Source organism: Streptomyces araujoniae (assembly GCF_050871195.1).
Classification (GTDB): domain Bacteria; phylum Actinomycetota; class Actinomycetes; order Streptomycetales; family Streptomycetaceae; genus Streptomyces; species Streptomyces bacillaris.
In genome coordinates this window covers 2746661-2804331 of the sequence record NZ_CP194070.1, presented here as the reverse complement: position 1 = coordinate 2804331, position 57671 = coordinate 2746661, and the positions used below count along the sequence as shown (strand labels likewise).

The window sequence follows — 57671 nt, the reverse complement described above, 5'->3', positions numbered from 1 at the left end:
CGTCCTCCTCGTCCTGCTCCCGCTGATCGCCCGCGCCGCCGTCGCCGCCCACGGGTTCCGTGACGGCACCGACCCGGACGCGCCGCGCGGCAGCTGGCGGGCGACCTGGGCGTACGCCCTGCTCCTCACCGTCACCACCGCGTTCACCCCGGTCGTCTGGCCGCTCGCCGTGGTGCTCGGCCTCGGTGTGCTGGCGCTGCGCCGCCGGGACATCACGGCGTACGGGCTCCGCTTCCTCGCCGCCGTCGGCACCCCGCTCCTGGCGCTGGCGCCCTGGTCGCTGACGCTGCTCACCGACCCGTCCGCGTTCCTGCGGGAAGCGGGCCTGGACCTCGGTACGGGGTCGGCCTCGGCGTTCGACCTGCTCGGGATCAGCCCCGGCGGCCCCAAGGCGGCGGGCAGCGTCCTGCTCCTCGGCATCGTGCTGGCGGCGCTCGCGGCCCTGCTGCGCGAGGACCGGCAGTTCGCCGTCCGGGCCGCCTGGGCCACCGCGCTGGTGGGCCTGCTCCTCGCGGCGCTCGCCAACGGCTCGACCTGGTCCGGACCCGCCACCCTCGTCTACGGCGCCGCCCTGATCGCGGCCGCCCTCGTCGGCGCGGACGGGGCCCGGGTCCGGGTCGCGGAGCAGAGCTTCGGCTGGCGCCAGCCCGTCGCGGCCCTGATCGCCCTGGCCGCCGCCCTCGCCCCCGCCCTCGCCGCCTTCGGCTGGATGTTCGGCGGCGCGGACGGCCCCCTGGAGCGCCGCGACCCGGTCCAGGTGCCCGCGTTCGTGGCCGAGGAGAGCTCCACCCGCGACCAGGCACGCACCCTGGTCCTCGGCGGCACCTCGCCCGGCTCCGTCTCGTACAGCCTCGTCCGGGGCTCCGGCGCCCGGCTCGGCGACGGCGAACTGACCGAGGCGGCGGGCTCCAACAGCCACCTCGACAAGGTCGTCGCCAACCTGGTCGCGGGCTCCGGCGCCGACCAGGGCGGCCAGCTCGGCAACTTCGCCATCCGTTACGTCCTCGTACGCGACGGAGCCCCGCGCCAGATGAGCCGCGTCCTCGACACCACCCCCGGCCTCAGCCGCCTCAGCCAGCTCGACGGCAGCGCCCTGTGGCGGGTGGACCGCCAGGTCGCCCGGGTGATGGTCGTCCCGGCGGGCGGCGAGGGCGAGCGCGTCCCCGTCGGCTCCGGGCCCGTCGACGCCGACGCCGAGATCCCGGCGGGCGACGAGGGCCGCATCCTGCGCATCGCGGACGAGGCCGCACCCGGCTGGCAGGCAACGGTCGACGGCACGCCGCTGACCCGCGTGACCGTGGACGGCTGGGCCCAGGGCTTCGAACTCCCCGCGAGCGGGGGCCGCCTGGCCCTCACGTACGACGCCCCCTTCACGCACACCGTCTGGATCTGGACCCAGTGCGCGCTCGCCGTGGTCCTGGTGGTCATGGCCCTGCCCGGCCGCCGCCGGGACATCGACGACGACCTGCCCGAGGAGGCGCTCGCCGTCGCGGCGGACGCCGACGGCGACGGCCGCCGCGCCCGCAGGCTCCGGGCCGCGGCCGAGGCGGAGGCCCTGGCGACGGCGGCGGCGGACGGCCACGGAGACACCGACGGCCCTGACGCGGTCCCGCCAGCCCCGTCCTCCGCACCCCCGGCCCCGCCGGGAACGGACTCCGGCACAGGGGTGTACACCCCCGGCATCCCCGACCAGCAGAGCGCCGACCCGTACGCCAAGGACGGCGGCTACGACCCGCAGGAGTCCACCGGCGGCTACGCGGCGCTCCCGCAGCAGGGGTACGGGGAGTGGGACGGGCAGCAGTACCAGGGCGCCGACCCGCAGGCCCCGGCCGCGTACCAGCAGGGCGACTACGCCACGTACCAGCAGGACCCGTACGCGCAGCAGAACACCGGCTACTCCGCCGGCTACCCGGACCACCAGGGCGGCTACGGCGCCCAGGACCCGTACGGACAGCAGCAGGCCCGGCAGCAGTACGGCGACGGGCACGGTGACGGCGGACAGTACGGCGACACGGCCGGCCCGTACGGCGGCTCCGGCGCGGGCTCCGGCGCGTACGACCCGTACGGCCAGTACACCGGCGAGCAGCCCCCGTACACCGACCCCGCCCAGCCCCCCGCCGCCCCCGGCGAACGCGGCGAGCACCCCGACCCCCCGGGCCAGGCCCCCTGGCAGACCCGTAACGCATCGCGAGGCGAGTCCGAGTGAAGTCCACCCACCTGTCCCTCATCGCGGGCGCCGCAGCCCTGGCCGCCATCACCGGCTTCGCCTCGCTCACCGCCCCCCAGGGCCCGGCCACGACGGAGGCCAAGGCCGCCGCCTCGCTGCCGGTCGAGCGCTCCAGCCTGGTCTGCCCGGCGCCCAGCACGTCCGATCTCGCGGAGACCCGGTACACCTCGTTCACCCCGCCCGGGAAGGACACCGGCCAGGGGGCCGAGGGCGAGAAGGGCACGGCCGAGCTGAAGCCGGCCCTGCCCGTCCTGGACGAGGACGAGCCCGAGACCGACCCCAAGAAGGCCGAGAAGGCGGAAGAGGCCGCGAAGAAGGCGAAGGAGAAGGCCGACAAGCCGGTCCTCGCCGTGAAGGAGCCCGGAAAGCCGGTCACCGCCGAAGCGGACGGTTCCGCCGCCCCGGCCCTCGTGGGCACGGCCACCGGCACGCTCGCCCCCGGCTGGGCCGCCCAGCAGACCACCACGGTCACCGCGGGCGGCGCCCGGGGCCTCCTCGGGGTCAGCTGCACCGCGCCGGACACCGACTTCTGGTTCCCGGGCGTGAGCACCGCCCGCTCCCGCCAGGACTACGTGCACCTCACCAACCCCGACGACGGCGCGGCCGTGGCCGACATCGAGCTGTTCGGCCCCAAGGGCCCGGTGACGTCCGAGGTCGGCGACGGCATCACCGTGCCCGGCCGCTCCAGCGTCGCGCTGCTGCTCTCCACCCTCACCGACGAGGCCGTCAACGACCTGACGGCCCACATCACCACCCGCTCCGGCCGGATCGGCGCGGTCGTCCTGACCGCCGACGACGGCTCGGGCACCGACTGGCTCACGGCGGCCGCGGACCCCGCGGGCACCCTGGTCATGCCGGGCATCCCTGCCGACGCCACCTCCGTACAGCTGGTGGCGTACGCGCCCGGCGAGAGCGACGCGGACGTCAAGGTCCAGCTGATGGGGAAGAACACGACCTTCGCCCCGGCGGGGAACGACACCCTCCACATCAAGTCGGGCATGACCGCGACGGTCGACCTGAAGGACATCACCCGCGGCGAACCGGGCTCCCTGCGCCTCACCCCGGTCGAGAAGAGCCGGGCCACCCCGATCGTCGCCGCGCTCCGCGTGGTGCGGGGGACCGGCGAGAAGCAGGAGTACGCCTACATCCCGGCGACCGGCCCGGTGGGCGCGAGGTCGACCGTCACCGACAACCGGGCCAAGGGCTCCACGCTCTCCCTGGCCGCCCCCGGCGCCGACGCCGAGGTGAAGGTGACCACGTCGGCGGGGAGCGAGGGCGGCGAGGCGGCCGTGGAGACGTACACGGTCAAGGCGGGCACGACGATGGCCGTCACCCCGAAGCCCCCGGCCGGCCTGAAGGGCACGTACGCGCTGACCGTCGAGACGGTCTCGGGCGGCCCGGTCCACGCGTCCCGGGCGCTGGTCCTCCCGGAGGACGGCGTCCAGATGTTCACGGTCCAGACGCTGCCGGACGACGGCGGCACGGTGCTGGTGCCGTCGGCGCGGCAGGACCTGTCGGTGCTGGACGACTGAGGGGGAGTGCGCCCGCGTGCGGGTGTACGTGGACGCGTGGACGTCCGGCGCCGTGCGGATGCCGGCATCGGCACGGCGCGTGCGTAACGTGCGGGGCCACAGCCCCACGCACGCGCCGGCGGCGGCTATGGAGCCTTCACGTGCGCGCCCCGGCGGTGGCTACGGAGCCTCACGGGCGCCTCTGCGGCGGTACGGAGCTCCACACGCGCCCCGACGGCGGCTATGGAGCCTCCACGTGCGCGCCCCGGCGGTGGCTACGGAGCCCTAGGCGCGCCTCTGCGGTGGCTGCAGAGCTCCACGCGCGCCCCAGCGGCGGCTATGGAGCCTCACGCGCGCCTCAGCGGTGGCCAGGACGGCACTCCGCCCCGTACGAGGGGCCGCTCGAGCCCGTCCCGGAGGTCCGCGCGCTTACGGGCACGCGGGGCAAGCCGGTCGGGCGTACGGGGCGCGGCGGGGCGGGGCGCGCGCTACGGGCACAGGGCCGGCCGCCCCCGCGGTGGCACGGCCGCCTGCCTCCCGCCGCTACGGGGGCTACTCCTGCCCGTACCGCGGATCCACGGACTCCGGGGCCAGCCCCAGCAGCTCGGCGACCTGCTCGACGACGACCTCGTGGACCAGGAGGGCCCGCTCGTCACGGCTCTTGGTGCGGATCTCGACGGGTCGCCGGTAGACGACGATCTGCGCGGGCCGGCCCTTGCCGGCGGGCAGGGCGCTGCCCAGCGGAACGGTGTCCTCCAGGTCGCCCGGCACATCCAGGACGACGAAGTCGACCTCCGTCAGCTGGGGCCAGCGCCGCTCCAGCCGCTCCACCGAGTCCTGGACCAGATCGCGGAAGACCTCGCCCCGGCTGGCCGACAGCGGCACCTGGGGCGGCGCGACCGGCCCTCGCATTCCGCGGCCGTGCCGGTCGCGGTGGCGGGGCCTCGGCTCGAACGGGTGGGGGGAGGGTACGGAGCTGTCCATCACCGACGCAGCGTAACGCTCGGCGGCCCGCGCCGAGGGCGCCGACGGACGGCCCGTGACCGTTTCCTCCGGCCCCCTCCGCCGGCCCGCCGCACCCGGCGGAATCCGCCACGGCCCTGATGTGGGCCTCCTGTCCGGAGTTGAACATTCAGGCCAAGGTTGAGCCGTTTTCAGGCCCCTCATCCGATCATCGACGGTGTGCGGGACATCGGCTTCCACCCCGGCGCACGCCCCTGGCGGACGCCGCCGTCGAACGGCGTAATCGGCGCGACGCAGGTCAGACGGGTCGCCGGGGGCGGGGGTGTGTCGAGGACCACAGGGCGACACGGTGGGGTGAGCCGGGGGAGAGTCGTCGCGGCCCGCTCAAGAGTGCGGTACCGTCCAACATCGTGAGCCCTGTACGTCGCTGTTCGCGCACCGCGTGCGGCCGCCCTGCCGTCGCGACACTGACGTACGTCTATGCCGACTCGACTGCGGTCCTCGGCCCGCTCGCCACCTACGCCGAGCCCCACTGCTACGACCTCTGTGCCGAGCACAGTGAGCGGCTGACCGCGCCACGCGGCTGGGAGGTGGTGCGCCTCTCCGACGGCTCCGCCCCCGCGCACCCGAGCGGCGACGACCTGGAAGCGCTGGCGAACGCGGTACGGGAGGCGGCCAGGCCGCACGACCGCGGGCCGGACGGCGGCGGCAGGGGCCCGCGCTCCGCGGACCCGGTGGAGGTGGCCCGCCGGGGTCATCTGAGGGTGCTGCGTTCCCCCGACTCCTGAGGCCGGCCGCCGCGTGCGACCCCGGAGACCCGACTTGCGGGACCGAGTTCTGAGGGTTCCTACGGCCGGGTAGTTTGGGCGGTCCGTAAAGACCCCAGGAGGACCGGCCGTGGTTGCTGATCTGTCGCAGCTCGTGAAGGCGTACGACGTGCGCGGAGTAGTGCCCGACCAGTGGGACGAGTCGCTGGCCGAACTGTTCGGAGCGGCGTTCGTCCAGGTCACGGAGGCCGACGCGATCGTGGTCGGCCACGACATGCGGCCCACCTCCCCGGTGCTGTCGGGCGCGTTCGCCAGGGGCGCGGCGGCGCGGGGCGCGGACGTCACGCTGATCGGCCTCTGCTCGACGGACCAGCTGTACTACGCGTCGGGGGCGCTGGACCTGCCGGGCGCGATGTTCACGGCCTCGCACAACCCGGCGCAGTACAACGGGATCAAGATGTGCCGGGCGGGCGCGGCGCCGGTCGGTCAGGACACCGGCCTCCGCGAGATCCGCACGCTGGTCGAACAGTGGTCGGAAGGCGCCCCGCAGCCCCCGGCCCCCGCCACCCCCGGCACGATCACGGAGCGCGACACCCTCACCGACTACGCGGCCCACCTCCTGGGCCTGGTCGATCTCAAGGCGATCCGCCCCCTGAAGGTCGTGGTCGACGCGGGCAACGGCATGGGCGGCCACACGGTCCCCACGGTCTTCGCCGGCCTGCCGCTCGACCTCGTCCCGCTCTACTTCGAGCTCGACGGCACGTTCCCCAACCACGAGGCCAACCCCCTCGACCCGAAGAACATCGTCGACCTCCAGGCCCGCGTGGTCGCGGAGGGCGCCGACCTGGGCCTCGCCTTCGACGGCGACGCGGACCGCTGCTTCGTGGTCGACGAACGCGGCGAGGGCGTCTCCCCGTCCGCGATCACGGCCCTGGTGGCCGCCCGCGAACTGGCCCGCAACGGCGGCGAGGGCATCGTCATCCACAACCTGATCACCTCCTGGTCGGTCCCCGAGGTGGTCCGCGAGAACGGCGGCACGGCGGTCCGCACCAGGGTCGGCCACTCCTTCATCAAGACGGAGATGGCGAAGCACGGGGCGATCTTCGGCGGCGAGCACTCGGCCCACTACTACTTCCGCGACTTCTGGAACGCCGACACCGGCATGCTGGCGGCCCTCCACGTCCTGGCGGCCCTGGGCGGCCGGACCACCCCCCTCTCGGAACTGGTGGCCCAGTACGACCGCTACGCCGGCTCCGGCGAGATCAACTCCACGGTCACCGACCAGTCCGCCAGCGTGGCCGAGGTCAAGGCCGCCTACGCCACCCGCGACGACGCCACCTTCGACGAACTGGACGGCCTCACGGTCACGACCCCCGACTGGTGGTTCAACCTCCGCGCCTCGAACACGGAACCCCTGCTGCGCCTCAACGTCGAGGCGAGGGACCGGCGGACGATGGAGACGGTACGGGACGAGGTACTGGCCTTGATCAGGCACTGAGCCTGAGCGTTTCAGCCCCTCCGGCGTTTGAGGAGCGGGGCCCGGGGCGGGGCCCCGACATTCCAGCCCGTCCGGCGCTTGAGGACAGAGCGGGGCCCGGGGCAGCGCCCCGGTTTCGGGAAGGGGCGGGTAGGGGAGAGGCCCGCCGCAGGCGCCCCACCCCCGCCCACCCCCAGCCGCACCCGCACCCTCACCGCCCCCCTCGGGGGCCACGGCTCTGCCCGCCCACCCCCCCGGCAGCCCACTGCCCCATCCCCAGCCACACCTCCCCGGCCGGGCCGCGCCCCCGTCCCCCCGGCGGTAGGCTGACGACGCCTGATCCACGTGAATCAGAACGTGGATCAGAAACCGCACCGCTCGAAGGGACCCACCCCATGCCGCTCGAAGCCGGCCTCCTGGAGATCCTGGCCTGCCCCGCCTGCCACTCCCCGCTCGACGACCGCACCGCGGCCGACAGCCCGGAGCTGGTCTGCACCGGCACGGACTGCGGCCTGGCCTACCCGGTCCGGGACGGCATCCCGGTGCTCCTCGTCGACGAGGCCCGCCGCCCCGCCTGACCGCGAGCGAAGCGCGTGCGGGCGAGCCCCACGGGGCGGACGGGACCGGCCGGGACGAGGCGCACCCCGAGAAGGCGCCCCCGGCCCCGGCCCAGCCCCCCGGCCGCGCACCCGCACCCCACCCGGTGATTCGGAGGCCCACCGCCATGCTCGACGAGTCCTTGCTCGACGCCCCGGAAGCCCTGGCCAGGGCCGACCGCCGCGATCTGCTCCGCGGTGCCGCCGAGGCAGGTGCCCGGGTCCGCACCGCCGCCCGGCACGCCGCCGAGGCCGGCATCGGCAACCTGGCCCCGGAGGGCCGTCCCCGGGCCGTCCTGGTAGCTGGCCCCGGCACCGCCGCATCCGGCGTCGCCGACCTGATCGGCGCACTGGCGGGCGCGGCCGCCCCCGTCGTACGGATCCACCCCACCGGCGTGGCCCCCGCCCCCGGCGCCCTGCGCTGGGCCCTGCCCGGCTGGGCCGGCTCCGTGGACCTGCTCCTGATCGCGACCGCCGACGGTTCGGAACCGGGCCTCGCCCTCCTCGCCGAGCAGGCGTACCGCCGCGGCTGCACGGTCGTCGCCGTCGCCCCCACCCGCTCCCCGCTGCGCGAGGCGGTCGACGGGGTGCACGGCCTGGTCGTACCGATGGCGGCCGCCCCGCACGGCGAGTACGACGCGGAGACCTCGGCCGCGGGCCCCGGCACCCTCTGGGCGCTCCTCACCCCGCTGCTGGCCCTGCTCGACCGGGTCGGCCTGGTGACCGCGCCCCCCGAGGAGCTGGAGAAGGTGGCCGACCGCCTGGACCGCACGGCGGAACGCTGCGGCCCGGCCATCGCCACGTACAGCAACCCGGCCAAGACGCTCGCCGCCGAGCTGGCTGACAGCCTGCCGCTGCTGTGGACGGAGGGCGACGCGGCGGGCCCGGTCGGCCGCCGGTTCGCCGCCGTACTGTCCGAGCTGGCGGGCCGCCCCGCCCTGACGGCGGAACTCCCGGAGGCGCTGCCCTCGCACGGCACCCTGCTCGCGGGGGACTTCGCGGCCGGCGCGGACCCGGACGACTTCTTCCGCGACCGGGTGGAGGAGGGCGAGACCCTCCGGGCCAGGGTCGTCCTGCTGCGGGACCGCCCCACGGGAGGCCTCAGCGCCTACCCGGCCGCCCGGGAACTGGCGCTCGGCCACGACACGCCGGTCAGCGAACTGGAACCGGAACAGGGCGGCGAACTGGAGACGCTGGCGGAACTGCTGGCCATCACGGATTTCGCTGCTGTTTACGTGGCTCTGGCATCAAGGCCCACGTAAGCGAGAAGCACCACCCGCCGCACCACTCCACCAGCGAGGACGACTCCATGGACCGCCTGTCCAACACCGTGCGCCCCTACGCCTGGGGCTCCACCACGGCCATCCCCGCCCTGCTCGGCACCGCCCCCACCGGCGAACCGCAGGCCGAGATGTGGATGGGCGCCCACCCAGGAGCCCCTTCCCGCATAACCCGCCCCACCACCGGCACCAGGGCCACCACCGCCACCGGGCCCACGGAACTCCCCCTCATCGAGGTCATCGCCGCGGACCCCGAAGGCGAGCTCGGCGCGGCCACCGTCGCCCGGTACGGCCCCCGCCTCCCCTTCCTCCTCAAGCTGCTCGCCGCCGGCGCCCCCCTCTCCCTCCAGGTCCACCCCGACCTGGACCAGGCCCGCGAGGGGTACGCGGACGAGGAGGCCCGGGGCGTCCCCGCGGACGCCCCCCACCGCACGTACAAGGACGCGAACCACAAGCCCGAGCTGATCTGCGCCCTCACCCCCTTCGACGGCCTCTGCGGCTTCCGCCGGCCCTCCGAGGCGGCGGACGCGATGGAGGCCCTGGGCGTCGACTCCCTGAAGCCGTACGTGGACCTCCTCCGCGCCCACCCCGAGAAGGCCGCCCTCCGCGAGGTGCTCACGGCGATCCTCGGCGCCGACCCGGCGGAGATGGCCGACACCGTGGCCGAGGCGGCGGCCGCCGCAGAACGCCTCGGCGGCGCCCACGCCCCGTACGCCCGCATCGCCCACCACTACCCCGGCGACCCCGGCGTCCTCGCGGCGATGCTGCTGAACTACGTACAACTCCAGCCCGGCGAGGCCCTGTTCCTCGGCGCCGGCGTCCCGCACGCCTACCTCGACGGCCTCGGCGTCGAGATCATGGCCAACTCGGACAACGTGCTGCGCTGCGGTCTCACCCCCAAGCACATCGACGTCCCCGAACTCCTGCGGATCGTCCGCTTCGAGGCCACCGACCCCGGTGTCCTGCGCCCCGAGGCCTCCCCGTCCGGCGAGGAGCGGTACGAGACCCCCGCCGACGAGTTCGCCCTGTCCCGCTACACCCTCGCGCCCGGGGCCGCCCCCGCCGAACTGACCGTCCCCACCCCGCAGATCCTGCTCTGCACGGCGGGGACCGTCCGGGTCGGCGCACTCGACCTGACCCCCGGACAGTCCGTCTACGTACCGGCCGCCGAGGCGGTGGAAGCCACGGGACCGGGCACACTCTTCCGTGCCACGGTGGCGGCCTGACACAGCGTCCCTTCCCGTGGCTGCGACAATGTGCCGCCGCGACGCGGCACCAGCACCAGCTGACGTCCACCCAGGAAGGGACACAACGCACTCATGAGCGCGTCCGGCGGAACCAAGGCGATCGTGGCGGCGCTCGCCGCCAACCTCTCGATCGCCGTGGCCAAATTCGTAGCGTTCCTCTTCAGTGGGTCCTCGTCGATGCTCGCGGAGAGCGTCCACTCGCTCGCGGACTCGGGCAACCAGGGCCTGCTGCTGCTCGGCGGCAAGAGGGCCAAGCGCGAGGCCACCCCGCAGCACCCCTTCGGCTACGGCCGCGAGCGCTACATCTACGCCTTCCTCGTCTCCATCGTCCTCTTCTCGGTCGGTGGCATGTTCGCCGTCTACGAGGGCTACGAGAAGATCAAGCACCCGCACGAGATCACCGCCTGGTACTGGCCGGTCGGGGTCCTGGTCTTCGCGATCATCGCCGAGGTCTTCTCCTTCCGTACGGCGATCAAGGAGTCCAACCAGACGCGCGGCGACCGCTCCTGGACCGAGTTCGTCCGCCGCTCCAAGGCCCCCGAACTCCCGGTCGTCCTCCTGGAGGACCTCGGCGCCCTCGTCGGCCTGATCCTCGCGCTCGGCGGCGTCGGCCTCGCGCTCGCCACCGGCAACGGCGTCTGGGACGGCATCGGCACCCTCTGCATCGGCATCCTGCTGATCGTCATCGCGATCATCCTGGCCGCCGAGACGAAGTCCCTCCTGCTCGGTGAGTCCGCGGGCCTCGAAGAGGTCGAGAAGATCAAGGCGGCCGTGGTGGACGGCGACACCGTCACGGGCATCATCCACATGCGCACCCTCCACCTGGGCCCGGAGGAACTGCTGGTCGCCGCCAAGATCGCGGTCCAGCACGACGACACCGCGGTCGAGGTCGCCCGCGCGATCGACGCGGCCGAGAGCCGGATCCGCGCGGCGGTCCCGATCGCCCGGGTCATCTATCTGGAGCCCGACATCTTCGACGCGGAGGCCGCGGCGGCCACCGCCACCGCCACCGACCCGGGCAAGCCGTCCGCCCCCTGACCTCGCCCCCCGGGGCACGGCCCTCCCCACACCACGGATCCCCACACCACGGATCCCCATAGCTCCGAACGGCTCAGTGACCCTCCCCACGCCCGGTTCCAGGAACGGGCCGATGGGTCACTGGGCCGTTCGGTGTAGATTCGAGAGAGAACAGACGTCGCTGCTGATGGCGGTCGACCGGTCAGCCGACGCGAGCCGGGCGAGGGACAGAAGGCCTCCGACGGACTGCACTGCGAACCGCCCGGGCATTCGTGTATCCGCCGCCTGCCCGCCGCCGCAGAGCCAGCCCCGACAGCCCGCCTCGACCCATCACGAGGAGCAGCCCGTTATGACGACGGCCGCCAACAGCCAGGACTTCAAGGTCGCCGACCTCTCCCTCGCCGCCTTCGGGCGCAAGGAGATCACGCTCGCCGAGCACGAGATGCCCGGCCTGATGTCCATCCGCAAGGAGTACGCCGCCGCCCAGCCGCTGGCCGGCGCCCGGATCACCGGCTCGCTGCACATGACCGTGCAGACGGCCGTGCTCATCGAGACCCTCGTCGCCCTCGGTGCCGAGGTCCGCTGGGCCTCCTGCAACATCTTCTCCACCCAGGACCACGCCGCCGCGGCCATCGCGGTCGGCCCGAACGGCACGCCGGAGGCCCCCGCGGGCGTCCCGGTCTTCGCCTGGAAGGGCGAGACGCTGGAGGAGTACTGGTGGTGCACCGAGCAGGCGCTGACCTGGCCGAACACCCCCACCGGCGGTCCGAACATGATCCTGGACGACGGTGGTGACGCCACCCTCCTCGTCCACAAGGGCGTCGAGTTCGAGAAGGCCGGAGCGGCCCCGGACCCGTCGACGGCGGACAGCGAGGAGTACGCCCACATCCTCACCCTGCTGAACCGCACCCTCGGCGAGTCCCCGCAGAAGTGGACCCAGCTGGCGTCCGAGATCCGCGGCGTGACGGAGGAGACCACCACCGGCGTTCACCGTCTCTACGAGATGCACCGCGACGGCACCCTCCTGTTCCCCGCGATCAACGTGAACGACGCGGTCACCAAGTCGAAGTTCGACAACAAGTACGGCTGCCGCCACTCCCTCATCGACGGCATCAACCGCGCCACCGACGTCCTGATCGGCGGCAAGACCGCCGTCGTCTGCGGCTACGGCGACGTGGGCAAGGGCTCCGCGGAGTCCCTCCGCGGCCAGGGCGCCCGCGTGATCATCACGGAGATCGACCCCATCTGCGCGCTGCAGGCCGCGATGGACGGCTACCAGGTCGCCACCCTCGAGGACGTGGTGGAGACGGCCGACATCTTCATCACCACGACGGGCAACAAGGACATCATCCTGGCCTCGGACATGGCGCGGATGAAGCACCAGGCGATCGTCGGGAACATCGGTCACTTCGACAACGAGATCGACATGGCCGGCCTGGCCGCCATCGACGGAATCGTCAAGGACGAGGTCAAGCCGCAGGTCCACACCTGGACGTTCCCCGACGGCAAGGTCCTCATCGTGCTCTCCGAGGGCCGCCTGCTGAACCTGGGCAACGCCACCGGCCACCCGTCGTTCGTGATGTCCAACAGCTTCGCCGACCAGACCCTCGCGCAGATCGAGCTGTTCACGAAGCCGGAGGAGTACCCGACCGACGTCTACGTGCTCCCCAAGCACCTGGACGAGAAGGTCGCCCGCCTCCACCTCGACGCGCTCGGCGTCAAGCTCACCACGCTCCGCCCCGAGCAGGCTGCGTACATCGGTGTCGAGGTCGAGGGCCCGTTCAAGCCCGACCACTACCGCTACTGATCGACCCCGCTCACCGGCCCGGCAGTTCACCGGCCGGGTCGGTGAGACCCAGCGGCCGCATCACCGCACCACTGACTGATCGCAGCAGCCCATGTGCCGATCGACGGCCGACGGCTGACGAGACAGGCCCCCGCACCCCCGTGTCGGGGGCCTGTCTCGTCACCGCCCGCTGTCACCGCCCCCGTACAGCTCGAGGAACCCGAAGGACCCCATGCCCCGCGGCAGGTATTCGCTCCACGATCTCCATGACCACACCCCCCTCGGTGAAGAACACTTCCACTGCGCCCCCGGCCCCTCCGGCTGGCGCTATGTCTCCCAGACGACGTCCCCCTCGGGCGACCACCTCGGCTCCGTCGACCTGGCCCTGGACGAACGGGGCCGGCCGATCCGTCTCGAACTCCACTCCGCGAGCTGGCAGGTGCGGGGAGCGGCCCTGGAAGGCGTCACCTGGGTCCGCACGGACCCCACCGGCGCTCATGCCACCGAGGGCAACGTCCGCGCCCACGCCTTCTCCGGAACCTCCCCCGCGTTCCTCATCGCCCTGACCCGACTCCTGCGCCTCACCCCCGATTCCCCCGAGACCCGCGTCCGCGTGGTCACCTTCACGGACCCGGTCCTCGCGCCCCGTACCGACGACCAGTCCTGGGCTCTGGTGAACAGTGAAGCGCACGCCACTGACAACGGCCCTCTGGTCGTGGACGAATACCAGGTCAGCGCCCTGGACACGGGGGAGCGGCACACCGTTCACATCGCCGGGGACGTGGTCGTCGCGGCACCGGGCATCGAGCTGGAGCACCTGGAGACCCCGCCGTCCCCCCGGCCCACCGACTAACCGGGCGGAGCGAACCCGCCCGAGGAGCCCCCGACGGCCCCGGGCCCCTCGGCCGCACGCCCGTCGGCATCACCAGGCACGGCACCCGCAGCCGCAGAGGAGCCGGAAGCCGCAGAAGTCCCGGCAGCCCGAGAGGTTCCCGGGTCCCCGGAGGGCGCGTTCGCAAGGGGCGGCCCGGATGCCGCGGGGCTTCCGGAGGCCGCAGCGGGCACAGCCCCGACAGCCGGCGACACCCCCGCGAACGCCCGCCGGGCATCCCGAGCCTGCCGCTCATGCACCACGGCGGCCAGGAACGCGGCCGCCGGAATCCCCTGCGGCGGCACGATCCCCGTACGGGCCACCAGCTCATCGGCCAGCCGCCCGGCGATCGACCCGCCCACGCCGGGATCCAGCTGATGCATCCGTGTCAGGTACTGCCGAACAGCGAGCCACAGCTCGTCCGGTACGGCGGAGAGGTCCAGCTGGGAGAACCGCCCGACCAGCCACGGCGGAGGCGGCGGCAAGGCGGCCGACCCCCTGGCCGCCACACGCTCCCGGACGACCAGCGTGCCCGCGAAGACATCACCGAGCCGGCGCCCGCGTGCCGACACCAGCGACGCGATACAGGCCACGGCCCCGAACGTCATCAGGATCTCCACGGCGCCCATCGCCCCGCGCACGAGCGCGTGCCGGAACCGGATCGGCCCGCCGTCGTCCCGCACGACGCGCAGCCCGCAGGCCAGCTTCCCGAGGGAACGGCCGTGGCTCAGGGTCTCCACGGCGATCGGCCCACCGATCAGCACCAGCAGGAACAGGGCCACCGTGATGGCCGCGACGGCCGCCTCGTCCAAGGTGGCGGAGGCGATCCCCACCACGACCGAGATCAGGACGAAGACGAAGGAGACCACCGCCAGATCGATGGCCACCGCCAGCGCCCGGCTCGGCAGCCGTGCCGGCCTCAGCCCCAGGACCACCGCGTCCCCGGTCACCAACTCGCTCATCGCGCCCCCACTCATCCCCGGCCTTCGCTGCTCCGGCCGGCCCCAGTCTGCCAAGCTGACCCGCAACGCGCCGCAGTAGGACGACCCGTACGCACGCACCCTCGCCCGGAGCCTGGAGCAACAGCCGCCCATGGACCTCGACGTCTTCGTCACCGCCCACCGCACGGAGTGGGACCGCCTCGACCACCTGCTGCGCCGGGGACGCCGCCTGACGGGCGAGGAAGCGGACGAACTCGTCGTCCTCTACCAGCGCACGGCCACCCACCTCTCCCTGATCCAGTCGACCGCACCCGACCCCCTGCTCACCGCGCGCCTCACCCAGCTCGTGGCCCGCGCCCGCGCCACGGTCACCGGCACCCGCAAGGCCTCCTGGCGTGACGCGGCCCGCTTCCTCACGACGGGATTCCCGGCAGCGGTCTACCGCTCGCGCCACTGGTGGGTCCCCACCGCCGTCCTGTCCACCCTGGTGGCCGCCCTCCTGGGCTGGTGGATCGGTACGCACCCCGAGGTCCAGGCCGCGATAGCGGCCCCGGACGACCTCCGGGCCATGACCCGCCCCGGCGGGGAGTACGAGACCTACTACTCCAGCCACCCGGCGGCCTCGTTCGCCGCGCAGGTGTGGACGAACAACGCGCAGGCCGCCGCGATGTGCCTGGTCCTGGGCGCGTTCCTCTGCCTGCCGGTGATCTGGATCCTCTTCATCAACATGCTCAACCTCGGCGTCGGCATCGGCCTGATGTCCTCCGCGGGCCGCCTGGACGTCTTCCTCGGCCTGGTCCTGCCGCACGGCCTGCTGGAACTGACCGCCGTGTTCGTGGCCGCCGGTACGGGGCTCCGCCTCGGCTGGACGGTGATCGACCCCGGCCCCCTCTCCCGCCGAACCGCCCTCGCCCAACAGGGCCGCGCCGCGCTGGGCATGGCGATCGGCCTCGCCCTGGTGCTGTTCGTCTCCGGCGTCATCGAGGGCTTCGTGACTCCCTCGGGCCTTCCGACCTGGGCCCGGATCACCATCGGCATCGCCGCTGAGCTGGCCTTTCTCGCGTACGTCTACATCCTGGGCCGCCGCGCGGTACGGGCCGGCGACACCGGCGACCTCGTCGCGGTCGAACGCAGCGCCGAGCTTCCCTCCGCCGCCTGACCACCGGTGTGCGTTCACCCTCGCCGAGCTGCTAGTCTCCTCTTCGCCCACAAAACCGTTGACACGGTCGATGTGGGGAGGTAGATTCAAACGGTTGCCTCGGGCTGGACAGGCCTGAGTGAAGCGCATACCATCTAGCTCGCTCACACCGGAAAGCTCATATATCCGGCAGAGCCATTGATTCTCTTTATCTCGAATCGCAGGCCGTTCATTCGGTCGGTGAACCTCTGATAAAGTCGGATCCGCCGAAAGGCAAGGCCACTCCACTGGCCACCGGAAATCGAATTCGGACCGGAAACGGAACGAAAAAGAGTCTGGTAAAGTTGGAACCGCCTGAAAGGGAAAACGCGAAAGCGAAGAACCTCGAAAGCACCCCGCTTCGACCGGGTTCGGACGCTGGAAAGCGTCTGATAGAGTCGGAAACGCAAGACAGCAGGACAGAGAAGTGAATGAAGGGAAGCGCCCGGAGGGGCCCGGTGATACGGGACCGAAGGAAGCGTCCGTTCCTTGAGAACTCAACAGCGTGCCAAAAGTCAACGCCAGATATGTTGATACCCCGGCCTGTTTCGGCAGGTTGGTGGTTCCTTTGAAAAGTCCTACGGCCACCATGTGGTGGTGGTAGGCGATACACAGCGAGGACGCTGTGAACGACGGGTCTTATTCCGACCTTGTTGTTCCGCTCTCGTGATGTGTGCACCCGATTACGGGTAAACATTCACGGAGAGTTTGATCCTGGCTCAGGACGAACGCTGGCGGCGTGCTTAACACATGCAAGTCGAACGATGAAGCCTTTCGGGGTGGATTAGTGGCGAACGGGTGAGTAACACGTGGGCAATCTGCCCTTCACTCTGGGACAAGCCCTGGAAACGGGGTCTAATACCGGATAATACTTCTGCCTGCATGGGTGGGGGTTGAAAGCTCCGGCGGTGAAGGATGAGCCCGCGGCCTATCAGCTTGTTGGTGGGGTAATGGCCTACCAAGGCGACGACGGGTAGCCGGCCTGAGAGGGCGACCGGCCACACTGGGACTGAGACACGGCCCAGACTCCTACGGGAGGCAGCAGTGGGGAATATTGCACAATGGGCGAAAGCCTGATGCAGCGACGCCGCGTGAGGGATGACGGCCTTCGGGTTGTAAACCTCTTTCAGCAGGGAAGAAGCGCAAGTGACGGTACCTGCAGAAGAAGCGCCGGCTAACTACGTGCCAGCAGCCGCGGTAATACGTAGGGCGCAAGCGTTGTCCGGAATTATTGGGCGTAAAGAGCTCGTAGGCGGCTTGTCACGTCGGATGTGAAAGCCCGGGGCTTAACCCCGGGTCTGCATTCGATACGGGCTAGCTAGAGTGTGGTAGGGGAGATCGGAATTCCTGGTGTAGCGGTGAAATGCGCAGATATCAGGAGGAACACCGGTGGCGAAGGCGGATCTCTGGGCCATTACTGACGCTGAGGAGCGAAAGCGTGGGGAGCGAACAGGATTAGATACCCTGGTAGTCCACGCCGTAAACGTTGGGAACTAGGTGTTGGCGACATTCCACGTCGTCGGTGCCGCAGCTAACGCATTAAGTTCCCCGCCTGGGGAGTACGGCCGCAAGGCTAAAACTCAAAGGAATTGACGGGGGCCCGCACAAGCAGCGGAGCATGTGGCTTAATTCGACGCAACGCGAAGAACCTTACCAAGGCTTGACATATACCGGAAAGCATCAGAGATGGTGCCCCCCTTGTGGTCGGTATACAGGTGGTGCATGGCTGTCGTCAGCTCGTGTCGTGAGATGTTGGGTTAAGTCCCGCAACGAGCGCAACCCTTGTTCTGTGTTGCCAGCATGCCTTTCGGGGTGATGGGGACTCACAGGAGACTGCCGGGGTCAACTCGGAGGAAGGTGGGGACGACGTCAAGTCATCATGCCCCTTATGTCTTGGGCTGCACACGTGCTACAATGGCCGGTACAATGAGCTGCGATGCCGTGAGGCGGAGCGAATCTCAAAAAGCCGGTCTCAGTTCGGATTGGGGTCTGCAACTCGACCCCATGAAGTCGGAGTTGCTAGTAATCGCAGATCAGCATTGCTGCGGTGAATACGTTCCCGGGCCTTGTACACACCGCCCGTCACGTCACGAAAGTCGGTAACACCCGAAGCCGGTGGCCCAACCCCTTGTGGGAGGGAGCTGTCGAAGGTGGGACTGGCGATTGGGACGAAGTCGTAACAAGGTAGCCGTACCGGAAGGTGCGGCTGGATCACCTCCTTTCTAAGGAGCACTTCTTACCAGGCTTTGCCTGGTCAGGGGCCAGTACACCGGCGAGTGTCCGGTGCTGGTTGCTCATGGGTGGAACGTTGACTATTCGGCACGGTCTATCGGTTTCTGTCAGTACTGCTTCGGCGTGGAACACAGGAGTTGAGGGATCGTGTCGGGCACGTTGTTGGGTGTCTGAGGGTGCGGCCGTTTGGTCTGCCTTCTGATCCGGTCCCAGTGAACTTGCCCCTGTTGGGGTGGGGTGGTGGGTGGCTGGTCGTTGTTTGAGAACTGCACAGTGGACGCGAGCATCTGTGGCCAAGTTTTTAAGGGCGCACGGTGGATGCCTTGGCACCAGGAACCGATGAAGGACGTGGGAGGCCACGATAGTCCCCGGGGAGCTGTCAACCAAGCTTTGATCCGGGGGTTTCCGAATGGGGAAACCCGGCAGTCGTCATGGGCTGTCACCCGCTGCTGAACACATAGGCAGTGTGGAGGGAACGAGGGGAAGTGAAACATCTCAGTACCCTCAGGAAGAGAAAACAACCGTGATTCCGGGAGTAGTGGCGAGCGAAACTGGATGAGGCCAAACCGTTTACGTGTGATACCCGGCAGGGGTTGCGTATGCGGGGTTGTGGGAGTTCTCTTTCACAGTCTGCCGGCTGTGAGGCGAGTCAGAAACCGTTGGTGTAGGCGAAGGACATGCGAAAGGTCCGGCGTAGAGGGTAAGACCCCCGTAGCTGAAACATCAACGGCTCGTTTGAGAACCACCCAAGTAGCACGGGGCCCGAGAAATCCCGTGTGAATCTGGCGGGACCACCCGCTAAGCCTAAATATTCCCTGGTGACCGATAGCGGATAGTACCGTGAGGGAATGGTGAAAAGTACCGCGGGAGCGGAGTGAAATAGTACCTGAAACCGTGTGCCTACAAGCCGTGGGAGCGTCGCACATCGAGCTTGCTCGGTGTGTCGTGACTGCGTGCCTTTTGAAGAATGAGCCTGCGAGTTAGCGGTGTGTAGCGAGGTTAACCCGTGTGGGGAAGCCGTAGCGAAAGCGAGTCCGAACAGGGCGTTTGAGTTGCACGCTCTAGACCCGAAGCGGAGTGATCTAGCCATGGGCAGGTTGAAGCGGAGGTAAGACTTCGTGGAGGACCGAACCCACCAGGGTTGAAAACCTGGGGGATGACCTGTGGTTAGGGGTGAAAGGCCAATCAAACTCCGTGATAGCTGGTTCTCCCCGAAATGCATTTAGGTGCAGCGTCGTGTGTTTCTTGCCGGAGGTAGAGCACTGGATAGGCGATGGGCCCTACCGGGTTACTGACCTTAGCCAAACTCCGAATGCCGGTAAGTGAGAGCGCGGCAGTGAGACTGTGGGGGATAAGCTCCATGGTCGAGAGGGAAACAGCCCAGAGCATCGACTAAGGCCCCTAAGCGTACGCTAAGTGGGAAAGGATGTGGAGTCGCAGAGACAACCAGGAGGTTGGCTTAGAAGCAGCCACCCTTGAAAGAGTGCGTAATAGCTCACTGGTCAAGTGATTCCGCGCCGACAATGTAGCGGGGCTCAAGCGTACCGCCGAAGTCGTGTCATTCCAGCATGTACCCCCAACGGGGGCTGGGATGGGTAGGGGAGCGTCGTGTGCCGGGTGAAGCCGCGCCGGAAGGCAGTGGTGGACGGTTCACGAGTGAGAATGCAGGCATGAGTAGCGATACACACGTGAGAAACGTGTGCGCCGATTGACTAAGGGTTCCTGGGTCAAGCTGATCTGCCCAGGGTAAGTCGGGACCTAAGGCGAGGCCGACAGGCGTAGTCGATGGACAACCGGTTGATATTCCGGTACCCGCTTTGAAACGCCCAGTACTGAATCAGGCGATGCTAAGTCCGTGAAGCCGGCCCGATCTCTTCGGAGTTGAGGGTAGTGGTGGAGCCGATGAACCAGACTTGTAGTAGGTAAGCGATGGGGTGACGCAGGAAGGTAGTCCAGCCCGGGCGGTGGTTGTCCCGGGGTAAGGGTGTAGGACGTTGTGTAGGCAAATCCGCGCAACATGTGTCTGAGACCTGATGCCGAGCCGATTGTGGTGAAGTGGATGATCCTATGCTGTCGAGAAAAGCCTCTAGCGAGTTTCATGGCGGCCCGTACCCTAAACCGACTCAGGTGGTCAGGTAGAGAATACCGAGGCGTTCGGGTGAACTATGGTTAAGGAACTCGGCAAAATGCCCCCGTAACTTCGGGAGAAGGGGGGCCACGCCTGGTGATCGGACTTGCTCCGTGAGCTGGGGGTGGCCGCAGAGACCAGCGAGAAGCGACTGTTTACTAAAAACACAGGTCCGTGCGAAGCCGTAAGGCGATGTATACGGACTGACGCCTGCCCGGTGCTGGAACGTTAAGGGGACCGGTTAGCTGCTCTTCGGGGTGGCGAAGCTGAGAACTTAAGCGCCAGTAAACGGCGGTGGTAACTATAACCATCCTAAGGTAGCGAAATTCCTTGTCGGGTAAGTTCCGACCTGCACGAATGGCGTAACGACTTCTCGACTGTCTCAACCATAGGCCCGGTGAAATTGCACTACGAGTAAAGATGCTCGTTTCGCGCAGCAGGACGGAAAGACCCCGGGACCTTTACTATAGTTTGATATTGGTGTTCGGTTCGGCTTGTGTAGGATAGGTGGGAGACTGTGAAGCGGCCACGCCAGTGGTTGTGGAGTCGTCGTTGAAATACCACTCTGGTCGTGCTGGATGTCTAACCTGGGTCCGTGATCCGGATCAGGGACAGTGTCTGATGGGTAGTTTAACTGGGGCGGTTGCCTCCTAAAGAGTAACGGAGGCGCCCAAAGGTTCCCTCAGCCTGGTTGGTAATCAGGTGTTGAGTGTAAGTGCACAAGGGAGCTTGACTGTGAGACCGACGGGTCGAGCAGGGACGAAAGTCGGGACTAGTGATCCGGCAGTGGCTTGTGGAAGCGCTGTCGCTCAACGGATAAAAGGTACCCCGGGGATAACAGGCTGATCTTCCCCAAGAGTCCATATCGACGGGATGGTTTGGCACCTCGATGTCGGCTCGTCGCATCCTGGGGCTGGAGTCGGTCCCAAGGGTTGGGCTGTTCGCCCATTAAAGCGGTACGCGAGCTGGGTTTAGAACGTCGTGAGACAGTTCGGTCCCTATCCGCTGTGCGCGTAGGAATATTGAGAAGGGCTGTCCCTAGTACGAGAGGACCGGGACGGACGAACCTCTGGTGTGCCAGTTGTTCTGCCAAGGGCATGGCTGGTTGGCTACGTTCGGAAAGGATAACCGCTGAAAGCATCTAAGCGGGAAGCCTGCTTCGAGATGAGTATTCCCACCTCCTTTGAGGGGTTAAGGCTCCCAGTAGACGACTGGGTTGATAGGCCAGATGTGGAAGCCCTGTGAGGGGTGGAGCTGACTGGTACTAATAGGCCGAGGGCTTGTCCTCAGTTGCTCGCGTCCACTGTGTTGGTTCTGAAATAATGAACGGCCGTGTTTATGTCCGGTCTTCATAGTTTCATAGTGTTTCGGTGGTCATTGCGTTAGGGAAACGCCCGGTTACATTCCGAACCCGGAAGCTAAGCCTTTCAGCGCCGATGGTACTGCAGGGGGGACCCTGTGGGAGAGTAGGACGCCGCCGAACAATTTTTGTGGGAAAGCCCCGCACCCTTGTGGTGCGGGGCTTTTTTGCGTTCTGCGGCAGACTGCCACCCTGATCAGCCCGTGGTTAGCGGGTGGCAGGAGCCCTGCTCAGAGGCGACCGGCGGCCTTCAGAGCCAGATAGGCGTCCGAGAGGGCCGGGGCGAGGTTGTCCGGGGTGGCGTCCACGACGATGACGCCGTGGCGCTGGAGCTTCTCCGCGGTGCTGCGCCGTTCGGCCTGGGCCTGGGCGCCGGCAGCAGCGTCGTACACCGCGTCCACTGTGCCCCGGCTCCTCGCCATCTCCTCGATCCGGGGATCGGACACGGCTGCCAGCAGAACCGTGTGCCGCTGGGTGAGTTGAGGGAGGACCGGGAGAAGCCCCTCCTCGATGGGGGCGGCCTCCAGACTCGTCAGAAGGACGATCAGCGAACCTCGGGGAGCGTCGGAGAGAGCTGTGGTGCTGAGACCCCGGGCATCCGTCTCGACGAGCTCGGGCTCCAGCGAAGCGAGGGTGTCGACGACCTTGGCCAGGACGTCCCCTCCCGTTGTCCGGCCCTGTACCCGGGCTCGTACACGGCGGTCGTAGGCCAGGAGGCCCACGCGGTCGCCGGCGCGTGTCGCGAGTGCGGTGAGGAGGAGCGTGGCGTCCATGGCCGCGTCGAGGCGTGGGACGTCACCCACCCGCCCTGCGGAGGTGCGTCCGGTGTCCAGGACGATCAGGATGTGGCGGTCGCGCTCGGGACGCCAGGTGCGGACGGCAACAGACGACTGGCGTGCTGTCGCCCGCCAGTCGATGGAACGGGTGTCGTCCCCCGGCACGTAGGCCCGCAGACTGTCGAACTCCGTGCCCTCGCCCCGGGTCAGAACGCTGGTGCGGCCGTCGAGTTCCCTGAGCCGGGCGAGCCTGGAGGGCAGATGCTTCCGGCTGGTGAACGGAGGCAGCACGCGTACGGTCCAAGGGACGCGGTGATCACCCTGGCGCGCGGCGAGCCCGAGGGGGCCGTAGGAGCGGACGGTGATGCGCTCGGCCCGGCGGTCGCCGCGGCGGGTGGGGCGCAGCGCGGTGCTGAGACGCCGTTGTTCGCCGGGAGGAACCGTCAACGTGTGGCGGGAGGAGGCCTGTTCGCTCCCCGTAGGCCAGCTGCTCGGCGGCCAGGCGTCGCGGAGCTGGGCCCGCAGGCGCCGACGTGAGGTGTTGGTGACGGTGAGTTGCACCTCAGCCGCGTCACCAAGTCGAACAGATGTGTCGCCGGATCGGGTGAATCGGAGCGGGCGCACTGGCGCTGCCAGGGCATAGTCGCACAGAATCGCTAGTGAGAGCGGTGCGTTGACCGCGAGCATCCCGGTCCAGCTCGGGGCGAGGATGCCTACGGGGAGTGATCCCAGCGCGGCCAGCAGTGCGGTACGTCCGGTGAGGGCCATGGTCACCGCCTCATCGGGGTACGGGGACGTGGGCGAGCACCGAGGTGATGACGGAGTCGGGGGTGACTCCCTCCATCTCCGCCTCGGGCCGCAGGTGGATGCGATGGCGGAGCGTGGGGAGCGCCAAGGCCTTCACATCGTCCGGGGTGACGTAGTCCCGGCCGGTGAGCCAGGCCCAGGCGCGCGCGGTCGAGAGCAGTGCGGTGGCGCCTCGGGGGGAGACGCCCAGAGCGAGCGAGGGGGATTCGCGCGTGGCACGACAGATATCCACGACGTAGCCGGCGATTTCGGGGGAGACCGCGGTCTTGGCTACGGCTGAGCGGGCCGCCTCCAGATCGGCGGGACCGGCGACGGGGCGTAGGCCGGCTGCCTTGAGGTCCCGGGGGTTGAAGCCGTCGGCATGACGGGTGAGGACGTCTATCTCGTCCTGCCGGGAAGGGAGAGGCACCGTCAGCTTGAGCAGGAAGCGGTCCAGTTGGGCTTCCGGGAGCGGATAGGTGCCCTCGTACTCGACGGGGTTCTGGGTGGCGGCGACGAGGAAGGGGTCCGGCAGCGGGCGGGGGGTGCCGTCGACGGTGACCTGACGCTCCTCCATCGCTTCCAGGAGGGAGGCCTGTGTCTTGGGAGGAGTGCGGTTGATCTCGTCGGCCAACAGCAGGTTGGTGAAGACCGGGCCGGGCTGGAAGGAGAACTCGGCGGTGCGGGCGTCGTAGACGAGTGAGCCCGTCACATCGCTCGGCATCAGGTCGGGGGTGAACTGCACGCGCTTGGTGTCGAGTCGGAGGGAGGCGGCGAGAGCCCGGACCAGCAGGGTCTTGGCGACACCGGGGACTCCTTCGAGGAGGACGTGCCCTCGGCAGAGCAGGGCGACGACGAGGCCGGTGACGGCCGGGTCCTGGCCGACCACGGCCTTGGCGATCTCGGAGCGGAGTGCCTCCAGGGAGGCGCGGGCGCCGTCGGCGGGCTCCGGAGCCGCAGGGGTCGCGGGGACCGCTGTGGGGTCGGTCGGCTCGGGGGTCGGGGCGCTCATGAAGTGCGTACCTCTCTTTCGAGGGCGTCGAGGTGGTCGGCCAGCAGGACAAGGGCCGCGTCGTCGGCGGGGGCCGGGCCGAAGAGCAGGGTGCTCAGTTCGCCGTCCGTGGTGGTGGTGCGGGCGGCCACGGCAGGGAGGAGGACGTGAGAGGTGTGGGCCTCACGGGCGGCGACGCCGCTGAGACGGGCGATGCGGGTACGGGCGGCGGCTCGCAGCGATGTGGCCGCCCGGTCACGGGCGTTGGCCTTGCGGTAGAGGCCGGCGCGGCCTTCGGCGGATTCCGATGCGCGGATGGAGACCGGCAGCCGTTCCGTGACCAGAGGGCCGAGTCGACGGGACCGCCAGATCGCGGCGAGGACTGCGGCGAGGGTGAGTTGGAGCGTGCCCCAGAGCCAGCCGGAGGGGAGCAGGTCGAGGAAGTCGCTCTCGCCGTCGGAGGTCTCCTCGCCAGTGCTGCTGCCGTCGTCGGTGCCGTCGGAGGAGCCGTCGTCGCTGGTGGCGGATGGATCGGTCAGAGAAGGGAGGTACCAGACGAGATGCGGACGCGAACCGAGGAGTTGCAGGGCGAGCGAGGCGTTGCCCTGTTGGTCGAGACGCTCGTTGTGGAGGAAGTCGGGGGAGCCGAGCAGGACGGTGTCGCCGTCTCCGCGCTCCTTGCGGATCAGGAGGCTGGGGGTTCCGTCGCTCGGGTAGCAGGCGGTGGCGGTGGAGTCGGGGGTGGTGTAGCGGATGCCGCCCATGTCCGCCGGACCGGCGCTGCGGGCTGCGGGAAGTGCGCAGGACGGGGGGATCGCGCTCACCGGGCGGTGGGGCTCGGCGCGTACGCCGGGGGCCAGCCTGGAGACGGCCGCCGGGCCGGGGGCGATCAGGAGGGTGCGGCCGGTGGAGGCGGAAGTCTCCTCGTGGAGCCGGCGCTGTTGCCAGGGGGTGAGCAGGTTGGGGCCGGTGACCAGGAGCGTGGTGTCGGGCCCCAACGCGGCGGTGGCTTCGTCGAGGGTCGTCGCGACGGTGACGGAGACTCCGCGGTCCCTGAGGAGTTCCGCCGCGGCGCGGCTGCCCTTCGGATCGGGGGAACGCGGGTCGAGCTGCCCGTAGTTGGTTCCGGAGCGGACTGCGGCGAACGTGATCCCGGCGATCACGAGGACGAGCAGGGCGATCAGCAGTCCTCGAGCGCGCTTCCATACCTGGTGCGGGGTGGGCGCGGTCGAGGTGGGGGAGGGGGCGGTGGTCGTGGTCATCCGGCGGCTCCTCGGAGGGCTCCGGAGAGGAGGGGCTTGGCCTCGTCCAGCTCGGTGTCCAGGGTGCGCAGTGCCAGGTACGCGGGTTGGCCCGCGGCGCGGCCGCCGTATGTGACGTCGTCGAACTCCCGGGCGGCGGAGCGGAGCCGGGTGGCGTGGTCGGGCAGGACGCGGCCCGCTTCCGCTGCGGCTTCGTCCGCCGTGCGGCCGGGGCGGGGGTCGAGCAGGGCGCGTTCCTCCAGGGACCGGACGATGGCCCGCATCCGTTCCTGGACGGCCTCGGTCCAGCGGAGGGCCGCGGCGTGTGCCTCGGCCGCGGCCCGGTGCTGGGCGGCGCTGCGAGGGCCGTCGCTCTCGAAGAGGGCGTCCGCGGCGGGGCGGGGGGAGCGTTGCGGGGTGCCGAGCCGCCACCAGAGTGCGACGGCGAGGCCGGTGACCAGGAGGGCCAGGACGATGAGCCCGACCGGGCCGCCGGGGGCGGCGTTCGCGGCGGCGTCGAACACCCCGCCGACCCAGTCCCAGAAGTCGTTCAGGGCGCGTTCGAGGACGTTCGGATCGTTTTCGTGGTACATCGGCTTGGACAGTTCGGTCTCGGCCGCCTCTCGAGCCGGGACCCGAGGAGTGTCCACGGGTATGTCGCCCGCGCCGATGACCTGCCGTGCTGTTGTGGCGCCCCCCGCCCCCGGCACTCCATCAGCTCCGAGGGGTGTCGGTGTCGTGGTCCGGGAGCCCCGCGGCCCGGGCCAGGTCGAGGTCGAGCGCCTCGCGGCGGATGCGCTGGTCGACGTAGAGCAGGGCCATCACTCCTGCCACGAAGGGGTAGAGCAGCGTGGAGACGATCACTTCGCCGATGCCCGTGACGATCAGGAAGGGCCAGCCGAAGGAGGGGCCGCCGCTCTCGAAGAACTCGCTGAGTTCGGTGCCGTCGGCGATGACCGCGATGGCGGTGAACGGGATGGAGACGACGAAGCTCAGCAGGAAGACGATCAGGTAGGTCAGGGCGAGGATTCCGAAGGTGCGCCACCAGGCGCCGCGGACCAGCTTCGCCGACCTGCGCAGGGCGGCGAAGATGCCCTGCCGTTCCAGCATCAGGGCCGGGGCCGCGAGGGCGAGGCTGACCTGCAGCCAGAGGATCACGGCGCAGGCGGCCAGGAAGCCGACGAACGCCAGGGCCACGCCGCCCCCGGAGCCCATCAGCAGCCCGGGGCCGATGCCGACGGTCATGACCAGAGCGATGGCCAGGGTGACCAGCAGGGTCAGCCCGATCAGAGGGAGGAGTCGCGGGCGGGCCTCTGCCCAGGCGTCGGAGAGCGTGACGGGGCGGCCCAGCACCGAGCGGCTGATGACCACGGTGACGATCGACGCGGTGAGGAGCGTGGCGATCATCGTGAAGAGCGAGGTCGGTGCGAGGGAGAACAGCGTCGTCCGGAGGGATTCGGAAGCCTGGCGGAGGGCTTCGGTTCCGGAGGCGTTCGGATCGATGTCGGTCGGCTTGGGCAGGAGGTAGCGCTGCATGAGGACGACGGCGATCTGGACGACCACGGAGACCGCGAGGCTGAAGCCGAGTGCGGTGCGCCAGTGGGCGCGCAGGGCGGAGACGGAGCCGTCGAGGATCTCACCGAGGCCCAGCGGACGCAGCGGGATGACGCCGGGCTTCGCGGCCGGGGGCTGCGTACCCCAGGGCCGGTGCTGCGGTCCGCCGCCCCAGCCGGGAGCGGGCGGGCGCGCGCCGGGTCCGCCGGCGGGGTTGCTCGGCGGGGACCACTGCCCGGGAGGCGGCTGCTCGGGGGACCACTGTCCCGTCGGCGCGCTTCCGTCCTTGGGCTCGGAGGGGCGGGGAATGGCCGCCTCCTGGCCGTCGGAGGGGGCAGATCCGGGCGTCGCCCAGCCCGGAGAGTCGTTCATTCTCGCTCCTTCACCGTCCTGACCGCTCATCGGCGCGGCAGGTTGGCAGCCATCGTGCCACGGGCCGGTGCGGGGCGGACCGGGAGCCTTCTCTCCTTCGTGCCTTCATTTGTGGGCGGCTCACCGGGCAGACTGGGCAGATGGCTGATCAGGACGTGCAAACGCCGGTGGGTGAAGAGCCTCCCGCGCTTTCCGTGCTCCGTTGGGACGAGCTGCCGGAAGGTCCCGTACTGGTGCTCCTCGACCAGACGCGGCTGCCCGCGGAGGAGGTCGAGCTGGTCTGTACGGATGTGCCCGCGCTGGTGCGGGCGATCCGGACGCTGGCGGTGCGAGGGGCTCCGCTGCTCGGCATCGCCGGGGGGTACGGCGTGGCGCTCGCGGCGGCGCGGGGCTACGACGTGGCGGAAGCCGCCGGGCTGCTGGAGAGGGCGCGGCCCACCGCGGTGAACCTCGGTTACGGGGTGCGACGGGTGGCCACGGCCTACTGGGCGGCGGCCCGGAAGGGTGCGGAGGCGGCGGAGGCTGCCGCCGTGGCCCTGGCCGAGGCGCAGGAGCTGCACCGGGAGGACGCCCGGGCCAGCGCGCGCATGGCGGAGCACGGGACGGCGCTGCTGGAGGAACTGCTGCCGGGCCGGGGCTACCAGCTGCTGACCCACTGCAACACCGGGGCGCTGGTCTCCGGGGGCGAGGGGACGGCGTTCGCCGTGGCGCTGCGGGTGCACCGGCAGGGGCGGCTGCGCCGGCTGTGGGTGGACGAGACCCGGCCGCTGCTCCAGGGGGCGAGGCTGACGGCGTACGAGGCGGCACGCGGCGGGATGGCGTACAGCCTGCTCACGGACAGCGCGGCGGGGTCCCTGTTCGCCGCGGGGGAGGTGGACGCGGTGCTCATCGGGGCGGACCGCATCGCCGCGGACGGCTCGGTGGCGAACAAGGTGGGGAGCTATCCACTGGCGGTGCTGGCGAAGTACCACCACGTCCCGTTCATCGTGGTGGCGCCGACGACGACCGTGGACATGGAGACGGCGGAGGGCACATCGATCGTCGTCGAGCAGCGTTCCGGGCAAGAAGTGACGGAGGTCACATCGCCGCGGAGCGGGTCGACGGGCGGTGGGGGTGGGATGGTCGTCGCACCCCTCGGGGCCCCGGTGTACAACCCGGCTTTCGACGTCACGCCGCCGGAGCTGATCACGGCGATCGTCACCGAGGAGGGTGTCATTTCCCCGGTCACGGGGGTCGGACTGGCCGAGCTGTGTGCCAGGTCATCGCAGGTAACGATTAGCTAATGGGATGATGTCGATTATGAAGGGACGCGTCCTTGTCGTCGACGACGACACCGCACTGGCCGAGATGCTCGGGATTGTGCTGCGTGGAGAAGGTTTCGAGCCGTCGTTCGTAGCGGACGGCGACAAGGCACTGGCCGCATTTCGTGAGGCCAAGCCGGACCTGGTGCTGCTCGACCTCATGCTGCCCGGAAGGGACGGCATCGAGGTGTGCAGGCTGATCAGGGCCGAGTCCGGTGTGCCGATCGTCATGCTCACCGCCAAGAGCGACACCGTCGATGTCGTGGTCGGCCTGGAGTCAGGCGCCGACGACTACATCGTCAAGCCGTTCAAACCGAAGGAGCTGGTCGCCCGGATCAGGGCCCGCCTGCGGCGGTCCGAAGAGCCCGCGCCGGAGCAGTTGACCATCGGTGACCTGGTCATCGACGTGGCCGGTCACTCCGTGAAGCGGGAGGGGCAGTCCATCGCCCTTACCCCGCTGGAGTTCGACCTGCTGGTCGCCCTCGCCCGTAAGCCCTGGCAGGTCTTCACCCGTGAGGTCCTGCTGGAGCAGGTCTGGGGCTACCGGCACGCGGCCGACACCCGGCTGGTGAACGTGCATGTCCAGCGGCTGCGCTCCAAGGTCGAGAAGGACCCGGAGCGGCCGGAGATCGTCGTGACCGTCCGGGGGGTCGGTTACAAGGCCGGACCGAGCTGACATGGCCGAGGGCAGCGCTGCTCCGAACCCCGGGGGGCCGGGAGTCCGTACGGAGCGGGCTGCCGGTCCGGGACGGAAGGCTTCTCGTATGAGCCGATTCCTGCAGGGCGGCCGGTTGTTCCAGGACCGGACGCCCGGCGGGCCCGTACCCCGTCTGCTGATGCGATGGGTGCGTCGTCCGCTGCTGCCCGCCGTGCGGTTGTGGCGGCGCAATCTGCAGCTCCGCGTCGTCGCGGGCACGCTGCTGATGTCGATGGGCGTGGTGCTGCTGCTCGGCTTCGTCGTGATCGGGCAGGTCCGCAACGGTCTGCTCGACGCGAAGGGCAAAGCCGCCCAGACCCAGGCCGCCGGTGGCTTCGCCGCCGCCCAGGAGCGGGCTAACGCCTCCCTGGCCCCGGGCGGCCAGGGCACCGAAGGCCCCGACGGCATGACGGCCAGCACCTCCTGGCGCACCGAACTCGTCGATCAGCTCGCGAGCGGCGGCAAGAACGCCTTCAACGTGGTCGCCCTCAGCGCGGACTCGGCCAACGAGGGCGCGGGCAGCCGTGCCCCCCGCGGTTCGGGCAGCGTCGAGGCGGCCAGTGTGCCCGAGCGGCTGCGCCAGGACGTGGGCAAGGGCCAGGGCGCCTTCCAGACGTACTCCCTGATCCGCTACTCCAACGGCACCGAGTCGCAGCCCGGACTCGTCGTCGGCAAGCGGCTCTACGACATCGACCAGCAGGCCTACGAGCTGTACTACCTCTTCCCCCTCACGCAGGAGGAGAAGTCCCTGACGCTGGTCAAGACGACCCTGGCGACCGCCGGGCTCTTCGTCGTCGTGCTGCTCGGGGCCATCGCCTGGTTCGTGGTGCGCCAGGTCGTCACCCCGGTGCGGATGGCGGCCGGCATCGCGGAGCGGCTCTCCGCCGGGAAGCTCCAGGAACGGATGAAGGTCACCGGCGAGGACGACATCGCCCGGCTCGGTGAGGCCTTCAACAAGATGGCGCAGAACCTCCAGCTCAAGATCCAGCAGCTGGAGGAGCTCTCCCGGATGCAGCGGCGCTTCGTCTCCGACGTCTCGCACGAGCTGCGGACCCCGCTCACCACCGTACGGATGGCCGCCGACGTCATCCATGAGGCGCGTGTCGACTTCGACCCCGTCACCGCGCGCTCCGCCGAGCTCCTCGGCGACCAGCTCGACCGCTTCGAGTCGCTCCTCTCGGACCTGCTGGAGATCAGCCGGTTCGACGCGGGCGCGGCGGCGCTGGAGGCCGAGCCGATAGACCTGCGGACCGTGGTGCGCCGGGTGATCGGCGGCGCCGAGCCGCTCGCCGAGCGCAAGGGCAGCCGCATCCTGGTCGTCGGTGACGACCAGCCGGTGATCGCCGAGGCCGATGCCCGGCGCGTCGAGCGGGTGCTGCGCAACCTCGTGGTCAACGCCGTCGAGCACGGTGAGGGCCGGGACGTCGTGGTGCGGATGGGGGTGGCCCAGGGCGCGGTCGCCGTGGCCGTTCGGGACTACGGGGTCGGGCTCAAGCCCGGCGAGGCGACCCGGGTCTTCAACCGGTTCTGGCGCGCCGACCCGGCGCGGGCCCGGACCACCGGCGGCACCGGCCTCGGCCTCTCCATCGCGGTCGAGGACGCCCGGCTGCACGGCGGCTGGCTCCAGGCCTGGGGCGAGCCCGGCGGCGGATCCCAGTTCCGGCTGACCCTGCCGCGTACGGCGGACGAGCCGCTGCGGGGTTCACCGATACCGCTGGAGCCGGAGGACTCCCGGCGCAACCGCGAGAGCCGGGAGCGCGACGAGGCGCCGACGGGCGAGAACCGGCTGCTCTCCGTGCCGAGCCAGACGGGGGCGGCGAAGCGCTCCCCGCTGTCCGTCCCGGGCCGTGGTCACGCCGTGCCGCACCCGGCCCCCGCCTCCGCGCATCCGGCCGCCCTGCCCGGCAACGGGGCCCGGGTCGTGGCCCGCCCGGCACCGGAGCGCCCCGGCGACGCCGGGTTCCCGGCCCACCCTTCCGACCAGGAGGACACCACTCGTGGGTACTGACCGCCGTCGCGGCGGCCCCGGACGCGGCGTGCGGCTCACCGCGCTGCTCGGCTGCTCCGTCATCGTGCTCACCGGCTGCGGGTCCATGCCGGTGACCGGTGACGTCAAGGCGGTCGACGCCTCGCAGCCGGGCGACTCCCAGGTGCAGGTGTACGCGGTGGAACCCCGCGAGGGCGCGGCGCCCAGCGAGATCGTCGACGGCTTCCTGGAATCGATGACCAGCGACGACCCCGATTTCCGGACCACCCGCAAATACCTGAGCCAGGCCGCGGCCAAGACCTGGCAGCCGAGCGAGGGCACCACCGTGCTCGCCCAGGCCCCCAACCGCAGCGGCCCCCTCCTCCACGACGAGGAGCGCCGCGACTCCGAGACCTCCTACACGCTGACCGGCGAGAAGGTGGCGGCGGTCGACGCCCAGAGTTCGTACCAGCCGCTCGCCCCCACCGACTACTCCCAGGTCCTGCACCTGGTGCGGGAGAAGGTGGCGGACGGCAAGATCGAGTGGCGCATCGACATCGTGCCCGACGGCCTGGTCCTCGGGCAGTCCGACTTCAAGCGGCTCTACCGCTCCGTGAACAAGTACTACTTCGCCACCGGGCGGACGGACGGCCGCCCGGCGCTCGTCGCCGACCCCGTCTACGTGCGCACGGGCACCGATCCGCTCACCCGCATGAGTACGGCGACGCAGACGGTCAGGACGCTGCTGGAGGGGCCGACGAACTGGCTGCGGCCCGTGGTCGACTCCCGGTTCCCCACCGGCACCGCCCTGCGCAAGGGCGTCGTCGCGCTGGCCCCCGACGACCAGAACGTGCTGAAGGTGCCGCTCAACGACAAGGCCGACAAGGCCGGCCGGGCAGCCTGCCGGATGATGGCCGCCCAGGTGCTCTTCACCCTGCGGGACCTGACCTCCGCCCGTGTCGAGCAGGTGGAGCTGGAAGGCGGCAAGGGCCGGCTCTGCGCGCTGGACGCGGACGAGGCGGCGAAGTTCTCCGCCGACAGCGGGTCCGACGGGCCCGACAGCCAGTACTTCATCGACGCCAAGGGGACGGTCCAGAAGATCCCCGGTGCCACCGGGGGCAACGGCACCCCCGAGGCGGTGCACGGCCCCCTCGGCACCGGTGCGGCCGCGATGGGCGCCGTCGGCGTGGCCCGGGACGAGCAGCGGGCCGCCGCGGTCTCGGCCGACGGGCAGCACCTCTACGTCGCCTCCCTGGTCGCGTCGGGCGAACTGGCCGCGCCCGCCGTGACCAGCGCGGGCAAGAAGGCCGCCGACCGGCTGACCTCCCCGAGCTGGGACGGGCAGGGCGACCTCTGGGTCGCCGACCGCGACAAGGCGCGCCCCCGGCTGCTGCGGCTGGCCGAGGGCGAGGGCGAGCCGCAGGAGGTCCGGGTCCCGGGCCTGGACGGCGGGCGGATCGAGGAGCTGAGGCTCTCGGCGGACGGGGTGCGCATCGCCCTGCTCGTGACGGAGGACGGGCACACGACACTGAAGATCGGCCGGGTCGAGCGGCGCGGGACCGACGAGGCGCCCGAGATCTCCGTCGAGGACCTGCGCCAGGCCGCGCCCCAGCTCACGGACGTCTCGGCCATCTCCTGGTCGGGCCGCAGCCGGCTCGTGGTGGTCGGCAAGGAGGCGGGCGGCATCCAGCAGGTGCGGTACGTGCAGGCGGACGGCTCCACGACCTCCTCCGGTGCCTCCGGGGTGCTGCCGGGGGTCAACCAGGTCCGGGCGGTAGCCGCGGCGGACGACGAGCTGCTGCCGCTGATGGCGGAGACCGAGGGCGACGGCATAGTGAAGCTCTCGCCGGGGGACAACTGGCAGACGGTCCTGGAGGAAGGCACCTCGCTGGTCTACCCGGGGTGACGTCGCCCCGGGCGCGGCCCCGGACACGGGACGGCCCGTGAGGCGGGGTTTTCCACAGGGGTGGTCCGTCCTGCGGAGCCCCGGCACTCTGGAGTCGTGCGGGAGTGGTGGCGGGAGTTCTCCGGTCTGGTCCTGCCGGTGTCCTGCGCGGGCTGCGGCAGACCGCGTGCGGAGCTGTGCCCGGTGTGCGGGGCCGCGCTGAGCGGGGCTGCCCCTCGAAGGGTGCGCCCCTCGCCCCGGCCCGCGGGGCTCCCCGAGGTGTATGCGGCGGCGCCGTACGAGAACGCCGTACGCGCGGTGCTGCTGGCCCACAAGGAGCGCGGGGCACTCGGGCTCGCACGCCCCCTCGGCCGGGCCCTGGCGGCCTCCGTACGGGCCGGGACGGGGCAGATGGGGGCCGTGGGGCCCCTGCTGCTGGTGCCGGTACCCTCCGCGCGCTCCGCGACGGCGGCGCGCGGCCATGATCCGGTGCGCCGGATCGCCCGCTCGGCGGCGTACGAACTGCGGCGCGCGGGGTGTCCGGCCCGGGTCCTCCCGGTGCTGCGGCAGTGCCGCACGGTCGTCGACCAGTCGGGGCTGGGAGCCCGGGGTCGGCGGGCGAATCTTGCCGGGGCGCTGGAGGTGGCCGGCGGGGGAGAGCGGCTGCTCGCCCACGGAAGGGTGGTCCTGGTGGACGACCTGTTGACGACGGGAGCGACGCTGGCCGAGGCGGCGCGGGCCGTCGCGGAGGGGCCCGGGGGACCTCGCGGATCCTCCGGCCGCGCGGTGGGCTTCCCGGGCGGCGCGGTCTGCGTGGCGGCGGTCGTCTCCGCGTCTCCATCCGCCTTCGAAATAAACCGGAACCGACCGAGAACTTGTGTCGTTGCAGGTAATGAGAGGGCAAAACCCCCTGAACGGAGGTAAGTGCCGGTAGCGGGTGCCGATACCCGGTTCCGCAGGCTATGTTCGGTGGTGAGGGGCGGTGAAGGCCGAACCTCGATGAATGCACCTTGAGGTTTCGGGCAGGTAACTCACCGACGGACCGGAAGCAGTCGAGCCGGTCCCGGCAGAGACCTCTCCGACGGGGGAGGAGGAGGCGAAAGTCACCGAGTCCGAGGCCCCTGGGATCACCGGGGGCTGGTGCAAAAGGGAGATGCTCCGCCGTCCGAGCGGGGCGATCCGGGAACGGAGTTCTGCGTGGACATCGTCGTCAAGGGCCGCAAGACCGAGGTGCCCGAGCGGTTCCGCAAGCACGTGGCCGAGAAGCTGAAGCTGGACAAGATCCAGAAGTTCGACGGCAAGGTGATCAGCCTCGACGTAGAGGTGTCCAAGGAGCCGAATCCCCGTCAGGCCGACCGTTCCGACCGGGTGGAGATCACGCTCCGCTCGCGCGGCCCGGTCATCCGGGCGGAGGCGGCAGCGGGCGACCCGTACGCAGCGCTCGACCTGGCCACCGGCAAGCTGGAGGCCCGGCTGCGCAAGCAGCACGACAAGCGCTACAGCCGCCGGGGCAACGGCCGTCTCTCGGCCGCCGAGGTCGGGGACGTGGTGCCGGGTGTCGCGTCGTTCGACGAGGACGGCGAGCTGGTCGGCGAGCAGCCGTCGGAACCCGTACCGACCATGAAGGTCGGATCGATCGAGGTGCAGGGCGAAGGGCCTCTCGTGATGCGCGAGAAGACCCACACCGCCGCGCCCATGGCGCTCGACCAGGCGCTCTACGAGATGGAACTGGTCGGGCACGACTTCTACTTGTTCGTCGACTCCGAGACGAAGGAGCCCAGTGTCGTCTACCGACGGCACGCCTACGACTACGGCGTCATCCACTTGAGGACCGACCCGCTCGCCGCTGACGAAGCAGGCGGCGCGGGTGGTGCGCTCGGCGGCTGACGTCCCGCCACCACGGTGCCCCTGGAGCGTTTTCACGCCACCAGGGGCACCTGCGCGCGGGTACGGATTCACCGCTGGGGCGTCGCGGCATGGAATCATGGCGTCCCGAGCCAACCGGTGTTCGCTGGAACGCCGTTGGCGGACGACCGATGACTATCAGGCCGTGGCCTTCAGGGGGAGGAACGATGGTGGACACCTTCGGGCCCGTGCGCGGTGCGAGTGGCTCCGACGGCGACGGTGCCCATGCCGTCGACGACGTGGACGGCCCCCCGCGCAAGGAGCCGATCAGGGTCCTCGTGGTCGACGACCACGCGCTCTTCCGCAGGGGGCTGGAGATCGTCCTCGCGCAGGAGGAGGACATCCAGGTCGTCGGTGAGGCCGGAGACGGCGCGGAGGCCGTCGACAAGGCCGCCGACCTGCTGCCCGACATCATCCTGATGGATGTGCGCATGCCCAAGCGCGGCGGCATCGAGGCCTGTACCGCCATCAAGGAGGTGGCCCCCAGCGCGAAGATCATCATGCTGACGATCAGCGACGAGGAGGCCGACCTCTACGACGCGATCAAGGCGGGCGCCACCGGGTATCTCCTCAAGGAGATCTCCACCGACGAGGTGGCGACGGCCATCCGCGCCGTGGCCGACGGACAGTCCCAGATCAGCCCTTCCATGGCCTCCAAGCTGCTCACCGAGTTCAAGTCGATGATCCAGCGCACCGACGAGCGGCGGCTCGTCCCCGCTCCCCGGCTCACCGACCGTGAGCTGGAAGTGCTGAAACTCGTGGCGACCGGCATGAACAACCGGGATATCGCCAAGGAGTTGTTCATTTCCGAGAACACGGTGAAGAACCACGTCCGCAACATCCTGGAGAAGCTCCAGCTGCACTCCCGTATGGAGGCCGTGGTCTATGCCATGCGGGAGAAGATCCTCGAAATCAGGTGATCCGCGGGGGGCGGGGGCTCACCGGTAGGCCCGCTGCAGCGCCCTGCCGATCTCGTCCCTGAGCGGGTCGCGCAGCTCCGGCGCGTCGATCCGCTCCAGCCTGATGTCCGTACAGCCCACCCAGGCCGCCGCCTCCACCAGTGCCTGGGCCATCGGGGCCACGGCCTTCGGACCGGCCAGCGAGGCCTGCCGGGCGACCAGCGTGGTGCCCTCGCGCGCCGGGTCCACGCGGCCCTGCAGCTTCCCGCCCGCCAGCAGCGGCATAGCGAAATAGCCGTGGACCCGCTTCTGCTTGGGGACGTACGCCTCCAGACGGTGTGCGAAGCCGAAGATCCGCTCGGTCCGCGCCCGCTCCCAGACCAGTGAGTCGAACGGCGACAGCAGCGTCGTACGGTGGCGTCCGCGCGGCTCGGCCGCCAGCGCCTCCGGGTCCGCCCAGGCGGGCTTGGACCAGCCCTCCACCGCCACCGGCACCAGCCCCGAGTCCGCCACCACCGCGTCGAACTCCTCGCCCTTCAGGCGGTGGTAGTCCGCGATGTCGCTGCGGGTGCCCACCCCCAGCGACCGGCCGGCCAGCGCGACCAGCCGCCGCCGGCACTCGGCGTCGCTCAGGTCGTCGTGGAGCACCGCGTCCGGGATCGCCCGCTCGGCCAGGTCGTAGACCCGCTTCCAGCCGCGCCGCTCGGTGCAGACCACCTCGCCGTACATCAGCGCCCGCTCGACGGCGACCTTGGAGGCCGACCAGTCCCACCACTCCCCGCCGTTCTTCGCGCCGCCCAGCTCGGTCGCCGTCAGCGGGCCCTCCGTACGCAACTGCCGGATCACCGTGTCGTAGGCGCCGTCGGGCAGATCGTGGTGCCAGTGCGGACGGGCCCGGTAGGCGCGGCGGCGGAACGCGAAGTGCGGCCACTCCTCGACGGGCAGGATGCACGCGGCGTGCGACCAGTACTCGAAGGACCGGCCGCCCGACCAGTACGCCTCCTCCACCGCGCGTCTGCCCACCGCCCCGAGCCGGGCGTAGGGGATCAGCTCGTGCGAGCGGGCCAGCACGGAGATGGTGTCCAGCTGGACGGCCCCGAGGTGACGCAGCACCCCCGGCACCCCCGCCCGGCGGTCCGGAGCGCCCAGGAAGCCCTGGGCGCGCAGCGCGATGCGGCGGGCCTGGTCGGCGGAGAGTTCGACTGCGGGAGGCGGCACAGACGTCATACGTCGAACCCTAGACCGCGCCACTGACAGTCAGGGAGGGCACCGGCGGTCGGTCAGGGAGGGCACCGGCGGTCGCCTCACCGCGCGGAGTCCGGGGCGGCACCGCGCGGCTCGGGGAGGTACGGGTGGGTGCCCGGCAGCCCCAGGTCGGACGGGAGCAGCGCCGCCGTCCAGGCGTCCCGCCGCACCCCCTTGTTGAGCAGCCCGGACCGCTGCTCGCCCTCCAGCCGGAATCCGGCCCGCAGGGCGACCGCCCGGGAGGCCGCGTTGCCGATCTCGGCGCGCCACTCCAGCCGGTCCGCCCCGAGCGCGGTGAACGCCCAGCGGGCGGAGCCGAGTACGGCCTCGGTGACGTACCCGCGGTTGCGGTGTTCCCGGGAGGACCAGTAGCCGACCTCGTACGTCCCCGGGCGGCTGCGGCGGTCGACGGAGAGCGCGCCGACGAGCGTGCCGCTCTCCGGCAGCACCAGGGCGAAGCTGTAGGCGGAGTCGTCCCGCCATCCCGCCGGGGCGAGCTGGGCGATGAACAGTTCCGCGTCGGTGAGCCGGTACGGGGAGGGGATCACCGTCCAGCGCTGGATGTCCGGATCCTGACAGGCCGCGTGCACCTTGTAGGTGTCCTGCGGACCGAACGGCCGCAGGAGAAGGCGTCGCGTGGTGAGAGTGGTCGGCTCCATACAGTGATTCTCATGAGCCGGGAGCCGCGATGCGAGCACTTTTGGGGCTTCCCGGCACCTTCCGTGCCTCTCGGCCGTTGTCCCGGGAGGGTGCGGCGAGGTCCACGCGACGGCAGCCCTCCCGACGCGGTGGTGTCCTCGCTTACGATGGCCGTTGCGGTGGGGCCCACCTGCCGTGCCCGCGCCAGAGTCCATCACACGACCCAGTGCCAGGCCCGACCGGCAAGGAGACCAGCCTCAGTGTCCGTCTTCAACAAGCTCATGCGTGCAGGCGAAGGCAAGATCCTGCGCAAACTGCACCGCATCGCGGACCAGGTCAGCTCCATCGAAGAGGACTTCGTCACCCTCTCCGACGCCGAGCTGCGGGCGCTCACCGACGAGTACAAGGAACGGTACGCGGACGGCGAGAGCCTGGACGACCTGCTCCCCGAGGCGTTCGCCACGATTCGCGAGGCCGCCAAGCGCGTTCTCGGACAGCGCCACTACGACGTACAGATCATGGGCGGAGCCGCCCTGCACCTCGGCTATGTGGCCGAGATGAAGACCGGTGAGGGCAAGACCCTCGTCGGCACCCTGCCCGCGTATCTCAACGCGCTCTCCGGCAAGGGCGTGCACCTGATCACGGTCAACGACTACCTGGCCCAGCGCGACTCCGAGCTGATGGGCCGGGTCCACAAGTTCCTGGGCCTCTCCGTCGGCTGCATCGTCGCCAACATGACCCCGGCCCAGCGCCGTGAGCAGTACGCCTGCGACATCACGTACGGCACGAACAACGAGTTCGGTTTCGACTACCTCCGCGACAACATGGCGTGGTCCAAGGACGAGCTCGTCCAGCGCGGCCACAACTTCGCCGTGGTCGACGAGGTCGACTCGATCCTCGTCGACGAGGCCCGTACGCCGCTGATCATCTCCGGCCCGGCCGACCAGGCCACCAAGTGGTACGGCGACTTCGCCAAGCTGGTCACGCGCCTCACCAAGGGCGAGGCGGGCAACCAGCTCAAGGGCATCGAGGAGACCGGCGACTACGAGGTCGACGAGAAGAAGCGGACCGTGGCCATCCACGAGTCCGGCGTCGCCAAGGTCGAGGACTGGCTCGGTATCGACAACCTCTACGAGTCGGTCAACACCCCGCTCGTCGGCTATCTGAACAACGCCATCAAGGCGAAGGAACTGTTCAAGAAGGACAAGGACTACGTCGTCATCGACGGCGAAGTCATGATCGTCGACGAGCACACCGGCCGTATCCTCGCCGGCCGCCGCTACAACGAGGGCATGCACCAGGCGATCGAGGCGAAGGAAGGGGTGGACATCAAGGACGAGAACCAGACCCTCGCCACGATCACCCTGCAGAACTTCTTCCGCCTCTACGACAAGCTCTCCGGCATGACCGGTACGGCGATGACCGAGGCCGCCGAGTTCCAGCAGATCTACAAGCTGGGCGTGGTGCCGATCCCGACCAACCGGCCGATGGTCCGGGCCGACCAGTCGGACCTGATCTACCGCACCGAGGTCGCCAAGTTCGCCGCCGTCGTCGACGACATCGCGGAGAAGCACGAGAAGGGCCAGCCGATCCTGGTCGGCACCACCTCGGTCGAGAAGTCCGAGTACCTCTCGCAGCAGCTCTCCAAGCGCGGTGTCCAGCACGAGGTCCTCAACGCCAAGCAGCACGACCGGGAGGCGACGATCGTCGCCCAGGCCGGCCGCAAGGGCGCGGTCACGGTCGCCACGAACATGGCCGGCCGAGGCACCGACATCAAGCTCGGCGGCAACCCGGACGACCTCGCCGAGGCGGAGCTGCGCCAGCGCGGCCTCGACCCGGTGGAGAACGTCGAGGAGTGGGCGGCCGCGCTGCCCGCCGCGCTGGAGGCGGCCGAGCAGGCCGTGAAGGCGGAGTTCGAAGAGGTCAAGGACCTGGGCGGGCTGTACGTCCTCGGCACGGAGCGGCACGAGTCGCGCCGGATCGACAACCAGCTGCGCGGCCGTTCCGGCCGTCAGGGCGACCCGGGCGAGTCCCGCTTCTACCTGTCGCTGGGCGACGACCTGATGCGCCTGTTCAAGGCCCAGATGGTCGAGCGCGTCATGTCGATGGCCAACGTCCCCGACGACGTCCCGATCGAGAACAAGATGGTCACCCGCGCCATCGCCTCCGCCCAGTCGCAGGTCGAGCAGCAGAACTTCGAGACGCGCAAGAACGTCCTGAAGTACGACGAGGTGCTCAACCGGCAGCGTGAGGTCATCTACGGCGAGCGCCGCCGCGTCCTGGAGGGCGAGGACCTCCAGGACCAGATCCGGCACTTCATGGACGACACGATCGACGACTACATCCGGCAGGAGACCGCCGAGGGCTTCGCCGAGGAGTGGGACCTGGACCGGCTGTGGGGCGCCTTCAAGCAGCTCTACCCGGTGAAGGTCACCGTCGAGGAGCTGGAGGAGGAGGCCGGGGACCTGGCGGGCGTCACCGCCGAGTTCATCGCCGAGGCCGTCAAGAACGACATCCACGAGCAGTACGCGGAGCGCGAGAAGACCCTCGGCTCCGACATCATGCGTGAGCTGGAGCGGCGCGTCGTCCTCTCCGTGCTGGACCGCAAGTGGCGTGAGCACCTCTACGAGATGGACTACCTCCAGGAGGGCATCGGCCTGCGGGCCATGGCGCAGAAGGACCCGCTGGTGGAGTACCAGCGCGAGGGCTTCGACATGTTCAACGCCATGATGGAGGGCATCAAGGAGGAGTCCGTCGGCTACCTGTTCAACCTGGAGGTCCAGGTCGAGCAGCAGGTCGAGGAGGTTCCGGTGCAGGACGCGGCCGAGCGCCCGTCGCTGGCCAAGGAGCCCGCCGCCCCGCAGATCCGGGCCAAGGGCCTGGAGGCGCCGCAGCGCCCCGACCGGCTGCACTTCTCCGCCCCCACGGTGGACGGCGAGGGCGGTGTCGTCGAGGGCGACTTCGCCACCGACAGCTCCGGTGCCACGCGGTCCACGGACGGCATGACGCGTGCGGAGCGCCGCAAGGCGCAGAAGAGCAGCGGTGGCGGCGGCGGTCGCCGTCGTAAGAAGTAACCGCAGCGGTACGACAGCGGCAGGGGCCGGACACCTCGGGGTGTCCGGCCCCTGCCGTCGTACGAGCGTCACCGCGGCCCCGGGCCGGAGGGGACCAGGGGTTCGCCGCCCAGCTCCACGGCGGCGCAGCGCCAGCGCTGGTCGGCGCCCTGTTCCAGCCGGAAGGCCATGGCCTGGACCCGGTCTCCCGCCGTGATGCTGGCGAACGCCTCGACCACCCCGGTGGCGGGCTGGGCGCCGTGGCAGTGGCGCAGGACCGGGCGGCTGCCCCGGGTGGCCCCGAGCGGGAGGCCGGGGGCCAGTTCGGCGAGCTGGTCGTAGGCCTCCCCGATGGTGTGGCCGAGCATCCAGTGCACCGGGCGCTGGCCGCTGAGGACCGCGAGCAGCCGTTCCGCGAACCACTGGTGGGGCCGGGGCGGGCGGTGCGGCTGGAGCCGCCGGGACCGCTGGGGTGGTACGGACTGGGGCCTGCGCCGGTCGTGCCGGCCGGCGGGCCGGGTGTTGTTCGTGCTCATGCTCATCGCCCCCGTGACGTGAACCGGGCCCGGTTGATACCGGGCGGTAACTTGTGCTGGGGATCTTCTACGGGGGCGGTCGGCAACACCGCAAGGGGCTCCCGCGCCCGGTCGGGGGCCCGGCGGGATTCACCTATCCGGGGCATGGCCCTTGCGCCGCAAGGGCCGGAGCGGGGGTGACGGGCCTCCGTGCGTGGACGGGTGCCCCCGGTTGCCGAAACCCGAAAGGGGGCTCCCCACGTATCCTGAACGCGTCTCCGACTACGAAAGCGGCCTGCCATGCGCGTGTACGTCCCCCTGACGCTCTCCGGTCTCGCAGCGGCACACGCGGTCGGCGAGGTCGGCCCGGGGCCGCTGACGGCCTACGCGGTCACGCCCGGGCTGCGCGAGTGGTACGTCTCCGACGACATCGAGGAGCTGGAGTACGCCGCGCTCAGCCGGGCCGCCGCCGCCTCGCTCCGCCTGATCGCCGGGGACCCGGACGCGGCCCGGCGCCGGATCGTCGTCGCCGTCGACGTGTCCGACGGGGCCGCCACTGCCGACCCCGACCAGGCGCTGAGCGCCGCCTCGCTCGGTGAGGTGCGCCTCGCCGCCGCGCTGCCGCTGACCAGGGCGGCGGCGGTGCACGTGGACGCCGACGAGGCCGAGAAGGACGTGGCCGCGGCAGCGGCGGCCCTGGGGGCGGCGGACCTCGGGGACGACGACGCGCAGTTCACGGTGGACGGGGCGGAGGACCACGAGCTGCTCTGGTTCGGCGTCCAGGAGATTCCGCAGCTCATCGGCTGACGCCCGCGCACGGCCGGCGCTTCTGCGTTGTCAGACCCTGCGGGTACGTTTTCCGTATGACACCCGGGAAGACACGCACCCACCTGGTCTGGGACTGGAACGGCACGCTGCTCGACGACATCCATGCCGTCGTCCACGCGACGAACGCCGCCTTCGCCGAGGTGGAGCTGGCGCCGCTCACCCTGGAGCAGTACCGGGAGACGTACTGCGTGCCCATACCCCGCTTCTACGAGCGGCTCCTGGGCCGGCAGCCCACCGCGGCCGAGTGGGAGCGGATGGACGACATCTTCCACCGGTACTACGCGGAGCGCCGGGTCGGCTGCGGGCTCACCGCCGGGGCGGAAGACCTGCTCGCGCAGTGGAAGCTGGCCGGGCACAGCCAGTCGATCCTGAGCATGTTCGGGCACGAGCACCTCGTGCCGGTCGTGCGGGGGTACGGGATCGAGTCCCACTTCGTCCGGGTCGACGGGCGGACGGGCCCGTCGGGCGGGAGCAAGGCGCTCCACATGGAGCGGCACTTCGAGGCGCTGGCCCGGGCGGGCGGGATATCCCCGGAGAACTCGGTGGTCATCGGAGACGCGGTGGACGACGCGGTGGCGGCGGCGCATGTGGGGGCGCGGGCGGTGCTGTACACCGGGGGCTCGCACAGCCGGAGCAGCCTGCTGGCCGCGGGGGTGCCGGTGGTGGACAGCCTGGGGGAGGCGGTTGCCCTGGCGGAGACGTTCTCCGCGTAGCGGGGGCGGTGGGGCGTGCGGGGGCGTCGTGCGGGTGCGGGGCGCTGCCCCGAGCCCGGTCCTCAAGCGCCGGACGGGCTGAAAGATGTCCTCAAACGCCGGACGGGCTGGATTCGCCGGGCGAGCTGGTTCGGTTCGGTGGGTGGGGCGGCTGGGTGCGTGGAAAGGCGTCCTCAAGCGCCGGACGGGCTGGATTCGGTCGGACGGGCCGGGGCAGCTGTGGTGAGCGGGTGTGGCTGGATGTGGTCGGGTCAGCTGGACCGGTTGGAGGAGCGCAGCACCTTCAGGAACTCCCTCATCCATCCCGGGTGGTCCGGCCATGCCCTCGACGAGACCAGGAGGCCGTCCACCACCGCCTCCGTGTCCTGGAACTCCGCGCCCGCGCTCTGCATGTCCGGTTCCAGCGCCGGGTACGCCGTGACGCGGCGGCCGCTGAGGCTGCCGGTGGCGGCGGTGATCAGCGGGCCGTGGCAGATCTGGGCGACCGGGCGGTCCGCCGAGAAGAAGGCTCCGACGATCTTGCGCAGCTCGGCGTTGTTGCGGAGGTACTCCGGGGCCCGGCCGCCGGGGATCACCAGGGCGATGTAGGCCCCGGGGTCCACCTCGGAGAAGGCCAGGTCGGCGGGGAGGGTGTAGCCGGGCTTCTCCGTGTACGTGTCGTAGCCGGGCTCGAAGTCGTGGACCACGAAGCGGAGCGTCTTGCGTTCGGGGGCCGCGATGTCGACCTCGTACCCCTCCTCCAGCAGCCGCTGGTAGGGGTAGAGCACTTCGAGGGACTCGGCGGCGTCGCCGGTGACGATGAGGATCTTCTCGGGCATGGTGCGCTCCTCGGGGTTCTCGGGACCTGCTCGCGTCCCCCGCTATCAGGTTGCCCCCGTTCCGTACATTCGCCAAGGCGATGCACCGCACTGTCCGAAGTGTCAAAGTTCGATGTCTTCTTTTGTACACATGCGGCTCATGACGGGGTGGGGTGAAGGGGCGATAGCCTGGTGCCGTGATCAGCGCGATACGCCTCGGGGGCAGCGAAGCCCCCGGCCGCCGCCCGGAGTGCCACCGCACCCGGGCGATCCGCGATCTCCCGACCCCGGACCGGCCGCCACGAACGGCCCATGCGGTCCCGGGTGACTCTCGAAGCGGCATAGCGTCGACCCCGGCCGGACATCCCGTGTCGCGGCGGTACGCCGCTTTTCTCACCTACGTCACGCAACGGCGCGCGACAGGAGCCAGAGGACATGCAGACCAAGCTGGACGAAGCCAAGGCCGAGCTGCTCGCACGGGCTGCTCAGGTAGCTGACAACGCCTCGGGCGGTGGTGTCGGTGGCCCGGGCGGTACCCCCCGGGTGCGGGTCGCCGCCGCCGGGGCCGACGAGGACGCCCGTCCGGGTCAGGACGCGGCGCTCGCCTACCTTCGGCGCTACTACCTGCATACGGCTCCCGAGGACCTCAGCGGCCGGGACCCGGACGACATCTACGGCGCCGCCGCCTCGCACTACCGGCTGGCCGAGAACCGTCCGCAGGGCACCGCCAACGTCCGCGTGCACACGCCGACCGTCGAGGAGAACGGCTGGACCTGCAGCCATTCGATCGTCGAGGTCGTCACCGACGACATGCCGTTCCTGGTCGACTCCGTCACCAACGAGCTGTCCCGGCAGGGCCGCGGCATCCATGTCGTGATCCACCCGCAGGTCACCGTCCGCCGCGACGTGACCGGCAAGCTCATCGAGGTCCTCTCCGGCGGCCCCGGCATCCCGAAGGCCTTCAAGGCCGGCCGGAGCACCAAGGCCGAGCTGCCGCACGACGCGCTCGTCGAGTCCTGGATCCACGTCGAGATCGACCGCGAGACCGACCGCGCCGACCTCCAGCAGATCACCACCGACCTGCGCCGCGTCCTGTCCGACGTACGGGAGGCCGTCGAGGACTGGGGGAAGATGCGCGACGCCGCCCTCCGGATCGCCGACGACCTGCCCGGCGAACCGCTCGACGACCTCGCCGACGAGGAGGTCGAGGAGGCCCGCGAGCTGCTGCGCTGGCTCGCCGCCGACCACTTCACCTTCCTCGGCTACCGCGAGTACGAGCTGAAGGACAGCGACGCCCTGGCCGCCGTTCCCGGCACCGGCCTCGGCATCCTCCGCTCCGACCCGCACCACAGCGTGGACGAGGACCACCCGGTCAGCCCGTCCTTCGACCGGCTCCCCGCCGACGCCCGCGCCAAGGCCCGCGAGCACAAGCTCCTGGTCCTGACCAAGGCCAACAGCCGGGCCACCGTGCACCGCCCCAGCTACCTCGACTACGTCGGCGTGAAGAAGTTCGACGCCAAGGGCAACGTCATCGGTGAGCGCCGCTTCCTCGGCCTCTTCTCCTCCGCCGCCTACACCGAGTCCGTGCGCCGGGTGCCCGTCATCCGCCGCAAGGTCGCCGAAGTGGTGGAGGGCGCGGGCTTCTCGTACAACAGCCACGACGGCCGCGACCTGCTCCAGATCCTGGAGACCTACCCGCGCGACGAGCTCTTCCAGACCCCCGTCGACCAGCTCCGCGCCGTCGTCACCTCCGTGCTCTACCTCCAGGAGCGCCGTCGGCTCCGGCTCTACCTGCGCCAGGACGAGTACGGGCGCTACTACTCCGCGATCGTCTACCTCCCGCGCGACCGGTACACCACCGGCGTACGCCTGCGGCTGATCGACATCCTCAAGGAGGAACTGGGCGGCACCAGCGTCGACTTCACCGCCTGGAACACCGAATCGATCCTCTCCCGGCTGCACTTCGTCATCCGGGTCCCCCCGGGCACCGAGCTGCCGCACCTCACGGACGCCGACGCCGACCGCATCGAGGCCCGCCTCGTCGAGGCCGCCCGCTCCTGGGCCGACGGCTTCGGAGAGGCGCTCAACGCCGAGCTGGGCGAGGAGCGCGCCGCCGAACTCACCCGCCTGTACGGCCACTCCTTCCCCGAGGGCTACAAGGCCGACCACTCGCCGCGCGCCGCCGTGGCCGACCTGGTCCACCTGGAGACCCTCAAGGAGGGCCACAAGGACTTCGCCCTCAGCCTGTACGAGCCGGTCGGCGCGGGCCCCGGCGAGCGCCGCTTCAAGATCTACCGGACCGGCGAGCAGGTCTCCCTCTCCGCCGTCCTCCCGGCCCTCCAGCAGCTCGGCGTCGAGGTCGTCGACGAGCGCCCGTACGAGCTGCGCTGCGCCGACCGCACGCACGCCTGGATCTACGACTTCGGGCTGCGCATGCCGCAGGCCGGCGGCGTCGGCGGCCACCTCGCCGACGACGCCCGCGACCGCTTCCAGGAGGCGTTCGCCGCAGTCTGGAAGGGCGAGGCGGAGAACGACGGCTTCAACGCGCTGGTGCTGGGCGCCGGGCTGAACTGGCGTCAGGCCATGGTGCTGCGCGCCTACGCGAAGTACCTGCGGCAGGCCGGTTCGACCTTCAGCCAGGACTACATGGAGTCCACGCTCCGCAACAACGTCCACACCACCCGGCTGCTCGTCTCGCTCTTCGAGGCCCGGATGTCGCCCGGCCGCCAGCGCGCGGGCACCGAGCTGACCGACGGGCTCCTGGAGGAGCTGGACGGGGCCCTGGACCAGGTCGCCTCGCTCGACGAGGACCGGATCCTGCGCTCCTTCCTCACCGTCATCAAGGCGACCCTGCGCACCAACTTCTTCCAGAAGACGGACGCCGGTGAGCCGCACGCGTACGTCTCCATGAAGTTCGACCCGCAGGCCATCCCGGACCTGCCCGCGCCCCGCCCGGCGTACGAGATCTGGGTCTACTCGCCCCGCGTGGAGGGCGTCCACCTGCGCTTCGGCAAGGTCGCCCGCGGTGGTCTGCGCTGGTCGGACCGGCGGGAGGACTTCCGTACGGAGGTGCTCGGCCTGGTCAAGGCGCAGATGGTGAAGAACACCGTCATCGTGCCCGTCGGCGCCAAGGGCGGTTTCGTCGCCAAGCAGCTCCCGGACCCGTCCGTGGACCGGGACGCCTGGTTCGCGGAGGGCATCGCCGCCTACCGCACCTTCATCTCGGCGCTCCTCGACATCACCGACAACATGGTGGCCGGCGAGGTCGTGCCGCCCGCCGACGTCGTCCGCCACGACGAGGACGACACCTACCTCGTCGTCGCCGCCGACAAGGGCACCGCGAGCTTCTCCGACATCGCCAACGAGGTCGCCGTCGCCTACGGCTTCTGGCTCGGTGACGCGTTCGCCTCCGGCGGCTCGGCCGGCTACGACCACAAGGGCATGGGCATCACCGCCCGGGGCGCCTGGGAGTCCGTCAAGCGGCACTTCCGGGAGCTGGGCCACGACACCCAGACCCAGGACTTCACCGTCGTCGGCGTCGGGGACATGTCCGGCGACGTGTTCGGCAACGGCATGCTGCTCTCCGAGCACATCCGCCTGGTCGCCGCGTTCGACCACCGGCACATCTTCATCGACCCGGCCCCGGACGCGGCCACCTCGTACGCCGAGCGCCGCCGCATCTTCGAGCTGCCCCGCAGCTCCTGGGCCGACTACAGCACCGACCTGCTCTCGGCGGGCGGTGGCATCCACCCGCGCAGCGCCAAGTCGATCCCGCTGAACAACCACGTCCGCGAGGCGCTCGGCATCGACGCGTCGGTCAGCAAGATGACGCCCGCCGAGCTGATGCAGGCCATCCTCAAGGCCCCCGTCGACCTGCTGTGGAACGGCGGCATCGGCACGTACATCAAGGCCGTCTCCGAGTCGAACGCCGACGTCGGTGACAAGGCCAACGACGCGATCCGCGTCAACGGCGAGGAGCTGCGGGCCAAGGTCGTCGGCGAGGGCGGCAACCTGGGCGCCACCCAGCTCGGCCGGATCGAGTTCGCCCGCAGCGGCGGCCGGATCAACACCGACGCGATCGACAACAGCGCCGGGGTGGACACCTCCGACCACGAGGTGAACATCAAGATCCTGCTCAACGGGCTGGTCCGGGACGGCGACATGACCGTCAAGCAGCGCAACAAGCTGCTGGCCGACATGACCGACGAGGTGGGCGCGCTCGTCCTCCGCAACAACTACGCGCAGAACGTCGCCCTCGCCAACGCCTCCGCCCAGGCCCCCTCCCTCCTCCACGCCCAGCAGCGCTTCATGCGCCGCCTGGAGCGGGACGGGGCACTGGACCGGGAGCTGGAGTTCCTGCCCGCCGACCGGCACATCCGCGAGCTGCTGAACAACGACAGCGGGCTCACCCAGCCCGAGCTGGCCGTCCTGCTCGCCTACACCAAGATCACGACGGCGGACGAGCTGATCTCCACCGTCCTCCCCGACGACCCGCACCTCCAGAAGCTCGTGCACGCCTACTTCCCGAGCGAGCTGCGCGAGCGGTTCCCCGAGGCGGTCGACGGGCACGCGCTGCGCCGCGAGATCATCACGACGGTGCTGGTCAACGACACGGTGAACACCGCCGGTTCGACCTTCCTGCACCGGCTGCGGGAGGAGACCGGGGCGTCGATCGAGGAGATCGTACGGGCCCAGTTCACGGCCCGGGAGATCTTCGGTCTCGCCCAGGTGTGGGACGCGGTCGAGGCCCTGGACAACCAGGTCTCCGCCGATGTCCAGACCCGGATCCGGCTGCACTCCCGCCGCCTGGTCGAGCGCGGTTCGCGCTGGCTGCTGGGCAACCGGCCGCAGCCCGTCGCCATCGCGGAGACCATCGAGGGGTTCCGGGACGGGGTCGAGCAGGTCTGGAACGAGCTGCCGAAGCTGCTGCGCGGCGCCGACCTGGACTGGTACCACTCGATCCTGGACGAGCTGACCGCCGCCGGGGTGCCGAGCGAGCTGGCGGTCCGGGTGGCCGGCTTCTCCTCCGCCTTCCCGGCGCTGGACATCGTCGCCATCGCGGACCGCACGGGCAAGGACCCGCTGGAGGTCGCCGAGGTCTACTACGACCTGGCGGACCGGCTGCGGATCACCCAGCTCATGGACCGGATCATCGAGCTGCCGCGGGCCGACCGCTGGCAGTCCATGGCCCGCGCCTCGATCCGCGAGGACCTGTACGCGGCGCACGCGGCGCTCACGGGTGACGTGCTGAGCGTGGGGAACGGCACCTCCACCCCGGAGGAGCGGTTCCGGGCGTGGGAGGAGAAGAACGCGGCGATCCTGGCGCGGTCGCGCTCCACGCTGGAGGAGATCCAGGGGTCGGACGCGTTCGACCTGGCGAACCTGTCGGTGGCCATGCGGACGATGCGGACGTTGCTGCGCACGCACGCGTAGGCGTCGCCGTACGGGGGGAGAGGGGGCCGGTGCCGTCGGTGGCGCCGGCCCCCTCGGCGTGGGGCCCGTCCTCGAACGCCGCACGGGCCGGACGCGTGGAGCCGGACGGGCTGGACGCGTGGAGGCTATTTGCGCTTGGTGAACGCCTCGTACTCCGCCACCACGTCCTTCGCCGGGCCGTCCATCCTCAGCGTTCCCGCCTCCAGCCACAGGGCCCGGTCGCAGGTCTCGGTGATGGAGCTGTTGCTGTGGCTGACCAGGAAGACCGTGCCCGCCTCGGCGCGCAGCTCCTGGATGCGGTCCTTGCTGCGGCGCTGGAACTTCGCGTCGCCCGTGGAGAGCGCTTCGTCGATCAGGAGCACGTCGTGGCTCTTGGCCGCCGCGATGGAGAAGCGGAGGCGGGCGCCCATGCCGGAGGAGTACGTCCGCATCGGCAGCGTGATGAAGTCGCCCTTCTCGTTGATGCCGGAGAAGTCGACGATGTCGTCGTAGCGCTCGCGGATCTGCTCGCGCGTCATCCCCATCGCCAGCCCGCCCAGCACCACGTTCCGCTCGCCGGTCAGATCGCCCATCAGGGCCGCGTTCACCCCGAGCAGCGACGGCTGGCCCTGGGTGTGGACCTTGCCCCGGCTCGGCGGGAGCAGCCCCGCGATGGCCTTGAGCAGGGTCGACTTGCCCGAGCCGTTGGAGCCGATCAGGCCGATCGCCTCGCCCTTGTACGCGGCGAAGCTGACCCCTTTCACGGCGTGCACCTGGCGTGCGCCGGGGGTACGGCGGCGCGAGGCGATCCGGCTGAGCGCCGAGGTCGCGCTGCCCCGGCCCGCACGGGCGCCGTTGACCGTGTACGTGATGTGGACGTCGTCCACCACGACCGTCGGGACCCTGAGGTCGTCGGAGATGTCCCGGGGTTCGCCGGAGAGGTCCTTGGTCTCAGCCACGTCCGTACGTCTCCTCTGCCTTCCAGAAGTACACGAATCCCGCCACCCCGCACAGCAGCGCCCATCCCGCCGCTGCCGCCCACGCGTGCGCTGGCAGCTGTCCCGCGCCGTAACTGTCGATGAGCGCGAACCGCATGAGGTTGATGTAGACCGCCGCCGGGTTGTACTCCAGCGCCACCATCACCGCGTGCGGTACCCGGTCGCCCGCCAGCAGTTGCTCCAGGCTCCACATCACCCCGGACGCGTACATCCAGGTCCGCAGCACGAACGGCATGAGCTGCGCGATGTCCGGGGTCTTCGCCGTCAGCCGGGCGACCGCCATCGAGACCCCGGTGTTGAACACCGCCTGGAGCGCGAGGGCCGGGACCGCCAGCAGCCAGGACGGCCGCGGGTACTGCCCGAAGGCCAGCAGGATCAGCGTCAGCGCGCCCAGGGAGAACAGCAGCTGCTGCAACTGCTGGAGCGCCAGCGCCACCGGCAGCGAGGCCCGGGGGAAGTGCAGGGCCCGCACCAGCCCGATGTTGCCGCTGATCGCCCGGGTGCCCGCGGTGATCGAACTGCTGGTGAAGGTCCAGATGAAGACCCCGGTCACCAGGAACGGAACGAAGTCCTCCACGCCGTGCCTGGTGTTCAGCAGGACACCGAAGATGAAGTAGTAGACCGCCGCGTTCAGCAGGGGCGTCATGATCTGCCAGATCTGGCCCAGCTTCGCCTGGCTGTACTGCGCCGTCAGCTTGGCCGTGGCGAACGCCGCGATGAAGTGCCGCCGGCCCCAGAGCTGCCCGACGTACGCGGGCAGCGAGGGCCGGGCGCCGCTGACCTTCAGCCCGTGCCGCGCGGCGAGGGCCGCCAGCTCACCGGGGGCGTATGCGGGGACGCCCGGTGCGGGGGTGCTCACCGGGGGCGGCGGGGCTGCTGTCTGGCTCACCACGGACGGTCACTTTCGGTGAAGGGGCGAGGAGTGGACGGTACGGTCCCGTGGGGACGCCCTCGTTGGGACGGGACCGTATCGTCGTAACGCCGAGAGTAGGACGCTTGTACGTCGCAACGCAACCGTCCCGTCGTGGCGCACTATCATTCGGGCCATGACCACCGAACGCGGAACCCGCCGCCGCGCCCCCGCGGGCGCCGCCGTCCTGCGCGAGGACGTCACCGACGCCATCCGGGCGGCCGTCTTCGAGGAACTGGCCGCGGTGGGGTTCGCCCGGATGTCCATCGAGGGCATCGCGCGGCGCGCGGGCGTCGGCAAGACCGCCGTCTACCGCCGCTGGAAGTCCAAGCTCGCCCTCGTCCTCGACCTGGTCGCGGCCGTCGCCGCGCAGGGGATGCCCGCCCCGGCCACCGGTTCGCTCTACGGGGACGTGCGCGCCGTCCTCGAACTCGCCGCCTACGCCCTGCGCCACCCGGTCGCCTCGCAGGTGATCCCGGACCTGCTGGTGGAGGCCGCCCGCAACCCGGAGATCTCCGAGGCGATCAAGGCTGCCCTCCTCGACCAGCAGCAGGGCGTCGCCGCCGTGGTGGTGCGGGAGGCGGTGGCCCGGGGCGAGCTGCCGGAGGGGAGCGATCCGGACCGGGCCCTCGACCTGATCGTCGGACCGCTCTACTGGCGGCTCGTCGTGGTCCGGGGCGAGCTGCCGAAGGGGTACCTGGACGATCTGGCGGCCTCGGCGGTCGCGGCGCTGCGGAGCGGTGACCCGGGCGGGGGGTGAGCCGGAAAGGGTGATCCGGAAGGGGGTGATCCGGCCGGGGGACGGGGCGGCGCCCTCGGGGTGTTACCTGCCGGGTGGCGCGCCGGCGCCGTCCCGCCGGGGGCCGAGCCGGTGCTGATGCCGCCGGGGGCCGCCCCGGTCGAGCGGGGCGCTCAGCCCCGCCCGCGCGGTCGCCGCTCCCGTACGTACCCGGATCTCACCGCTCCGGTACGCGTGCCAGGACCTCTCCCGTGCGCGGGCTGTACGCCAGCACCGACGCGTCCCCCGGCAGCTTCTGGAACCGGGTCAGCAGCACCCACCGCACCCCGTACCGCCCGGTGATCCGGTCCCGTTCCTCCTGCGGGGTCGCCGCCTTCAGGTACTCCGCCACCGCCCGGCCCCGGGCCCGCCGTTCCGCCGCCGGGAGGCCCGCGTCCGGCAGCCCCTCCGCGAGGACGTACGCCCCGTGCCCGGCCAGCGCGTACATCGCCGGGCGGCTGTCCGTCAGCACCACCTCACCGGGCGGGATGTGCGCGGTGGCCCAGGTGTACGGCTCCCCGGTCACCGGGGCACCGCCGGTCGCCGGGCGGCTCGTGGCCCCGGCCGACGACGGCGCCCGCTCGGCGGTGAGCCCGTTGTAGTACGGCCACACCGCCGCCACGGCCGCCGCACAGAGCGCGGCCAGCGCCCACCGCCGTACCGTCGGCCTGATCCGGGTCCGCTGCACCACCGCGATCAGCGCGACCACGCCCAGCGCCGCCCCCAACGCCGTCGGCGGATGCACCAGCAGGACGAGCCCGAGCAGCGCCCCGATCCCGGCCGCCTCCGCCCAGCGGGGGCACCGCCCCGGCAGCCGTCCGGAGACCGGGCGGGGGACCCGGGTGACCGCGCGCCCGGTCCACGCCCACAGATGCAGGGTGAGCGCCACCGCGAACGTGCTCGGCGCGCTCCACCGTCCCGGGTCCGCCCAGTGGATCAGGGCCAGCGGGATCAGGGCGAGGACCGGCACCCAGCGGTTCGGGGTCAGCACGCGGGCCAGCCGGCCGATCCCGGTGAGCAGCAGCGCCAGGTTCACCGCCGCCGACAGCGCCAGCACGGTCTGCCCGGAGAGCCCGCTCGCCCGGGCGCCCAGCCCCTGGAGCACGGCGTACGGGGAGTAGTGCGCGCTGGCCACGGCGGGCAGGTCCGTCATCGGGAACGTCGGGTGCAGCAGGTCGGCCCGCAGCCGTTCGGCGACGGCCGCGTTCAGCCCGGCCTCGCAGCACATGGGCACCTGCCAGGCCGCCGCCGAGAGCACGGCCCACAGCAGACCGGCCAGCAGGACGTAGGGCGAGGGCAGCCACCGGGGCGCCGCGACGTACTGGTCGACGCCGTCGGCCCCCGCGCGCGAGGGCGACGAGGGAGGGGCGTCGGACGGGGCTGGGGTGGCGGAAGAGGGGAGGGACACAGGACATGGGTTCCGTGTCCTGGGCCGTCCCTCCCGGCCGCCACTCTTCCGGGGGAAGCGCGGGAGGGGCCTGAGCGGGGGCGCGGCGGTTCTTCCGGAGAGCGGGGGTGGCGGAGCGGCCGGGTGGAGTGGCAGTGGGGAGCGGCCGGGGAGATCGATACGGGGCGTTGGTCCGACCGCCGCCCCGAGGTGGCGGGGGACCGGGGGCGGGCGTAGGCAGTGCCGATAGGAAGGCGCCCGCGCCGAACCGGGCGCTGCTGCGTTGGCCGGAGTTCCGCCGCGCTGGCACGAGCGCCGCCGTGTCGGCCTGAGCCCCGCCGTGTCGGCCGGAGTTCCGCCGCGCTGGCCCGCGCCCTACTGCTCCGCCCCGAGCGCCGCCGCGTCGGGCCGAGCGCCACCGTGTCGCCCCGAGCACCGCCGCGCTGGCCCGCGCCCTACTGCTCCGCCCCGAGCGCCGCCGCGTCGGGCCGAGCGCCACCGTGTCGCCCCGAGCACCGCCGCGCTGGCCCGCGCCCTACTGCTCCGCCCCGAGCGCCGCCGCGTCGGGCCGAGCGCCACCGTGTCGGGCCGAGCGCCGCCGTGTCGCCCCGAGCGCCACCGCGCTGGCCCGCGCCCTACCGCTCCGCCCGAGCTCCACCGCGTCGGCCCGGGCCTCACCTCGCCGACCGGAGAGCCACCTCGCCGACCCCGCGCCCGGAGGGGCAGGTCAGCGGCGGGGACAGCGGCAGCGGGCGGCCGTTCGTCCCACTTGGGCGAAGCCGAGGATGAGCCGGGGAGGAGCCGCCGCACCACCCGCTCGGCCGCGTCCCCGTCGTCCTCCGGACCGGGGTGCCGAGCGGGTGACGCACGCGGCGAAGCGGCCCGGTTCCGGGGAACCGGGCCGCTTCGGGCGGTCGTGCCCTGTCGGGCGGCCGGGGCGCGGCGGACGACCGGGCTGCCGCGACCCCCGTACGGCTGCACACGCCGCCCCACGGAGGCCCGCGCGCAGCCGTACCCAGTCCCGGTGGTCCCGGGAGTCCCGGTCAACGGACCGCACTAAGACGTCACTTGACCGCCCCCGCCATCACGCCCGACACGAACTGCCGCTGGAAGGCGAAGAACACCGCCAGCGGGATCACCATCGACACGAACGCGCCCGGCGCCAGCACGTCGATGTTGTTGCCGAACTGCCGCACCTGCTGCTGGAGCGCCACGGTGATCGGCGGTGAGTCGGAGCCCGCGAAGATCAGCGCCACCAGCATGTCGTTCCACACCCACAGGAACTGGAAGATCCCGAGCGAGGCGATCGCCGGACCGCCCAGCGGCATCACGACCCGGGTGAAGAGGCGGATCTCGCCCGCCCCGTCGAGCCGCGCAGCCTCCAGCAGTTCGCGGGGGATCTCCGCGAAGAAGTTCCGCAGCAGGAAGATCGCGAAGGGCAGCCCGAAGGCCGTGTGGAACAGGACCACCCCGAGCGTCGTCTCGAAGATCCCTATGGTGCCGAAGAGTTCGGAGACGGGGATCAGCGCGACCTGTACGGGGACCACCAACAGGCCCACGACCAGCAGGAACCACCAGTCGCGGCCGGGGAAGTCCAGCCAGGCGAAGGCGTATCCGGCGAGCGATCCGATCACCACCACCAGGACGGTGGACGGCACGGTGATCATGATGGTGTTGAGGAGCGATCCGGTGATCGTCGAATTGTCGAGCAGACGCTGGTAGTTGGAGAAGGTCAGCTCGGACGGTGCCGTGAAGACCTGCCACCAGCCGGTGGCGGCGATCTTCTCCGGCCCGCGGAGCGAGGAGAGGAACAGCCCGATCGTCGGCATGATCCAGAACAGGGCGACCAGGACCAGGAAGACCCGCATCACCCCGCCGCCGGTCCGGGCGGCGATCCGGGCGCCGAGGGACCGCGTGGCCCGGGATCGGGCGGCGGGCGCCTCGGTCGTTCCGGGTGCTCCGCGCGTTCCGGGAGCCCCGGGTGTTCCGGGTGTTCCGGGCGCGTCGGGCGCGTCGGGCGTGGCGGTCATCGCTGCCTCTCCTTCCGTATCCGCCGGATGTTGAACAGCATCACCGGCAGCACCAGAAGCAGCAGAAGCACCGCGATGGCGCTGCCGATGCCCAGGTCGGCGTCCGTGCCGAAGGAGGACCGGTACAGCTGGAGGGCCAGGACGTTCGCGTCGTCCTGGGTGGAACCCGGCGCGATGATGAAGACCAGGTCGAAGACCTTCAGCACGTTGATCATCAGCGTCACCAGCACCACCGCCAGTACGGGCGCCAGCATCGGCACGGTGATCCGGCGGAACACCTGCCACTCGTTGGCGCCGTCCACCCGGGCCGCCTCCAGGAGTTCACGCGGCAGCCCGGCCAGGCCGGCCGCGATCAGCACCATCGCGAACCCGGCCCACATCCACACGTAACTCCCGATGATCCCGGGCGTGACGAGCGTCGGGCCGAGCCAGTCGACCCCGTTGTACGGCTCGCGGAAGTTCTCGGCGGGCAGCCGCAGTTGGGCCCCGTCCGCCGACGCGGGCAGGGTGAACACCCCGTCGGCCCCGGCGGTCGCGGTGGCGACGACCCTGCCGTCCCGGACCGCCTCCACCTTCAGCCCCTTCAGCCCCAGCTCCTCCGGGTCGACGACGTTCGGCTTCCCGCCGCCGCCCCGGGTGAAGTCCAGCCAGGCCGTCCCGGTGATCGCGTCCCCGTCCGCCACCGGGTCCGCCTTCGCCGGAAGGGCGTCGGAGGGCATCTTGGCAGGGGCCACGCCCACCAGCGGCACCTGGACCGGCGCCCCGGCCCGTACCGGCTCCTTGGAGACGTACGATCCGCCCTCGCCCTTCTCCAGTGGATGGACGGGCAGCGGCCGTGCCTTGGGGAAGCCCGCCGACTCGCTGAACATGTCGTGCACGCTCACCACGACGGCGTTGGCCACCCCGCGCTCGGGCGCCTGGTCGTAGACGAGCCGGAAGATGATGCCCGCCGCCAGCATCGAGATCGCCATCGGCATGAAGACGATCAGCTTGAACGCCGTGCCCCAGCGGATGCGTTCGGTCAGCACCGCGAAGATCAGGCCCAGCGCGGTGGCGACGGTCGGGGCGAAGACCACCCAGATCGCGTTGTTCTTCACCGCGGTCAGAATCGTCTCGTCGGTGAAGAGCGCCTTGTAGTTGTCGATCCCGGCGAAGCCCGTACCGGCCTGGTCGAAGAACGACCGGTAGACCGAGTAGCCGATCGGGTAGACCACCAGCGCGCCGAGCAGCACCAGCGCGGGGAGCAGGAACGCGGCCGCGATGACCTTGCGGGTCCCGGTCACGCTCCTGGTCCCGGGCTTCGGGGACGGGCGCCGGTCCGTGGAGGCGGAGGGCGCCGCGCCGGCGCCCTCCGCGTTCGTCGTCGCCACCGCGTCAGCTCTTGTACGCCTTGGCGGCCTCGGACTCCAGTTTCTCCTGGGCCCCGGCGATGTCCTTCGGGTTCTTCAGGAAGTCCTGGAGGATCTTCCACTGGCCCTTCCCGGGCGTCCCGCCGAACGACTGCGGGGCCTGGTCGGACATGTCGAAGCGGACGTCGTCCCCGGCCGCGACGAGCGCCTCGGCCATCGTGCGCTGCACGTCGTTGGGGTACGCGGCCGAGTCCAGGTTCTTGTTCGGCGAGATGAACCCGCCGGCCTCCGCCCAGATCTTCGCCGCGTCCGCCGAGGCCAGCCAGGTCAGCAGCGCCTGGGCGCCCTTGCTGTCCTTCAGCGCCACGGCCGCGTCGCCGCCGGTCACCACGGGGGAGTCCGCGCCGACCGCCGGGAACGGGAAGACCTTCGCGTCCGTGCCGATCTTCGCCTCGGTCTGCGCGATGTTGATGGAGACGAAGTCGCCCTCGAAGACCATGGCGCCCTTGGGCTGGTCGCCCCCGGTGAACGTCTGGGTCACCGAGGCCGGGAACTCCGTCTGGAGTGCACCGTCCGCGCCGCCCGCGATCAGCTCCGGCTTGCCGAACAGCTCGGCCAGCGTGGTCAGCGCGTCCTTGACCGACGGGTCGGTCCACGGGATCTCGTGCCGGGCCAGCTGGTCGTACTTCTCCGGGCCCGCCTGGGAGAGGTAGACGTTCTCGAACCAGTCGGTGAGCGTCCAGCCGTCGGCGCCCGCGACGGAGACCGGGGTGACCCCGGAGGCGGATATCGTCTCCGCGGTGGTGATGAAGTCCTTCCAGGTCTTCGGCTCACTGGCGCCCGCGTTGTCGAAGGCCGCCGCGTTGTACCAGATCAGGGACTTGTTGGCGGCCTTGAAGTAGACCGCGTACTGGGTGCCGTCGACCGCCCCGAGGTCCTGCCAGACCTTGGCGTAGTTCTTGGTCAGCTGGGCCTTGGCCTCCTCGCCGACCGGCTTGGCCCACTTCCTGGCCACGGCCTGCTGGATGGCGCCCACCTGCGGGATCATCGCGATGTCCGGGGGC

General features: G+C 70.7%; 40 protein-coding genes and 3 rRNA genes (2 of these 43 running past the window's edge). 26 read left to right on the top strand and 17 right to left on the bottom strand.

What is annotated here, in order from left to right; genetic code table 11:
- Together ACQ9ZG_RS11855 and ACQ9ZG_RS11850 are read left to right on the top strand one after the other, a co-directional pair.
- Positions 1–2206, top strand: partial view of a glycosyltransferase family 2 protein gene (locus ACQ9ZG_RS11855; RefSeq protein ID WP_499280446.1) — the 3' portion only. Its footprint begins 1724 nt before the window's first position; 2206 of the gene's 3930 nt are visible here — the last part of the coding sequence; its start codon lies off the left edge, out of view; its stop codon occupies positions 2204–2206.
- Positions 2203–3759: a DUF5719 family protein gene (locus ACQ9ZG_RS11850; protein ID WP_499280445.1), complete on the top strand. Its 1557-nt coding sequence runs from the start codon at positions 2203–2205 to the stop codon at positions 3757–3759. Before ACQ9ZG_RS11855 ends, ACQ9ZG_RS11850 begins: the two co-directional genes overlap by 4 nt.
- Positions 3760–4290: 531 nt before the next feature.
- Here ACQ9ZG_RS11850 and ACQ9ZG_RS11845 read toward each other — a convergent pair.
- Positions 4291–4722: a metallopeptidase family protein gene (locus ACQ9ZG_RS11845; RefSeq protein ID WP_078562598.1), complete on the bottom strand. Its 432-nt coding sequence runs from the start codon at positions 4720–4722 to the stop codon at positions 4291–4293.
- A 389-nt stretch (positions 4723–5111) separates the two neighbouring features.
- On the opposite strand from ACQ9ZG_RS11845, the gene ACQ9ZG_RS11840 reads away from it, so the two are divergent.
- The 8 genes from ACQ9ZG_RS11840 to ACQ9ZG_RS11805 all read left to right on the top strand — a co-directional run bounded on the left by ACQ9ZG_RS11840 (position 5112) and on the right by ACQ9ZG_RS11805 (position 13724).
- Positions 5112–5489, top strand: coding sequence for a DUF3499 domain-containing protein (locus tag ACQ9ZG_RS11840; protein ID WP_015608934.1), 378 nt, complete (start codon positions 5112–5114; stop codon positions 5487–5489).
- Positions 5490–5598: 109 nt separating this feature from the next.
- Positions 5599–6966, top strand: coding sequence for a phosphomannomutase/phosphoglucomutase (locus ACQ9ZG_RS11835; protein WP_109914299.1), 1368 nt, complete (start codon positions 5599–5601; stop codon positions 6964–6966).
- A 374-nt stretch (positions 6967–7340) separates the two neighbouring features.
- Positions 7341–7523 (top strand): Trm112 family protein, encoded by a 183-nt coding sequence (locus ACQ9ZG_RS11830; RefSeq protein WP_018492918.1) that lies wholly within the window; start codon positions 7341–7343, stop codon positions 7521–7523.
- 146 nt (positions 7524–7669) lie between these two features.
- On the top strand, positions 7670–8803 hold the full coding sequence (locus tag ACQ9ZG_RS11825; protein ID WP_018492919.1) for an SIS domain-containing protein: 1134 nt from the start codon (positions 7670–7672) through the stop codon (positions 8801–8803).
- A 47-nt stretch (positions 8804–8850) separates the two neighbouring features.
- Positions 8851–10047, top strand: coding sequence for a mannose-6-phosphate isomerase, class I (gene manA / locus ACQ9ZG_RS11820; RefSeq protein WP_109914999.1), 1197 nt, complete (start codon positions 8851–8853; stop codon positions 10045–10047).
- A gap of 93 nt (positions 10048–10140) precedes the next feature.
- Positions 10141–11106 carry a cation diffusion facilitator family transporter gene (locus ACQ9ZG_RS11815; protein ID WP_109914998.1) on the top strand — a complete coding sequence of 322 codons (966 nt, stop codon included), beginning with the start codon at positions 10141–10143 and terminating at the stop codon, positions 11104–11106.
- A 328-nt stretch (positions 11107–11434) separates the two neighbouring features.
- A complete protein-coding gene (ahcY, locus tag ACQ9ZG_RS11810; RefSeq protein WP_109914997.1) occupies positions 11435–12892 on the top strand; it encodes an adenosylhomocysteinase in 1458 nt (485 codons plus the stop codon).
- A 211-nt stretch (positions 12893–13103) separates the two neighbouring features.
- A complete protein-coding gene (locus tag ACQ9ZG_RS11805) occupies positions 13104–13724 on the top strand; it encodes a hypothetical protein (RefSeq protein ID WP_109914996.1) in 621 nt (206 codons plus the stop codon).
- Here the strand turns inward: ACQ9ZG_RS11805 and ACQ9ZG_RS11800 are convergent.
- The gene (locus ACQ9ZG_RS11800) at positions 13721–14704 is read right to left on the bottom strand and encodes an RDD family protein (protein WP_109915001.1); all 984 of its coding nucleotides are present in this window, start codon (positions 14702–14704) and stop codon (positions 13721–13723) included. The genes ACQ9ZG_RS11805 and ACQ9ZG_RS11800 overlap by 4 nt on opposite strands.
- Positions 14705–14834: 130 nt before the next feature.
- On the opposite strand from ACQ9ZG_RS11800, the gene ACQ9ZG_RS11795 reads away from it, so the two are divergent.
- From ACQ9ZG_RS11795 to rrf, 4 genes are all read left to right on the top strand, one after another.
- A complete protein-coding gene (locus ACQ9ZG_RS11795; RefSeq protein WP_109914995.1) occupies positions 14835–15842 on the top strand; it encodes a stage II sporulation protein M in 1008 nt (335 codons plus the stop codon).
- A 714-nt stretch (positions 15843–16556) separates the two neighbouring features.
- A 16S ribosomal RNA gene (locus tag ACQ9ZG_RS11790) occupies positions 16557–18082 on the top strand.
- 301 nt (positions 18083–18383) lie between these two features.
- Positions 18384–21508, top strand: a 23S ribosomal RNA gene (locus ACQ9ZG_RS11785).
- A 78-nt stretch (positions 21509–21586) separates the two neighbouring features.
- Positions 21587–21703: ribosomal RNA gene (gene rrf, locus ACQ9ZG_RS11780) — 5S ribosomal RNA — on the top strand.
- Together the 16S, 23S and 5S rRNA genes form the textbook arrangement of a ribosomal RNA operon.
- A 107-nt stretch (positions 21704–21810) precedes the next feature.
- Here the strand turns inward: rrf and ACQ9ZG_RS11775 are convergent.
- The 5 genes from ACQ9ZG_RS11775 to ACQ9ZG_RS11755 are packed head-to-tail and all read right to left on the bottom strand — an operon-like array spanning position 21811 to position 27300.
- Positions 21811–23124, bottom strand: a complete 1314-nt coding sequence (locus ACQ9ZG_RS11775) for a DUF58 domain-containing protein (protein WP_109916745.1) — start codon at positions 23122–23124, stop codon at positions 21811–21813.
- Between the two features lie 10 nt (positions 23125–23134).
- Entirely contained in the window at positions 23135–24154 is a 1020-nt protein-coding gene (locus ACQ9ZG_RS11770) for an AAA family ATPase (protein ID WP_084995165.1), read from the bottom strand.
- Positions 24151–25395 (bottom strand): DUF4350 domain-containing protein, encoded by a 1245-nt coding sequence (locus ACQ9ZG_RS11765; protein WP_109916746.1) that lies wholly within the window; start codon positions 25393–25395, stop codon positions 24151–24153. Before ACQ9ZG_RS11765 ends, ACQ9ZG_RS11770 begins: the two co-directional genes overlap by 4 nt.
- Positions 25392–26084, bottom strand: coding sequence for a DUF4129 domain-containing protein (locus tag ACQ9ZG_RS11760; protein WP_499280441.1), 693 nt, complete (start codon positions 26082–26084; stop codon positions 25392–25394). The genes ACQ9ZG_RS11765 and ACQ9ZG_RS11760 overlap by 4 nt, the downstream gene beginning before the upstream one ends.
- Before the next feature lie 4 nt (positions 26085–26088).
- Complete coding sequence (locus ACQ9ZG_RS11755) at positions 26089–27300, bottom strand: glycerophosphoryl diester phosphodiesterase membrane domain-containing protein (protein ID WP_499280439.1); 1212 nt, start codon at positions 27298–27300, stop codon at positions 26089–26091.
- A 140-nt stretch (positions 27301–27440) separates the two neighbouring features.
- Between ACQ9ZG_RS11755 and mtnA the strand changes: the two genes are divergently transcribed.
- The 7 genes from mtnA to ACQ9ZG_RS11720 all read left to right on the top strand — a co-directional run bounded on the left by mtnA (position 27441) and on the right by ACQ9ZG_RS11720 (position 35974).
- Complete coding sequence (gene mtnA, locus ACQ9ZG_RS11750; RefSeq protein ID WP_084995177.1) at positions 27441–28583, top strand: S-methyl-5-thioribose-1-phosphate isomerase; 1143 nt, start codon at positions 27441–27443, stop codon at positions 28581–28583.
- Between the two features lie 4 nt (positions 28584–28587).
- Positions 28588–29277, top strand: a complete 690-nt coding sequence (mtrA, locus tag ACQ9ZG_RS11745; protein ID WP_007448372.1) for a two-component system response regulator MtrA — start codon at positions 28588–28590, stop codon at positions 29275–29277.
- 1 nt (position 29278) lies between these two features.
- Positions 29279–31306, top strand: a complete 2028-nt coding sequence (gene mtrB / locus ACQ9ZG_RS11740; protein WP_032755940.1) for an MtrAB system histidine kinase MtrB — start codon at positions 29279–29281, stop codon at positions 31304–31306.
- Positions 31307–31334: 28 nt separating this feature from the next.
- Entirely contained in the window at positions 31335–33170 is a 1836-nt protein-coding gene (locus tag ACQ9ZG_RS11735; protein ID WP_499281592.1) for an LpqB family beta-propeller domain-containing protein, read from the top strand.
- 96 nt (positions 33171–33266) lie between these two features.
- Positions 33267–34073, top strand: a complete 807-nt coding sequence (locus tag ACQ9ZG_RS11730) for a ComF family protein (protein WP_499280437.1) — start codon at positions 33267–33269, stop codon at positions 34071–34073.
- Between the two features lie 273 nt (positions 34074–34346).
- Entirely contained in the window at positions 34347–35036 is a 690-nt protein-coding gene (hpf, locus tag ACQ9ZG_RS11725) for a ribosome hibernation-promoting factor, HPF/YfiA family (protein ID WP_028418310.1), read from the top strand.
- Positions 35037–35221: 185 nt separating this feature from the next.
- Positions 35222–35974, top strand: a complete 753-nt coding sequence (locus ACQ9ZG_RS11720) for a response regulator (RefSeq protein ID WP_018488532.1) — start codon at positions 35222–35224, stop codon at positions 35972–35974.
- Positions 35975–35992: 18 nt separating this feature from the next.
- Here ACQ9ZG_RS11720 and ACQ9ZG_RS11715 read toward each other — a convergent pair whose 3' ends face one another.
- Both ACQ9ZG_RS11715 and ACQ9ZG_RS11710 read right to left on the bottom strand, forming a co-directional pair.
- On the bottom strand, positions 35993–37180 hold the full coding sequence (locus tag ACQ9ZG_RS11715; RefSeq protein ID WP_109915128.1) for a winged helix-turn-helix domain-containing protein: 1188 nt from the start codon (positions 37178–37180) through the stop codon (positions 35993–35995).
- A gap of 77 nt (positions 37181–37257) precedes the next feature.
- Positions 37258–37857: a GNAT family N-acetyltransferase gene (locus ACQ9ZG_RS11710; RefSeq protein ID WP_028418312.1), complete on the bottom strand. Its 600-nt coding sequence runs from the start codon at positions 37855–37857 to the stop codon at positions 37258–37260.
- A gap of 240 nt (positions 37858–38097) precedes the next feature.
- Here ACQ9ZG_RS11710 and secA point away from each other — a divergent pair, with 240 nt between their 5' ends.
- Positions 38098–40911, top strand: coding sequence for a preprotein translocase subunit SecA (secA, locus tag ACQ9ZG_RS11705; protein ID WP_028418313.1), 2814 nt, complete (start codon positions 38098–38100; stop codon positions 40909–40911).
- 68 nt (positions 40912–40979) lie between these two features.
- On the opposite strand, the gene ACQ9ZG_RS11700 is transcribed toward secA, so the two are convergent.
- Positions 40980–41426, bottom strand: a complete 447-nt coding sequence (locus ACQ9ZG_RS11700; RefSeq protein ID WP_028418314.1) for an Rv3235 family protein — start codon at positions 41424–41426, stop codon at positions 40980–40982.
- A gap of 279 nt (positions 41427–41705) precedes the next feature.
- On the opposite strand from ACQ9ZG_RS11700, the gene ACQ9ZG_RS11695 reads away from it, so the two are divergent.
- Positions 41706–42212, top strand: a complete 507-nt coding sequence (locus tag ACQ9ZG_RS11695) for a DUF6912 family protein (protein ID WP_499280435.1) — start codon at positions 41706–41708, stop codon at positions 42210–42212.
- A 56-nt stretch (positions 42213–42268) separates the two neighbouring features.
- Positions 42269–42946, top strand: coding sequence for an HAD family hydrolase (locus ACQ9ZG_RS11690; RefSeq protein ID WP_109914720.1), 678 nt, complete (start codon positions 42269–42271; stop codon positions 42944–42946).
- Between the two features lie 251 nt (positions 42947–43197).
- On the opposite strand, the gene ACQ9ZG_RS11685 is transcribed toward ACQ9ZG_RS11690, so the two are convergent.
- The gene (locus tag ACQ9ZG_RS11685) at positions 43198–43764 is read right to left on the bottom strand and encodes a DJ-1/PfpI family protein (RefSeq protein WP_084995196.1); all 567 of its coding nucleotides are present in this window, start codon (positions 43762–43764) and stop codon (positions 43198–43200) included.
- A gap of 414 nt (positions 43765–44178) precedes the next feature.
- On the opposite strand from ACQ9ZG_RS11685, the gene ACQ9ZG_RS11680 reads away from it, so the two are divergent.
- Positions 44179–49176, top strand: a complete 4998-nt coding sequence (locus tag ACQ9ZG_RS11680) for an NAD-glutamate dehydrogenase (RefSeq protein ID WP_109914721.1) — start codon at positions 44179–44181, stop codon at positions 49174–49176.
- Between the two features lie 125 nt (positions 49177–49301).
- Here ACQ9ZG_RS11680 and ACQ9ZG_RS11675 read toward each other — a convergent pair whose 3' ends face one another.
- Together ACQ9ZG_RS11675 and ACQ9ZG_RS11670 are read right to left on the bottom strand one after the other, a co-directional pair.
- On the bottom strand, positions 49302–50114 hold the full coding sequence (locus tag ACQ9ZG_RS11675) for an ABC transporter ATP-binding protein (protein WP_375138278.1): 813 nt from the start codon (positions 50112–50114) through the stop codon (positions 49302–49304).
- A complete protein-coding gene (locus tag ACQ9ZG_RS11670; protein WP_109914722.1) occupies positions 50107–51012 on the bottom strand; it encodes an ABC transporter permease in 906 nt (301 codons plus the stop codon). Before ACQ9ZG_RS11670 ends, ACQ9ZG_RS11675 begins: the two co-directional genes overlap by 8 nt.
- 187 nt (positions 51013–51199) lie before the next feature.
- Between ACQ9ZG_RS11670 and ACQ9ZG_RS11665 the strand changes: the two genes are divergently transcribed.
- Complete coding sequence (locus ACQ9ZG_RS11665; RefSeq protein ID WP_018488543.1) at positions 51200–51823, top strand: TetR/AcrR family transcriptional regulator; 624 nt, start codon at positions 51200–51202, stop codon at positions 51821–51823.
- Between the two features lie 196 nt (positions 51824–52019).
- Here ACQ9ZG_RS11665 and ACQ9ZG_RS11660 read toward each other — a convergent pair whose 3' ends face one another.
- From ACQ9ZG_RS11660 to ACQ9ZG_RS11645, 4 genes are all read right to left on the bottom strand, one after another.
- On the bottom strand, positions 52020–53249 hold the full coding sequence (locus tag ACQ9ZG_RS11660) for a hypothetical protein (RefSeq protein ID WP_499280433.1): 1230 nt from the start codon (positions 53247–53249) through the stop codon (positions 52020–52022).
- Positions 53250–54292: 1043 nt separating this feature from the next.
- The gene (locus tag ACQ9ZG_RS11655; protein WP_109916522.1) at positions 54293–55258 is read right to left on the bottom strand and encodes a carbohydrate ABC transporter permease; all 966 of its coding nucleotides are present in this window, start codon (positions 55256–55258) and stop codon (positions 54293–54295) included.
- On the bottom strand, positions 55255–56541 hold the full coding sequence (locus ACQ9ZG_RS11650; protein WP_028418322.1) for a carbohydrate ABC transporter permease: 1287 nt from the start codon (positions 56539–56541) through the stop codon (positions 55255–55257). The genes ACQ9ZG_RS11655 and ACQ9ZG_RS11650 overlap by 4 nt, the downstream gene beginning before the upstream one ends.
- A gap of 91 nt (positions 56542–56632) precedes the next feature.
- On the bottom strand, positions 56633–57671 hold the 3' portion of the coding sequence (locus ACQ9ZG_RS11645; RefSeq protein ID WP_018488547.1) for an ABC transporter substrate-binding protein. It continues 323 nt past the right edge of the window; the window shows 1039 of its 1362 coding nt (coding positions 324–1362); its start codon lies beyond the right edge, outside the window; its stop codon occupies positions 56633–56635.

Excerpts from the sequence above, each read along its gene's own strand:
- ACQ9ZG_RS11805 (WP_109914996.1), top strand. The coding sequence starts at position 13,104 with ATGCCCCGCGGCAGGTATTCGCTCCACGATCTCCATGACCACACCCCC.
- ACQ9ZG_RS11700 (WP_028418314.1), bottom strand. The coding sequence starts at position 41,426 with ATGAGCACGAACAACACCCGGCCCGCCGGCCGGCACGACCGGCGCAGG.
- ACQ9ZG_RS11775 (WP_109916745.1), bottom strand. The coding sequence starts at position 23,124 with ATGGCCCTCACCGGACGTACCGCACTGCTGGCCGCGCTGGGATCACTC.
- ACQ9ZG_RS11845 (WP_078562598.1), bottom strand. The coding sequence starts at position 4,722 with ATGGACAGCTCCGTACCCTCCCCCCACCCGTTCGAGCCGAGGCCCCGC.
- ahcY (WP_109914997.1), top strand. The coding sequence starts at position 11,435 with ATGACGACGGCCGCCAACAGCCAGGACTTCAAGGTCGCCGACCTCTCC.
- ACQ9ZG_RS11665 (WP_018488543.1), top strand. The coding sequence starts at position 51,200 with ATGACCACCGAACGCGGAACCCGCCGCCGCGCCCCCGCGGGCGCCGCC.
- ACQ9ZG_RS11825 (WP_018492919.1), top strand. The coding sequence starts at position 7,670 with ATGCTCGACGAGTCCTTGCTCGACGCCCCGGAAGCCCTGGCCAGGGCC.
- mtnA (WP_084995177.1), top strand. The coding sequence starts at position 27,441 with ATGGCTGATCAGGACGTGCAAACGCCGGTGGGTGAAGAGCCTCCCGCG.
- ACQ9ZG_RS11655 (WP_109916522.1), bottom strand. The coding sequence starts at position 55,258 with ATGACCGCCACGCCCGACGCGCCCGACGCGCCCGGAACACCCGGAACA.
- ACQ9ZG_RS11690 (WP_109914720.1), top strand. The coding sequence starts at position 42,269 with ATGACACCCGGGAAGACACGCACCCACCTGGTCTGGGACTGGAACGGC.
- ACQ9ZG_RS11815 (WP_109914998.1), top strand. The coding sequence starts at position 10,141 with ATGAGCGCGTCCGGCGGAACCAAGGCGATCGTGGCGGCGCTCGCCGCC.
- ACQ9ZG_RS11695 (WP_499280435.1), top strand. The coding sequence starts at position 41,706 with ATGCGCGTGTACGTCCCCCTGACGCTCTCCGGTCTCGCAGCGGCACAC.
- mtrA (WP_007448372.1), top strand. The coding sequence starts at position 28,588 with ATGATGTCGATTATGAAGGGACGCGTCCTTGTCGTCGACGACGACACC.
- ACQ9ZG_RS11770 (WP_084995165.1), bottom strand. The coding sequence starts at position 24,154 with ATGAGCGCCCCGACCCCCGAGCCGACCGACCCCACAGCGGTCCCCGCG.
- ACQ9ZG_RS11765 (WP_109916746.1), bottom strand. The coding sequence starts at position 25,395 with ATGACCACGACCACCGCCCCCTCCCCCACCTCGACCGCGCCCACCCCG.
- ACQ9ZG_RS11685 (WP_084995196.1), bottom strand. The coding sequence starts at position 43,764 with ATGCCCGAGAAGATCCTCATCGTCACCGGCGACGCCGCCGAGTCCCTC.
- mtrB (WP_032755940.1), top strand. The coding sequence starts at position 29,279 with ATGGCCGAGGGCAGCGCTGCTCCGAACCCCGGGGGGCCGGGAGTCCGT.
- ACQ9ZG_RS11830 (WP_018492918.1), top strand. The coding sequence starts at position 7,341 with ATGCCGCTCGAAGCCGGCCTCCTGGAGATCCTGGCCTGCCCCGCCTGC.
- ACQ9ZG_RS11720 (WP_018488532.1), top strand. The coding sequence starts at position 35,222 with ATGGTGGACACCTTCGGGCCCGTGCGCGGTGCGAGTGGCTCCGACGGC.
- manA (WP_109914999.1), top strand. The coding sequence starts at position 8,851 with ATGGACCGCCTGTCCAACACCGTGCGCCCCTACGCCTGGGGCTCCACC.
- ACQ9ZG_RS11755 (WP_499280439.1), bottom strand. The coding sequence starts at position 27,300 with ATGAACGACTCTCCGGGCTGGGCGACGCCCGGATCTGCCCCCTCCGAC.
- ACQ9ZG_RS11715 (WP_109915128.1), bottom strand. The coding sequence starts at position 37,180 with ATGACGTCTGTGCCGCCTCCCGCAGTCGAACTCTCCGCCGACCAGGCC.
- ACQ9ZG_RS11680 (WP_109914721.1), top strand. The coding sequence starts at position 44,179 with ATGCAGACCAAGCTGGACGAAGCCAAGGCCGAGCTGCTCGCACGGGCT.
- ACQ9ZG_RS11795 (WP_109914995.1), top strand. The coding sequence starts at position 14,835 with ATGGACCTCGACGTCTTCGTCACCGCCCACCGCACGGAGTGGGACCGC.
- ACQ9ZG_RS11800 (WP_109915001.1), bottom strand. The coding sequence starts at position 14,704 with ATGAGCGAGTTGGTGACCGGGGACGCGGTGGTCCTGGGGCTGAGGCCG.
- ACQ9ZG_RS11710 (WP_028418312.1), bottom strand. The coding sequence starts at position 37,857 with ATGGAGCCGACCACTCTCACCACGCGACGCCTTCTCCTGCGGCCGTTC.